Raw genomic sequence first — 57,671 nt, 5'->3', positions numbered from 1 at the left:
TCCTCGACCGGTGCGACGCCGTCGTGCTCGTGCTCGTGGGCGTGCGCCGCTGCTGCGGCGATCGTCGCGAGCGTGGCCTTGACGGCCTCGCGGGCCTCCGACGTGACCTCGGGCAGGACCGGCACCGCGGGAGCCGCGGCGACCGGGGCGCTCTCCTTGGTCACACGCTTGCGGCGCGAGCGCGACCGCGAGCCCTCCGCCTCGGCGGCGGGCTCCTCCGCTGCCGGAGCGGCAGGCGCCGGGGCGTGCTGGTGCTGCTGCCCGCCGCCGTTGTTCGAGCCGCCCGACTTCTCGATCGGATCGGTGTGCACGATGAAGCCGCGACCGTTGCAGTGGTCGCAGGTCTCGCTGAACGCCTCGACCAGGCCCTGCCCCACGCGCTTGCGGGTCATCTGGACCAGGCCGAGCGAGGTGACCTCGGCGACCTGGTGCTTGGTCCGGTCACGGCCCAGGCACTCGACCAGGCGACGGAGCACGAGGTCACGGTTGGACTCGAGCACCATGTCGATGAAGTCGATGACGATGATGCCGCCGATGTCGCGCAGACGGAGCTGGCGGACGATCTCCTCGGCGGCCTCGAGGTTGTTGCGCGTCACGGTCTCCTCGAGCGTGCCACCGGAACCGGTGAACTTGCCCGTGTTGACGTCGACGACCGTCATGGCCTCGGTGCGGTCGATCACGAGCGAACCGCCCGAGGGCAGCCAGACCTTGCGGTCCATGCCCTTGGCGAGCTGCTCGTCGACGCGGTGCGCCGAGAAGGCGTCCTTCTCCGACGTCCAGCGCGAGACGCGCTCCTTGAGGTCCGGCGCGAGCTCGGCGACGTAGCTCGAGATCTCGTTCCAGGCGTTGTCGCCCGAGACCACGAGCGAGCTGAAGTCGTCGTTGAAGATGTCGCGGACGACGCGGATCGCGAGGTCGGGCTCGCCCTGGAGCAGCGCCGGGGCAGAGGCCGACCTCGACTTCTTCTCGATCGCCTCCCACTGGCCCTGCAGGCGCTCGACGTCGGCGCGCAGCTCGTCCTCGCTCGCCCCCTCGGCGGCGGTGCGGACGATGACGCCCGAGCCCTCGGGGACGATCTCGCGGAGGATCTTCTTGAGGCGCGCGCGCTCGGTGTCCGGGAGCTTGCGCGAGATGCCCGTCATGCCGCCGCCGGGGACGAACACGAGGTAGCGGCCGGCGAGGGTGATCTGCGACGTGAGGCGCGCACCCTTGTGGCCGATCGGGTCCTTGGTGACCTGCACGAGCACCGAGTCGCCCGACTTGAGCGCCTGCTCGATGCGGCGCGGCTGGCCGTCCAGGCCGACCGCGTCCCAGTTGACCTCACCGGCGTACAGGACCGCGTTGCGGCCCTTGCCCACGTCGATGAACGCGGCCTCCATGGAGGGCAGCACGTTCTGGACACGGCCCAGGTAGACGTTGCCGGCCATCGAGACCTGCGACTGCTGGGAGACGTAGTGCTCGACGAGCACGCCGTCCTCGAGCACCGCGATCTGCGTGCGACCGTTCTTCTCGCGCACGACCATCGCCCGCTCGACCGACTCGCGGCGCGCGAGAAACTCGGCCTCGGTGATGATCTGGCGACGGCGGCCCGCGTCGCGGCCCTCGCGACGGCGCTGGCGCTTGGCCTCGAGGCGCGTCGAGCCCTTGAGCGCGGTCACCTCGTCCGACGCGCTGCTGCTGCGCTCGCGGGTCCGCGTGCGGGTCGACGACGAGGTCGTCACGGTGACGCCCGCGCTGTCGCCCGACTCGGGGCGACCGCCACGGCGGCGACGACGACGGCGACGGCTCGAACCGGCACCCTCCTCGCCGTCGTGCTCGTCGGTGTGCTCGTCGTGCTGGTCCTCGGCCTCGGCCGAGGGCTCGGCCGCGTCGGTCGCGTCGGTGGACGACGCCTGCTGCTCGTGCGCGGACTCGTCGTCCCCGTACTCGTCACCGTCAGAGCCTTCGGTGCCGTCGGCTCGCGACTCGCCGCCGCGCGAACGGCGACCGCGTCCACCGCGGCGACGACGGCGACGCGGCGCGTCGTCCTCCTCGACGTCGGAGGCGGGTGCGGGCTCGGCGACGTCGTCACCCTCGACCACGAGGTCGAGGTCGTCCAGCTCGAGCGCGTCGGCCGGGATCTCGACGCCCTCGGCGACGAGCTCTGCTTCGATCAGCTCGATCTCCTCGACAGCGGCGAGGTCCGCGCCCACGAGAACGATCTCCGCAGCGGCCGGGGCCACCTCGGGTGCGGCGACCGGGGCTGCCTCGGCTGCGGGCTGGGTGGTCGGAGCTGCGGTGCTGCCTGCCGACGCGGGAGCCCCCGCGCCACGACGGGCAGAACGTCCGCGTCCGCCGCGGGTGCGCGCCGGAGCCTCCGTCCGCTGCTCGACGGCGGGCTCAGGAGCCTGCTCGGCGACCGGGGCCCGGCGAGCCGGCTCGACGCGAGCCGCGGGGGCCTCGGCCGGGGCCGCGGGCTCCTCGGGGGTCCGGGCGGTCGGCGTCGCGAAGCTCGGCATGGCGTCCGCCGCGAACGGGGACGTCGTGGGGCGCACGACGCGGCGCGAGCGACGAGGCGCAGCGGCGGGGTCGGGAGCCTGGAAGAGCAGCGCGGTCGTGGCGAGGCGCGGCGTCGCGGAGCCGCCGCCGGTCGACGCGGTCGACGGCGCGGGAGCGGACTCCGTGGCGGGGACCTCGGGAGCGGCAGCGGCCTGAGCAGCCTGGGCCGCGGAGGCCTTGTTGACGCGGCGCGAGCGGACCTTGGGCGCAGCGGGCTCGGCCGGAGCCTCGGCAGCCGGGGCCTCGGAGACCGGGGCAACGGCCTCGGCCGGCGCGGCGGTCGTGGCCGTCTTCGAGGTCGCACGGCGACGCTTGGCCGGGGCCTTCTCGACCGGCGCGGCCTCGGCCGGCTCCTCGACGGAGGCGGGCGCCTCGACCGGGGCCGCCTCGACAGCGCTCGAACGCGTCGCCCGGCGACGCGTGGCGGCCCGCGGTGCGGCGGGCTCGGTGGGAGCGTCGGGCTCGGTGGGAGCAGTGACCTCGGTGGCCGGGGTCTCGACAGGGGCAACAGCCTCGGTCACGGCGGCCTCCGCGGCAGGCTTGCGGGTCCGACGGGCGCGGGCCGGCTTCTCGGCCGGGGCGTCCTGCTCGGCGGCGGGCGCCAGGCCCAGCTCGGACAGCACGTCCAGCACGGGCGCGTCGGCGGCGGCACGGGCTGCGGCGCCGCGCTTGCCGCCGCGACGCGGGGCTGCGGGCGGGGCGTCCTGCACGGCGGGGGCGGACACGGCCTTCTCGGCGGCAGGCTTCTCGACGACCGGCTCCTGCGCGGGAGCCTTCTCGACGACCGGCTCCGCGGTCGCCGGAGCGGCGGGCGCCTCGACCAGCGTGGTGGTCGGTCGTACGACACGGCGCGAGCGGCGCGGCGCGGCCTCGGCCGTGGGCAGCTCGATGCCGAGCGAGCCCGTGGGCGCAGAGGGGTTCGCCGCGGGCGGCTGAGCGGGCGACGTGACGGCAGGGAGGGTGATCTGGGCTGCGGACGGTGCGTCCGGGGTGCCGGGGGCCGCCGTGGTGCGAGTGACCCGTCGTCGGGCCGGCTTCTTGGCGGGTGCTGCGTCCTGACCGTTCGACGGGCTCGTCGTGTCAGGGGTGTTGTCGAGGGTCACGCGATGCGCTCCTGGTACCCCGAAGGATCGCCCCCACATCGTGCGGCCCCTCGGGCGGTAGTCGTCGGCCGGGGCGTGCGCATCACAGCGCTGTCGTCCCCGCGACGGAAGTCGGCGGTGGCGGCTCGAGCAAGGGCGAGCGGCGGGGGGCGCCTCGCCGTCCGGGCCATTCATCCCGGTCGGCGGCGCTCCGCGAGCCGCGGATCGCGGTTGCGACGAGCACGTACTGGGCCAGTGGGAGATGTGGTCCCCCCGGCTTGGTCAAGTATCGCACAGCCGAGGTCGATCAGATGGGCAGGTACAGGGTCGGGTGCCGTGTCGTCCAGAGGACCAAGGTCCCGATCCGGACCTTGTGAAGGTTCTCACAAACTGTCGTTTCCCGAGAGTTTTGGCGCTTCCCTGCCTCGCCGATGGTGCAGATTGGTCCTAGCGTCAGGAGTACGACTGCTGACCCTGCCCTGAGCTCACCCTCAGAATCCCCCGGTAGCCCCCAGGAAACCCCCCAGGAGCGTTTGTGGACGTCCTCGATCTCGCGAGGTGGCAGTTCGCCATCACGACCGTCTACCACTTCATCTTCGTGCCGCTGACGATCGGGCTCGCTCCCCTCGTCGCCATCATGCAGACCGCATGGGTCCGCACGGGGAACGAGCGGTGGCTCAAGCTCACCAAGTTCTTCGGCAAGCTGCTCCTCATCAACTTCGCGATCGGCGTCGTGACGGGGATCGTGCAGGAGTTCCAGTTCGGCATGAACTGGAGCGAGTACTCGCGCTTCGTCGGAGACGTCTTCGGTGCCCCGCTCGCCATGGAGGCGCTCGCCGCGTTCTTCATCGAGTCGACCTTCCTCGGCCTGTGGATCTTCGGCTGGGACCGCCTGTCCAAGCGCGTGCACCTCGCGTGCATCTGGGCCGTCGCGATCGCCGTGAACCTCTCCGCGTTCTTCATCCTCGCGGCCAACTCGTGGATGCAGCACCCGGTCGGGACCATCTACAACCCCGAGACCGGCCGTGCCGAGATGAACGACATCGGCGCGGTGCTCACGAACAACACGCTGTGGGCGGCGTTCCCGCACACCGTGGCCGCTGCGTTCCTCACCGCGGGCACGTTCGTGGCCGGCATCGCCGCGTGGTGGATGGTCCGTCTGGTGCGCACCAAGAAGGCCGAGAACATCGAGCTCGCCCGCAGCGTCTACCGTCCGGCGATCACGCTCGGCGTCATCACCATGATCATCGCGGGGCTCGGCGTCGCGGTCAGCGGTGACTTCCAGGCCAAGCTGATGTTCCAGCAGCAGCCCATGAAGATGGCAGCCGCCGAGGCCCTGTGCGAGAGCTCTCCCGACGGCGCGCCGTTCTCCATCCTCGCGATCGGCGACCTGTCCGACTCGTGCGAGGGCGTCAACCACATCCTCGAGATCCCCGGCATGACGTCGTTCCTCGCCAAGGGCAGCTTCACTGCCCCGCTGCCGGGCGTCGACGAGGTCCAGCAGTCCATGACCGAGCGCTACGGCGACGTCACCGCGGACGGCGAGCCGGTCAACTACTCCCCCAACCTCGGCCTGACCTACTGGAGCTTCCGCCTCATGATCGGGTTCGCGGTCGGCTCGATCGCGCTCTCGCTCATGGCGCTGTGGCTCACCCGCAAGGGCAAGGTCACCGACAACAAGTGGTTCGCACGCGTCGGGATCTGGGCCATCCCCATGCCGTTCATCGCGTCGTCGTTCGGCTGGATCTTCACCGAGACCGGACGTCAGCCGTGGGTCGTGGCCCCCAACCCGTCAGGCATCGACTCGATCCGCCTGCTCACCGAGCGCGGCGTGTCCACGGTCGTCGGCCCGGGCGTGGTGCTGACCTCCATGATCGTCTTCACGCTCGTGTACGGGGCCCTCGCGGTCGTCTGGTTCAAGCTCATCCACCGCTACACGGTCGAGGGCGTGCCGGAGACCGTGCACGACGACTCCCCCGAGGCGCGCGCCAAGGGCGACCCCGACGACCCGGACTCGACCGACGAGTCCGAACGCCCCCTGTCCTTCGCGTACTGACGCGCTCTGACGGCTCAAGGAGACCCAGTACTCATGGAACTCACCATTCTCTGGTTCGTGCTCATCGCGATCCTGTGGATCGGCTACCTGGTCCTCGAAGGATTCGACTTCGGTGTCGGCATGCTCATGCCGATCCTGTCCCGCAACAAGGACAAGGCGAAGCAGGACACCGAGCGCCGGCTCATCATCAACACGATCGGCCCGGTCTGGGACGGCAACGAGGTCTGGCTCATCACGGCGGGTGGCGCGACGTTCGCGGCGTTCCCCGAGTGGTACGCGACGCTGTTCTCGGGCTTCTACATCCCGCTGCTGCTGATCCTCCTCGCGCTGATCGTGCGCGGTGTCGCGTTCGAGTACCGCGGAAAGATCAACGACGACCGCTGGCGGGCGCGCTGCGACCAGGCGATCATCTTCGGTTCGTGGATCCCCGCGATCCTGTGGGGCGTCGCGTTCGCCAACCTCGTCCGCGGGGTCGAGCTCGACGCCGCGCACCAGTACGTCGGCGGATTCTGGGCCCTGCTCAGCCCCTTCGCGCTCCTCGGGGGCCTCACGACGCTCGTGCTGTTCCTCATGCACGGTGCGGTCTTCATCGCCCTCAAGACCGACGGCGAGGTGCGGGTCAAGGCGCGCCGCCTGGCCGGGTACTTCTCGGTCGCCGCGGTCGTCGTGGCCGGCGGCTGGGCCGTGTGGGCCCAGGTCGCCTACTCGGTGCCGTGGACGTGGGCAGCGGTCGTCGTCGCGGCTCTCGCCCTGGTCGGCGTCGTGATCGCCAACGCCAAGGCGCGTGAGGGCTGGGCGTTCCTGTTCTCCGCGCTCGCGATCCTCGCCGCGACGGTCCTGATCTTCGGGTCCATGTACCCCGACGTGATGCCGGCCCACGACCCCGCGAACTCGTTGAACATCGACAACGCGTCCTCGACGCAGTACACGCTGACCGTCATGACCTGGGTCGCCGTGATCCTCGTCCCGGTCGTGCTGCTCTACCAGTCGTGGACCTACTGGGTGTTCCGCCGCCGCCTCTCGACCAAGGACATCCCGCCGCCCATCGGCCTGTCGCTCACCAAGATCAAGGACGCCGCGTTCGGTGGCCCGTCGTCGGGCAGTGCCAGGTCGCTCGACCTGACCCCCGCCGAGGACGAGAAGGACGCCGGGACGGGCGCGACGTCGTCGGGCTCGCGCAAGCGCGGCACCGGGGACACCTCCGAGTGAAGCCCCTCGATCCACGGCTCCTGCGCCAGGCGCGGGCGGCCCGCGGGTACGTCGTGCTCACGGCGGTGCTCGGCCTCGTGACGGCCGGGCTCGTCGTGGCGCAGGCGCTGCTCATCGCGAGCGTCCTGGCCCCCGCGATCCAGGGCAGCCTCTCGCTGCCCGACGTCGGCACTCCCCTCGCGCTGCTCGCTGCGGTCGTGGCGGTGCGCGCCGGGGTCGCGTGGGCGCAGGAGCGGTTCGCGCTCAAGGCCGCGACGAAGACGGTCGCGGAGCTCCGCGAGCAGGTCGTCAGCAATGCGGTGGCCCTCGGGCCCCGCTGGCTGGCGACCGGCCGCGGTCCGGCGGTCGCGACGCTCGCGACGCGCGGGCTCGACGACCTCGAGCCGTACATGGTCAGGTACCTGCCGCAGCTCCTGCTCGCGGCGACCGTGACCCCCGCGACGCTCGCGGTGGTCCTGGGCCTCGACTGGATCTCCGCGATCATCATCGCGGTCACGATCCCCCTCATCCCGGTCTTCATGATCCTCGTCGGCCAGCTCACGGCGGGGACGTCCGAACGGCGGCTCAAGGTCATGCAGCGCCTGGGCTCCCAGGTGCTCGACCTCATGGCCGGGCTGCCGACGCTGCGCGCCTTCGGTCGCGAGCACGGGCCCGAGAAGCGGGTCAGGGCGCTCGGCGACGCCAACCGCCGGGCCACCATGGGGACGCTGCGTGTCGCGTTCCTGTCCGGCATGGTCCTCGAGCTGCTCACGACCCTGTCGGTCGCGCTCGTCGCGGTCGGGATCGGGCTGCGCCTCGTGTACGGCGAGGTCGGGCTCGAGCCCGCGCTGGCCGTGCTGGTGCTGGCCCCCGAGGTCTACCTGCCGCTGCGCCAGGTCGGGATGCACTTCCACGCCTCGACCGACGGGATCGCCGCGGCCAACCAGGCGTTCGAGGTGCTCGACGAACCGCTTCGTCCCGTCGGCACCACGCCCGCGCCCTCCCTGGCCGGTGCTCGGATCACGTTCGAGGGGGTGAGCGTGCGCGCGGGAGACCGCGACGTGCTCGCCCCCGCGGCGCTCACGACGACGTTCGGCTCCGCTGCCGGCGAGGCGGGCTCCGCGTCGGGCGCTCCGTCGTCGGGCACGGTGGTGGCCCTGACCGGGCCCAGCGGGTCCGGCAAGACGACCACGGCGCTGGTCCTGCTCGGCCTGCTCGCGCCCGACGCCGGGCGCGTCGTGGTGACCCCTCGCGTCGGCGAGCCCGTCGACCTCGCCGAGATCGACCCTGCCACGTGGTGGCCGCAGGTCGCGTGGGTACCCCAGCGCCCCACGCTCACGCCCGGCACCGTGCGCGAGGTCGTGCTCGACGGGCGCGAGGTCTCCGACGACGACCTCGCGGAGGCCGCGCGGCTCTCGGGGCTCGACGCCGTGCTGGACGTCCTGCCCGAGGGCTGGGCGACCCCGATCGGCCAGGGCGGCGTGGGGCTCAGCGTGGGCCAGCGTCAGCGCGTGGCCCTCACCGCGGCCCTGCTGGGCGACCCGTCGCGCGTGCCGCTCGTGGTGCTCGACGAGCCCACGGCGCACCTCGACGCGCGCGGCGAGCGCGCCGTGCTCGACGCCGTCCGGGCCTGGCGCGACCAGGGGCGCACGGTCGTCGTGGTCGCGCACCGCACGAGCCTCGTCGACCTCGCCGACCAGGTCGTGACGGTCTCCTCGGCCGCGCTGCCCCCGACCCCCGGCGATGCTGCCGACGCTCCCACCTCCTCACCCACCTCGTCTGGAGCCGTCGCATGAGCGCCCTCGACACGTCCCGCGACTCTCCCGTCCGCGGCGCCGGCACGGCCGACGGCGCGGGCGCTGATCCCCTGTGGCGCGCGGTGCGGCTCCTCGACGTGAGCTGGGGACGCGCCGCGCGCGCGATCGGGCTGGGCTCGCTCGCGCTGGCCAGCTCGGTCGGGCTCGCGGCCGTCGCGGCGTGGCTCATCGCGCGCGCCTCGCAGATGCCTCCCGTGCTCCAGCTCTCGGTCGCTACCGTGGCCGTGCGCGCGTTCGGTATCTCGCGCGGGGTGTTCCGTTACCTCGAGCGACTGGCCTCGCACGACGTCGCGCTGCGCGGCATGGCCTCGCTCCGCGCCAACGTCTACACCTCGCTGGCCTCCGGGCGGACAGCCGCGGTCGCGGGTGTCCGTCGCGGCGACCTGCTCGCGCGCGTGGGCGCCGACGTCGACTCGGTGGGCGACGTCGTCGTGCGCGCGATCATCCCCGCGGGCGTGGCCCTCGTGGTGTCCGCGGGCTCGGTGATCCTGGTCGGGGTGTTCCTGCCCTCGGCGGGCGTCGCCCTGTTCCTCTGCCTCCTGCTCGCAGGCGTCCTGGGCCCCTGGCTCTCCGCGCGGGCCGCGCGCCGCACCGAGGAACGCGGCGCGGCCGCCCGCGCCGAGATGACGTCCACGGTGCTCGAGACGCTCGAGGGCTCGGGACCGCTCACGGTCTCGGGTCGGCTCTCCCAGCGCATGGACGCGCTGCGGCGCACCGACCGTGAGCTCGCCGCGGTGACCGACTCCGGGGCACGGACCTCGGGCACGGCCGCCGCGATCAACAACGCCGCGATCGGGCTCGCCGTGCTCGCGTCGCTGCTGCTCGGCATCCCGGCGGTCGCGGCGGGGACCCTGGCGCCGGTCGAGCTCGCCGTGATCGTCCTGACCCCGCTCGCGGTGTTCGAGGCCGCGGGCGTGCTGCCCGCCGCAGCCGTGCAGATGCACCGGTCGCGCCAGGCCGCGCGGCGCATCATGGAGCTGCTCGACGCGGCGGCCGGGACCGAGGTGCTCGCGGGGAACGACGGGACCACCGGGTCCACCGCGGTCTCTGCCACGAACCCCGGCCCCGCTGACCTGTCAGAAGCGCACCGGGCCATGCCCCGGGCCACTTCTGACACGCACGCTGGCGACACCAGGTTGTCAGAAGCACACCGGGCCATCCCCCGGGCCACTTCTGACACCTCGGAAGCCGTGGCCCCCGTCCCCGAGATCACCGTGGCCGGCGCCTCGTGCGGCTGGAACGGTCGCGCAGCGGTGACCGGGATCGACCTCACGGTCAGCCCCGGGCGGGCGGTCGCGATCGTGGGCCCCTCGGGCGTCGGCAAGACGACCCTGCTCATGACGACCGCGGGTCTCATCCCGCAGGTCGCGGGACACGTGAGCCTCGACGGCTCCCCGATCTCGTCCCTGCCGCCCGACGACGTCGCGCACCAGGTCGTCTTCGTCGCCGAGGACGGGCACGTCTTCGACACCACGCTGCTCGAGAACCTGCGCGTCGCCCGCGGCGACGTCACCCCGGACGAGGCCGAGGCCGCGCTGGTCGAGGTCGGGCTCGGCGAGTGGCTCGCTGGACTGCCCGACGGCGTCGGCACGACCCTCGGACCGGACGCGACGACCATCTCGGGCGGGGAGCGCCGTCGGCTCCTCGTGGCACGCTCCCTGCTGGCCCCCGCTCCCCTGCTGCTCGTCGACGAGCCCGCCGAGCACCTCGACCCGGCGACCGCCGACGAGCTGCTCACCCACCTCGTGGAGACCACCCGGACGCGCGGGCGAGGCGTGGTCGTCGCGACCCACCGGCTCTCGGCGCTCGCCGCGGCCGACGAGGTGCTGCTCCTCGGCCGGACCGACGACGCCGACCCCGAGAGCCCCGCGACCGTGCTCGCACGCGGCACCCACGCCGAGCTGATCGCGCGCGACGAGGGCTACCGGTGGGCGCTCGCGCAGGAGGCGGCAGCCGGGCGGTAGCCCTCCGTCGCCGCCTCAGCCCTGGGACGCCCCTGCCCCCAGCCGGGACAGGAACAGCGCCTCGCCCACCGCGAGCTGCTCGATCTCGCTCGGCGCGACCGACTCGTTGGGCGCGTGGATGAGGCACGCGGGCTCCTCGACGCCGAGCAGCACGATCTGCGCGTCGGGGTACTCGGACGCGAGCACGTTGCACAGCGGGATCGACCCGCCCTGGCCCGCCGTGACGGTCTCCTTGCCGAACGCGTCGGCCAGCGCACGCGAGAGCGTGTCGAACACGTGCCCGTCGGTCCGGGCCTGGAACGGCTGCCCGACGGCGTCGCGCGTCGTCGTGACCTTGACACCCCAGGGCGCGTGGTTCTCCAGGTGGGCCACGAGCTTGTCCTGGAGGTCCTGCGCGTCCGCCCCCGGCGGGACCCGCAGGTTGAGCCGGGCCGCGGCCCGGGGCTGGATCGCTGCGGCCGAGCCCACCACGTTCGGGGCGTCGATCCCCAGGATCGTGACGGCCGGCCGGGCCCACAGCTGGTCGGAGACGCGCCCCGACCCCAGGAGCCGGGTGCCCTCGAGCATCCCGGCGTCGCTGCGGAACTGGTCCGGGTCGTAGTCGACGCCCGGCCAGGTGGCGTCGGCGATCTCCGGGGGGATGCCGTCGATCGTCGTGTTCCCCTCCTCGTCGCGCAACGAGGACAGGAGGTGGACGAGGGCCGCGAGCGCGTCGGGCGCCGCGCCGCCGAACATGCCCGAGTGGATCTCGCCCTTGAGCGCCTCGACCGTCACGACGACGTTGGTCGCACCGCGCAAGGACACTGTGAGCGTGGGGAGGCCCAGCGTCGCGTTGCCCGTGTCGGCGATGAGGATCGCGTCCGCGGTGAGCTCGCCCGGGTGGGCCTCGACGTACTGGTCCAGGCCGCCCGTACCCTGTTCCTCGGACCCCTCGATGACGATCCGGACACCCACCGGGAAGTCGTCGCCGCCGAGCGCCCGGAGGGCGCGCAGCGCCGTGAGGTGCGTGACGATGTTGCCCTTGCAGTCGGCCGACCCGCGACCGTACAGGCGTCCGTCGCGCTCGGTGAGCTCGAACGGTGGCGTGTGCCATGCGGCGTCGTCGAGCGGGGGCTGCACGTCGTAGTGCGAGTAGAGGAGCACCGTGGGGGCCCCGGGTGGGCCGGGGCGGTAGCCCAGCACCACGTTCGACCCGTCGGGGGTCTCGACCAGGCGGGCGTCGTCGATCCCCTCGGCGCGGAAGGCGTCGGCTACCCAGTGCGCGGCCCTCTCGCAGTCCTCGCGGGGGAAGAGCCGCTCGTCGGCGACCGACGGGATCGCGACCAGGGTCCGCAGGTCGTCGAGGGCTCGGGGCAGCAGTGACGCGACCTGCTCCTGCACGGGCGTGAGATCTTCCGGGGCGCTGCTCACGATTCCTCCTGGTTGGTCGTGTTCTCGTCGAGGTTGAGGGAGTCGACGTAGTCGTCGAACTCGTCGAGCTGCTCGGGGCAGTAGACCTCGATCACGAGGCGGTCCCCTGCGAGCCGTCGCTCGTCGACGAGCGACGGCCTGCTGCCGGGTCCCGTGGCCCCGTTCGTGGACCCGAGGTTCGCCGTCGCCTTCACCAGGGCGGCCGGGTCGCTGCAGAAGCCGCCGCCGTCGGCGCCCAGCACCGCGACGATCTGGTCCTCGTCGAACGCCGTGATCCCGATCTCCTCGAACTTGCCGTGCAGCTCGGCTGCCCGCTGCTCGGCGAGCTCGCGGTCCTGCGAGGCGTGGTAGCTGTTGTACAGCACGGCCATGAGGATCCCGACCCCGACGGCCAGGATCGCGGCCGCGGTGTAGACGATCCAGCGCCGGGTGCCGTCCGGCTCGTCCTCGTGCTGCGGCAGGCCGTCGGTTCCGCCAGGCCCCCCCGTCGTCGACGTCGTGGTCATGTCACGCCTCCTTCGGTCCGTCGGCGGGAGCGTCGACGAGCGGCTCCTCCGGGCCCCCGACGTTGTCGGGGTTCTTCCAGTGGGGCTTGCGCAGGAAGTAGAAGAGCGCGGGGACCAGGATGCCGACGACCCCGAGCCCGCCGCCGACGATCAGCAGGTAGACCCCGCTGCTGCCGCTCGAGAACTGGGCGGGGGGCACGAAGCCGATGATCATGGCCGCGACCGAGGCGAGGAAGCCGACGGTGCACAGCAGCGTGAGCGCCGGTGCGCGGTACCCGCGCGGGTGGTCGGGCTTGTTCCGCCGCAGCCGGACGGCCGCCACGAAGAGCAGGAGGTACATGATCAGGTACACCTGCGTCGTGATGACCGAGAGGATCCAGTAGGAGCTCGAGACGTCCGGGATGAACGCGTAGAGCAGCGCGATCACCGTGGTCACCAGGCCCTGCGAGACCAGGATGTTCTGCTGGACCCCGTGCTTGTTGAGCTTCTGCAGGAAGGGCGGAAGGTAGCCCTCCTCGCGCGCCACGGTCAGCAGGCCCTTGGACGGTCCGGCGAGCCAGGTGAGCATGCCACCGAGCGAGGCCGCGATGAGCATGAGGCCCAGGATCGGCGTCAGCCAGCTCACGCCGAAGTTCGCGAAGAACGCGTCGAACGCCTGCATGACCCCCGCCGTCAGGCTGAGCTGGTCGGCCGGGATGACCCAGCTGATCGCGAGCGCCGGGAGGATGAAGATCAGCAGCACCAGGCCGATCGCGAGGAACATCGAGCGCGGGAACTCCTTGGCCGGCTTGCGCAGGCTGGTCACGTGCACGGCGTTCATCTCCATGCCCGCGTAGGACAGGAAGTTGTTGACCACGAGCACGAGCGACGCGATCCCGGTCCACTGGGGCAGCAGGTGCGAGGCGTCCATCGGGGCCGCCGACGTGTTGCCCTGCCCGAGGAACACGAGCCCCAGGATCACGAGCAGCGCCCCGGGAACCAGGGTCCCGATGATGAGGCCGAAGCTCGAGAGGCCCGCCACGGTCTTGGTGCCCTGCGACGACACCCACACGCCCGTCCAGAACAGCACCACGATCACGATCGCGACGTACAGCCCGTTGCTCGCGAGCGAGGGGTTGATGACGTACGCGAACGTGCTCGCCACGTACCCGAGGAGGCTCGGGTAGTAGAAGATCGTCATGGCGAACTGGCACCAGATCGCCAGGAACCCCGCGGGCTTCGAGATGCCGTCCGCGACCCACCGGTACACGCCGCCGGACCACCCGGAGGCCAGCTCGGCCGAGACGAGCGACGTCGGCAGCAGGAACACGATCGCGGGCACGATGTAGAGGAACACCGCGGACAGCCCGTAGACCGCCATGGTCGGCGCAGCACGCAGGCTCGCGACCGACGACGTGATCATGAACGCGAGCATCAGCCACGTGATGTAGTTCTTGGGCGTCCGGGCCGTGATCGCCGCGCGCATCTCCTCGCGGGTGGGCGGTGCACCGCGGCCCTCCGACGTGACCGACGAGGGCGTCCCTGGACCGCCCGGCTCCGCTGTGGGTGAGGCCATCTTTCCTCCGTGCCGCCGAGACCCCCCTGGACGGACGGGTCGCCGAGAACCGCTCGAACGTGCCAGACGTTGCGAACATATCGCCCGGCCGGGGATTTCGCTCCCGGAACGGTCGGGGCACCAGGTCGACCCGCGACACGCCGGGACGGTCGAGCGTGTCGCGCTGATAGCGTCGTCGAGGCCGTCCCGCCGCTGCCCCGGCCGCCGGTCCCGTCCGCACCGCCCTCGCCCTCGTCTGGAGCCACGCGTGAAGATCCTCGTCCCCGACTCCCTCCCGCTCGACCTCACGCCCCAGGGGTCCGGCGACACCACGGCGAGCGCACGCGGTGCACGGGACGTGTTCGTCGAGTACGACGGCGGAGCGCCCCTCCCGGTCGAGCACCGCGACGCCGAGGTCCTGGTCGCCTGGGCCAACACCCCCGCGAACCTCGCGGACGCCGCCGCGCACCTGCCCCGGTTGCGCTGGGTCCAGACCCTCGCCGCAGGGCCTGACGCGATCCTCGCGGCGGGCTTCGCCCCGGATGTGGTCGTCACCAACGGTCGGTCGCTGCACGACGGCCCCGTGGCCGAGCACACCTTGGCCCTGACGCTCGCGGCGGTCCGGCGGCTCGACCGGTTGGGCACGGCGCAGCGCGAGCACCGGTGGGACTCGGCGCTGGGGGACGAGCAGGCCGACCCGGCGACCAGCCCGCGCTTCACGCTGCACGGTGCGCAGGTCACGATCTGGGGCTTCGGCTCGATCGCGGCCGCGCTCGCACCGCTGTACGCGGCGCTCGGGGCGCGCGTCACGGGGGTCGCGAGCACCGCGGGCGACCGGTTCGGCTTCCCCGTCGTGACCGACGCGGACCTGCCACGGGTCCTGGCGACGACGGACGTCCTGGTCTCTCTGCTGCCCGCGGTCCCGGCGACGCGCCACGCGTTCGACGCCGCCCGCATCGCCCAGCTCCCGGACCACGCGTGGTTCGTCAACGCGGGCCGCGGAGCGACGGTCGACGAGGTCGCCCTGGTCGCCGCGCTGCGCGAGGGCCGTCTGGGCGGCGCCGCGCTGGACGTGACGGAGACCGAGCCGCTCCCGGCGGGCTCACCGCTGTGGGACGCCCCGCGCACGATCCTGACCCCCCACGTCGCGGGAGGCCGACCGCAGGGCGCGTCGGCCCTGGTCCTGGAGAACCTGGAGAACCTGCGCGCGGGCCGCCCGCCGCGCAACGTGGTCCCGCGCTGAGTCCCGCGATCCCGCAGTGGACCAGTTGTCAGAACGTGGCCGGGCCATAGACCGGCCACGTTCTGACAACTCATCCGTCCGAGGGCCCCGTTGAGGGGCGATGCGAGAGGAACGTCGCGCACACGCCCGGCGCGACCACCGCCAGGTGCACCTACCAGCGCGCGTTCCGCGGCACCTTCTGGCAGACGGGGCACGTGTACGACGACCGGTTCATGAACTCGTCGCGCCGCACGAGCGCCCCGCAGCGCGTGCACTCCTCGCCCTCGCGCCCGTACACCGCGAGCGAGCGCGAGAAGTACCCGGACTGGCCGTTGACGTTGACGTAGAGCTCGTCGAAGCTGGTCCCGCCCTGGGCGAGGGCCTCTCGCATGACCTCCTCGGCGGCGTCGAGCACGCGGTGCGCCTCGGCCAGTCGCAGGGTGTCGGTGGGGCGCGCGTAGTGGAGCCCGGCGCGCCACAGGGCCTCGTCGGCGTAGATGTTGCCGACGCCGGACACGAGGCGCTGGTCGAGCAGCGCGCGCTTGATCCCGGTCCGACGACGGCGCACCGCCCGTGCGAGGTCGTCGCGCCGCAGCGCGGGGTCGAGCAGGTCGCGCGCGATGTGCGCGGCGGGCTCGGGGATCTCCGCGAGGGGCGACCCCCAGCCTCCGGGCGCACCGTCGGGGGTCGGTGCGAGGTCCGTCACGGACAGGTGCCCGAACGTGCGCTGGTCCACGAAGTCGAGGGTGCGCGGCGCGTCCGCCTCGTCCTCGCCGGCGAGCCCGGACAGCTCGAGCCGGACCCGCAGGTGTGGGACCTTCTCGACCGCGGCGCTCCCTGACCGGACCAGGAGCTGGCCGCTCATGCCCAGGTGCGCCATGAGCGCGGTGACGTGCCCGCCCGCGGGCGCGGCGCCGTCGGGCAGGTCGCCGGACTCGACGTCCACCGCGCCCGACGTCTCCTCCAGGAGGAGCCACAGGTACTTGCCGCGGCGGACCGCGGCGCCCACGCGCTGCCCCACGAGCTGGCCGCGGAAGCTCTCCGGGCCACCCTCGTGACGACGGACCGAGTAGTCGCGCAGGACCTCGACGCCCGTGACCGTGCGTCCGGTGACGTGGCGGGCGAGACCGTCACGGACGGTCTCGACCTCGGGGAGCTCAGGCAACGGTGCCCGGCTCGTCGAGGTGCTCGTCCTGGTCCGCCCGTGCGTCCGTGCCCGCGGCCGAGGCGGGCAGCGGCAGCTTCTGGATGGCGAGGTACGCCATCTCGGCGGCCTCCTGCTCGGCGTACTTCTTGGCCGAGCCGTGGCCGGTGCCGTAGACGACGCCGTCGAGCGAGACCTCGGACGTGAAGGTGCGGGCGTGGTCGGGGCCGTCGCCCGTGCTCGCGTAGGCCGGAGCACCCAGGTTGCGGGCCGCGGCGGACTCCTGGAGAGAGGTCTTCCAGTCGAGTCCTGCGCCCAGGTCAGCGGCGACGGCGAGCGTGGGGTCCACGAGCCGGTGCACCAGGTCGCGAGCGACCTCGAGGCCGTGGCTCAGGTAGGTCGCACCGATCAGCGCCTCGACGGTGTCCGACAGGATCGAGTCCTTGTCGTTGCCGCGGGTCCGGATCTCGCCCTTGCCGAGCAGGATGTACCCGCCGAGGCCCAGGTCGCGCGCGATCGCGGCGAGCGACTTCTGCGAGACCGTGGCGGCGCGCATCTTGGCGAGCTCGCCCTCCGGCAGGTCCGGGTGGCGGCGGTACAGCGCCTCGGTCACGACGAGCCCCAGCACGGTGTCCCCGAGGAACTCGAGGCGCTCGTTGGTGGGGATGCCGCCGTGCTCGTGGGCGAACGAACGGTGCGTCAGTGCAAGCACGAGAAGCTCGGGATCCAGGTGGATCCCGAGCCTCTCGAGAAGACCGGCGGCCGCAGGGGCTTCCGGCGTCACGCTATTCAGCCTGCGTGCTCGGTGCGCAGCGCCTCGACGTACTGACGGCCCTTGTAGGTGCCGCAGGTCGGGCACGCAGCGTGCGACAGCTTGTCGCCCTTGCACTGCGGGCAGGTCGTGAGGTTCGCGGCGGTGGTCTTCCACTGCGAACGACGCGCACGGGTGTTGCTGCGCGACATCTTGCGCTTCGGAACAGCCACGGCTAGCTCTCTTTCGTCTCGTCGGACACGCTCGGATCCTCGAGCATGCTCTGTAGTGCCGACCACCGGGGATCGACAATGTCGTGCGAGTGATCAGGATCCTCAGCCAGACGTGCTCCGCACTCGGAGCACAGGCCCTGGCAATCGGGCTGACACAACGGTCTGAATGGTAGTGCAGTGACGACGGAATCCCGAAGCGCGGGCTCGAGATCGATCAGGTCGCCCTCGAGCTCGTACACCTCGTCCTCGTCGTCACCGGACTCTGCCGCGGCCTTCGCACGCTCGGGATACACGAACAGCTCCTGGATGTCCGCGACGACGTCAGCCGTCACCGGTTCCAAGCACCGCACGCACTCCCCGACCGCCTGGGCCTGGGCAGTCCCTGTCACCAGGACCCCGTCCATCACCGACTCGAGCCGGACGTCCAGCTCGAGATCAGTGCCTTCAGGGATGCCGATCACGACGGTACCGAGGTCTGCCGGAGCCTTGACCGAGCGAGTCACTTCACGCATCGATCCGGGACGCCGACCGAGCTCGTAGGTGTCGAGCACAAGAGGCGAGCGCGAGTCGAGAGTGATGGGTTCCTCCACGGGTTGTCAGCGACCCGAGCGGGTCACCAGGTGTTCAAGGTCACAGCGCGCACGCCAGTCCCGCAAGAACCAGGGGGATCTCAGGAAGATGAACGTGCACCTCGGCCCCAACCGATGACAGGCAGGACCAACGGACCATCTTACGGCATGACCGAACCGCCGTCTAACCTCGCGAACTGACCCGGATCGGACAGGCTGTCCGCGGCCCCGCGACCTACTCCCCCGAGCCCTCGGCTCCTTGGAGCTCCCCCATGCGCTGGGCGAGCTTGGCCCGCCCGGCGTGCACCTGCGCCATGACCTTGCCCAGGTCCACCTCGAACTCGGCGAGGCGACGGTCGCAGTAGTCGTCGGCGTCGACCCGCAGCTCGGCGGCGGTCCGCTCGGCGTCCTCGACGATCGCGTGGGCCCGCGACTCGGCCTGCACCGCGACCTGCTCCTTCTGGACCAGCTCGATCGCGCGGGCGCGCGCCGTCGTGAGGATGTCCTCGGCCTGCCTGTTCGCCTCCGCAAGGACCGCGTCGGCCTCCGCGAGCACCTCGTCGGCGTGCGCGAGCTGCTCGGGCAGCGCGCGGCGCATCTCGTCGACGAGCGCCAGGGCGTCGGCCTTGTGGACCAGGACCGAGGACGACATGGGCATGGCCCGGGCGGTCTCGACGAGGTGGGCCAGGTCGTCGAGGATCACGTGGAGCCCGGCCTCGGTCTGGGCCTCGTCCTCGGTCTGCGCGAGCGGGTGGTCGTTCATCGGCCTGTTCCTTCCGTGGTGGGGGTCGCCTGCTGCGCCTGCCGCGTCTGCTCTGCCGCGGGCGTCGAGCCGGCCGCGCGGTCCGCGAGCGCCTGGCGCACGAGGTCGCCCACCCCCGCCGGGACCAGGTCGTCGACCGGCCCCCCGAAGCGGGCCACGTCCTTGACGAGCGAGGACGCGACGTGGGCGAGGGCGGGGTCGCCCGGGACGAACACGGTCTCGACGCCCACGAGGTGGCGGTTCATGAGGGCCATGGGCAGCTCGGCGTCGAAGTCCGCGCCTCCGCGCAGGCCCTTGACGACCGCCACGGCACCGACCTCGCGGCAGAAGTCCACGAGGAGGCCGGGGACGATCGCGACGCGCACGTCCTCGAGTCCCGGGCTCGCGTCGAGCGCGGCGCGGGCGATCTCGACGCGCTGCTCCGCACTCAGGAGCGCGGACTTGGACGAGTTGCGGGCGACCCCCAGGACGACCTCGTCGAACAGCGACCGCGCTCGGCGGACGATGTCGAGGTGGCCGAGGGTGAGGGGGTCGAACGACCCCGGGCAGACGGCGATGGTCACCTTGCCACGGTAGTACACGCCCCCCGGGAATCCGGGCAGGTCAGGGCCTGCCGCGGGCCGCGTCAGGCCGCGCGCAGGGCGCGGGCGCGGCAGGATGGGTGCCATGTCTCCCCAGTCCGGTCCCGTCGTCGTCCCCCTCCGCTCGGTCGAGCAGCTCACGCAGCTCTACCGGGACGTGCTGAGCCCGTCGTTCCCGCCTGCGGAGCTGGTCTCGCTCTCGTCGTTCCTCGCGGACCACGCGGCGGGGCACCTGGAGTCGTTGGGGGTCGTGGAGGTGCCCGACGGCGCCGCTCCCCCGAGCGGACAGGGTGCGGCTGGGCCCGGGTCGGGCGAGGCGGGCACGGCGGACGGCGAGCCGGGCGAGGCGCCTGCCGGGCGTGTGGTGGCCGGCGTCGTCGGCTCGTGGTCGGCCGAGGCGCGCGTCCTGCTCGTGCAGTACCTGGCGATCGCGCCGGGGCGGCGCGGGGGCGGGATCGGCGCGGCGCTCCTCGGGGCGGCCGTGGCCGCATGGCTGACGAACCTGCGCCCTGCCATGGTGCTGGGCGAGGTCGAGCACCCGGGCTTCCACTCGGCGAGCGAGGCGCACGGGGACCCCGAGGCGCGGCTACGGTTCTACGCGCGCCACGGCGGACGTGTCCTGGCGGTGCCGTACTTCCAGCCCGGCAACGCGCCGGGCGCCGAGCGTGTGCCCGCGCTGCTGCTCATGACGCTCGCGACCGAGGACCCCACGGCGACGAGCGTGCCGGCGGCCCCGCTGCGCACGTTCCTGCGCGAGTACTTCGTGGACAGCGAGGGGAGCCTCGCGGACGACGCGCCGACGCGCGCGCTGCTGGCCTCGGTCGCGGGAGAGCGCGTCGAGCTGGTCCCGGCCGACGAGCTGGACCGTGTTCCCGTGGGCCTGCTCGACGAGACGTCGCTGCGCGCGCCCGCCGCCCCTGCCGCGCTCTAGGTCGCTCAGGGCGCGTCGGCGGCCGCGGACTCCTCGGTCGCAGCCGGACCCGCGTAGTACACGGCCGTCTCGCCGTAGTCCTTGCGGGCGAGCAGCTCCCACCCCGCGGGCCACTGCGGCTCGGGGCTGCGCGTCGAGCGCTCGACGACCACGACCGCGTCCTCGACGAGCGCCGACGTCGCGGAGAGCTGCCGGAGGAGCTCGGCGACCACGGCCTCCGCGAGGTCGTAGGGAGGGTCGATGAAGACGACGTCCCACGTGGTCGTCGGCGGCGACAGGACGAACTTCTCGGCCTTGTCCTGGACGACCTGCACGTTCGTCAGACCGAGGGTCCTCACGTTGGTCCGGCAGACCTCCGCGGCGACGCGCGCGGCGTCGACCAGCACGACCTTCTGCGCGCCGCGCGAGGCCGCCTCCAGGCCCAGCGCGCCCGAGCCCGCGTACAGGTCCAGGACGTAGGCCCCCTCGAGGACCCCGTAGTGCTCGAGGCGCGAGAAGATCGCCTCGCGCACCCGGTCGCTCGTGGGCCGCGTGCCCTTGGGGGGCACCTGCAGGCTGCGTCCTCCGACCGTCCCGGCCACGATCCTCGTCATGCGGGACAGCCTAGACGGGGTGGGCCAAGGCCCCGGCTACGCCCGCTCGAGGAACTCCTCACGCTCGGGGTCGAGCTGGCTGGCGATCGCCGCCCGCAGCTCGGGGTGGTGCTCGAGGTCCGGGTCCGCGCTGATCACCTCGGCCGCGTCGGCCCGCGCCTGCTCGATCACCGCGACGTCCTTGACGACGCGCAGCAGCCGCAGCGAGCTCGCCTTGCCGGACTGGGCCGCACCCAGCACGTCGCCCTCGCTGCGCAGCTCGAGGTCGACGGTCGCGAGGCGGAAGCCGTCGGTGGTCTCGGCCATGGTCTCGACCCGGACGGCCGCGGGGGTGCCGGGCTCGACGGTCGAGACGAGCAGGCACAGCCCGGGCGCGGAGCCACGGCCCACGCGGCCGCGGAGCTGGTGGAGCTGCGAGAGGCCGAACCGGTCCGCGTCGAACACGACCATCACCGTGGCCTCGGGCACGTCCACGCCGACCTCGACCACTGTCGTGGAGACCAGGACCTGCACCGCGCCGGACGCGAAGTCGGCCATGGCCTTCTCCTTGTCCGCGGGGGGCATCTGCCCGTGCAGGACGCCGACTGAGAGCCCGCGCAGCGCGGGCACGCGCGCGAGCTCCTCGGCGACCTCGAGCACCGCGCGCAGGGGCGGCCGGTCCGACCCCGTGCCGGTCCCGTCGAGGTCGAGGAAGTCGGGCACCTCGTCGAAGTCGTCGGTCCGCGACCTCCTCCTCGCGGCCCCCTTGCCCTCGCCCGCGGCCGCTGCGGCGTCGGGACCGGCATCCGGGGCCGAGGCCTCGGCGTCGGGGTGGATCCGGGCGCACACCACGTACGCGCGGTTCCCGGCGTCGACCTCCTCGCGCACGCGCTGCCACGTCCGGTTCATCCACGCCTCGTTGTCCGCGGGGACCACGTGCGTCGTGATGCCCGCGCGCCCGGCCGGGATCTCGGTGAGCGAGGACGTCTCGAGGTCGCCGAAGACCGTCATGGCGACCGTGCGCGGGATGGGGGTCGCGGTCATGACGAGCAGGTGAGGGCTCGTCCTCGCCTTGGCCCGCAGCGCGTCGCGCTGCTCCACGCCGAACCGGTGCTGCTCGTCGACCACGACCAGCCCGAGGTCCGCGAACTGCACGTTCTCGCTCAGCAGCGCGTGCGTCCCGACGACGATCCCCGCGCGCCCGCTCGCGGCGTCGAGCAGCGCGGACTTCTTGGCGGCGGCCCCCATCGACCCCGTGAGGAGCGCGACGCGCGTGCCGTGGTCCGCCCCGCCCAGCATGCCCCCCTCGGCGAGCGGCCCCAGCAGGGTCGCGAGCGTGCGGGCGTGCTGCGAGGCGAGCACCTCGGTGGGTGCCAGGAGCGCGGCCTGCCCTCCGGCGTCGACCACCTGGAGCATCGCGCGCAGCGCGACGACCGTCTTGCCCGAGCCGACCTCTCCCTGGAGCAGGCGCTGCATGGGCCGCGAGCGCGCGAGCTCTCCGGAGATCTCCTCGCCGATCTCGCGCTGCCCGGCCGTGAGCGTGAACGGCAGCGACGCGTCGAAGTCCGCGAGGACGCTGGGCTCGCCCGGGGCGAGCAGCGGGCGGGCCGTCGCCTCCTCGGCCTCGGCCCGCGCGCGCCGCTGGGCGAGCGCGGCCTGGAGCACGAACGCCTCCTCGTAGCGCAGGCGGTCGCGCCCGTGCTGCCACTGACGCGTGTCGAACGGCTCGTGGACGTCCTTGAGTGCTGCGTGCCGCGACCCGAACCCGCGGGCCTCGCGGACGGCGGGCGGCAGCGGGTCCGGCACCTCGTCCTCGGTCAGCGGGTCCAGGACCTGGCGGACGGCCTTCTGGATCCGCCAGCTCGGGATCGCGGCACTCGCCGGGTAGAGCGGGATGGGGCGACGCGCCTCGATGAGGGCCGACTCCTCGTCGTCGGCGTCGACCCCGATGATCAGGTAGTCCGGGTGCGTGAGCTGGCGCGCCCCGCGGTAGGCGCTCACGACGCCCGTGAACAGGCCCGTGCGCCCAGGCTGGAGACGGCTCTCGTGCGTGCGGAGCGCCCCCGTGCCCTTGGCGAAGAACGTGAGCGAGAGGCGGTGGACGCCGTCGGTGACCTCGGCCTGCATCATGGCCCCGCCCCGCGAGCGCATGGCCCGCACGGTCGCCTGGACCACGCGCGCCATGATCGTCACGTGCTCGCCGAGCACGAGCCCGCCGAGGTCGGTGAGCCTGCCCGGGTCGCCGTAGCGGCGAGGGTAGTGGCCCAGCAGGTCGCCCGTGGTCTCGAGGCCCAGCTTCGCGAGCGCGCCGGCGGACCGCGGGCCGAGCACCTTGGCGAGCGGCTCGGCGAACCGGTCCACGGGCCCCGTGACCAGGTCTCCGGCCAGCACCCGGGAAGCGGTCACGTGGTCCGTGGCCTCGGGGGTCAGGTCCTTGCTCATTCCGCTCCCAGCTCGAGGTCTGCGTGGTCGCGCCCGGAGTCGAGGACGACGACCTCGATGCCCGGGACGCGCTGGCGTGCGATGCCGACGACGACGTCGATCACGAGCGGGTCCACCCGGCGGCCCGGCATGATCGTGAGGACCTCGTCGTCCGGGCGCAGGAGCTCCTCGAGCGCGGGTCGCACGAGCGAGCCGTCCGCTGCGACCTGGACCGCCCGGACCTCGGCGAGCGCGGCACGCATCGCCTCGGCCTGCCCCTCCTCGACGAGCTGCGCGGCGGCGAGCGCCGCGACGACGTGCAGGTCGGTCGGGGCGTCGAGGACCTCGACGGCCTGCAGGTCGCCCGCGCCCGGCTCGACCAGCAGTGCCGCTGCGCGGGCGGCGGCCGCGGCCGCGTCGCTGCCCGGCAGCACCGTGACGAGCCGGGCCGAGGTGTCCACCGCGACGCGCAGCACCTCCTCGGGCTCGGGTGCGCGGTCGGCCGCGAGCAGGACCACGGCCCCGCTGCGGGCGAGGTCCGGTACGAGCCCCGGCGCCGACGTGATGGTCACCACGCCGTGCGCGGGCACCTGCTGGTCGGTGTGAGGCGGGGCTTCTGGCAGGCCTGCGTGCACGCCGCGCGCCGCGACCTGGGTCGCGAGGTGGCGCACGCAGACCTGGCGCAGCCCGGCCCGGCCGGCGGCGACCTGACGGGCCGCGGCGACCGCGCGCCCCGGGTCGTCCGTGTGCACGTGGGCCTGCCACACGCCGTCGCCGACCACGACGACCGAGTCGCCGACCTCCTGCAGCGCGGAGCGGAGCGCGTCCGCGAGGTCAGGGCCGTCGGTCTCCAGGGACACGGTGCGGAGCGCGTCCCCCACGCCCGCCTCCACGACGAACATGACCTCGAACTCACCGTCCAGCCCCACGCTCGCGGTCCCCCCGTCGGCGGGCGCAGCGGCCTGCGCAGGGTCGCCGGGCCCGACCGCGGGGCTCGGCTCCGCCTCCCGGTCCACCGAGGCGTCGGTCGTCAGGGTCGCCATGGCGTCCATGGTGCCGCCGGCCACCGACATCACCGGGTCCGCCGGGTCCGCGGCGTGGCCCGCGGCGCCGGGCTGGGCTCCGGGCGACCCGCCGCGGGCGGCGGCCTCGGCCTCGAGCCCTGCCCCGTCGAGCCCGTCCGCGCCCAGGACGCGGCACAGCGCGTCGAGCACGAGCACGAGCCCGTAGGCCCCCGCGTCGAGCACGCCGGCGCGCGAGAGGACCTCGAGCTCGCTGGGGCTGCGGAGCATGGCGCGGTGAGATCCGTCACGCGCCGCGACCACGACTCCCGTCAGGTCGGCGCCCGCGTCGGCCGCGGCGCGCGCCGCCGACGCACCGCCGCTCGCGGCCGTGAGGATCGTCCCGGGCACGGGGGCGGCGACGGCCGCGTACGAGGCGCGCGCGGCGGCCTCGAACCGCGTCGCGACGCGCAGCGACCCCACGGGCTGGTCCGCGAACGTGACCGCGCCCGCGAAGCCGCGCAGGAACTCGCTGAGGATCACGCCCGAGTTCCCGCGCGCCCCGAGCAACGCACCCCGCGCGAAGGCGACCAGGACGGTGTCGGTGGGCTCGCCGTCGGGCAGGGCAGACACGGCCCGCGCTCCCTCGGTGACCGTCAGGAGCATGTTGGTGCCGGTGTCCGCGTCCGCGACGGGGAAGACGTTCGCGCTGTCGATGCGCGCCCTGGCCTCCCCGAGCGTCCGGACCGTCTCGGTCACCCACGCCCGCACCAGTGCGGGCTCGATGTGCTCCTTGCCGTCGGTCACGCTCGTGGGGCTCCTCGGTCCGGGGCGGCACGCGAGGGTGCCGAACCCCCGTCGAGCCTGCGATACTGTCCGGACCACCGTAGTCCGCCTCGTGCGCTGCCTCTTGCATGCGTTCGGGCCGGTTTGGGGTGGAGGGCGGCCATCGGCTACCCTATGGAGGTTGCCCGGACAGACCTGGGCGACCACGGACGCTCCCCGGCTTCTGCCGGTACGGAGCGTTCACCCCACAGACCATTCACTACGTCGCCGCTGTCCTTCGCGGAGGCGTGCACGACGATCAGGAGAAATCGTGGCTGCCAACTGCGAAGTCTGCGGCAAGGGCCCGAGCTTCGGGCACAGCATCTCGCACTCGCACGTCCGTACGAAGCGTCGCTGGAACCCGAACATCCAGCGCGTCCGTGCCATCGTTTCGGGCACCCCGAAGCGCCTCAACGTGTGCACCTCGTGCCTGAAGGCCGGCAAGGTCGTCCGTCACGTCTGAGCCTTTCAGCTCGTTCCACGAGAGCCCGCCAGGATCCGTCCTGGCGGGCTCTCGTGTGTCCGGGGGCAGGTGCCCGACGGCGGGGCTCCCCTCGGGCAAGCGGGTCGCCCGGGCGCCGGGCACGCTCGGGCGTGATCAGTCCGGCCGGTCGGCGGCACGCGAGACGGGCCGCGCCCGCACGTGCGCCCGCTCCCCCTGGGGGCCGTAGAGGACGAGCAGCTCGACCGGGTGCTCGTCGGCGCTGAGGATCGCGTGCGGGGTGCGGGTGTCGAACTCGGCGGCCTCGCCCTCGCCGAGGACCAGGTCGTGCTCGCCGAGCAGGAGGCGCAGCCGTCCGCCCAGGACGTACAGCCACTCGTAGCCCTCGTGCACCCTGGTATCGGGCAGGACGTCAGAGGTCCGGCCGTGCAGGAGCTGCTTGTAGGCCTGGACGCCGCCCGGCCTGCGTGAGAGCGGCAGGAACGTGGACCCGTGCCGCTTGACCGGGCGCGCGTGGATCCGCGGGTCTCCCGTCGGTGGAGCGCCGACGAGCTCGTCGAGCGGCACCTCGTGCTCGCGGGCCAGCGGCAGCAGGAGCTCGAGCGTGGGGCGCCGGCCCCCGGACTCGAGCCGGGACAGCGTGCTCACCGAGATGCCCGTGCGCTCGGAGAGCTCGGAGAGGGTCAGCTGACGCTGCTGGCGCAGCGCGCGCAGCCGTGGCCCGACGGCCTCGAGGGCTGCGGCGAAGGGATCGTCCATGCCGTCGAGTTTGCCACTCCGGCAAGAGGAATTGCCAACTCGCGACGCGAGTGCGGATGCTCGACGACGGAGGTGGTCACCGTGACCCGAGAGAACCCAGCGCCCGCCACGGGCAAGAGCACATCGAACGACGCAGCACCGGAGACCTACGACGTCGTGGTCGTCGGAGGCGGTGCGGCGGGCCTGAGCGGAGCGCTCACGCTCGCCCGGGCACGACGCAGCGTGCTCGTGATCGACGCGGGCCGTCCGCGCAACGCACCGGCCGCGCACATGCACGGCTACCTGTCCCGCGACGGCGAGGACCCCGCCGCGCTCCTGGCGACCGGACGGGCCGAGGTCGCGGCCTACGGGGGCCGGATCTCCCAGGGCACGGTCGAGTCCGCGACCGCCCTGCCCGACGGGGGCTTCGAGGTCCTCACGACCGACGGCCGGGCCGTCCGGGCTCGTCGTCTGCTCGTGACCACGGGCCTCGTCGACGAGCTGCCCGACGTCCCCGGGCTCGCCGAACGGTGGGGCAAGGACGTCCTGCACTGCCCGTACTGCCACGGCTGGGAGGTGCGCGACCAGGCGGTGGGCATCCTCGCCACGGGCCCGATGTCGATCCACCAGGCCCAGATGTGGCGCCAGTGGACCGACGACGTCACGCTCTTCCTCCACGGGTCACCGGCCCCGGACGCCGGGACCCGTGCCGCCCTCGACGCGCGCGGCATCCGGGTGGTCGAGGGCCGCGTCGCGGGGCTCGCGCTCGACGCGGACGCGCTGAGCGGCGCCCGGCTCGCGTCCGGGGAGGTCGTGGAGTGCACGGCGCTCGTGGTCGCGCCCCGCTTCACGGCCCGGTCCGCGGTCCTCACGTCGCTCGGGGTCGAGACCGAGGACCAGGTCGTCGACGGGGTGACGATCGGGACCTTCGCACCCTCCGACCCCCAGGGCGCGACCTCGGTGCCCGGCGTCAGGGTCGCGGGCAACGTCACGAACATCATGGCGCAGGTCGTCGCCGCGGCGGCCGCGGGCGTCCAGGCGGCCGCCGCGACCAACGGCGACCTGATCGCCGAGGAGGTTCAGCAGGCGCTCGCCGCTCGCGCCGCGCCCAGCGCGCACGCGGGGTGAAAGGCTGAGAGGATCGGCGGACGACGCACGGCACACGCGGGCCAGCACGCCCGCCGCTCCTCTCATCCCACCAGCACATCACCTTGGGGAGATTTGCTGAAGATCCGGACAAAGAGGTTTGGTGAAACTCCACGGAAGTGGCAGGATTTGGTCATGGTGACGGAACTCAACGAGGTAACGATCCGCACGGCAACTCCGCAGGACGCGGCGTCGATCGCCCAGGTGCACATCGCCTCGTGGCGTGGGGCGTATGCCGGGATCGTCCCGGACGACTACCTCGCATCGCTCGACCACGACCAGCGCGAGGCCGCCTGGACGCAGAACCTCGCGAGCTCGGGCGCCGACATCCTCCTGGCCGAGGCCGACGGTCGCGCGCTCGGTTTCGCGAGCCTCGGCCCCGCTCGCGACGAGGACGCCGAGTCCGGAGACCTTGAGGTCTACGCGATCTACCTCGACCCCGAGGCCTGGGGACGGGGCGTCGCCCGTGACCTCATGCGGACCATGCTCGGCAAGGTCCCGCCGCGCACGCCGGTCTCGCTGTGGGTCCTCAAGGACAACGAGCGCGCCCAGCACTTCTACCGTCGTCACGGGTTCGCCCCGGACGGGGTCGAGCGTCGCGACGACATCGGCGGCCGTGACCTGACGCAGGTCCGTTTCCGTCGCACGGTCTGACCGGCCCGCCGCACAACAGCTCCTCCCGTCGAGGGGGTCGCCCTCCCGGGGCGGCCCCCTCGACGCGTGCCGGGCCCTCCCGCCCGCGCGTCTGACGACCGGACAGCCTCGTCGGCGGCCCGACCCTCAGCCGCGGAAGTGGTCCCATCCGACGCCGTGCGCGCGCGGCGCGGCCCCGTCGACCGTGACCGACGGAGCCCGGCCCACGGCAGCCCCTGGCACGCCCGCCGGCGGCGCGGCGACGACCCGACCCACCGCACGGAACGGCTCGGGCAGCGCGGTCCCCGCGGGGAACGTCGCGAGCAGGCCGTGGTCCTCACCGCCCGTCAGGACCCAGTCGCGGGCGAGGGCCGTCTCCGCGGCGGCGCCCGCCGGGCCCGGCTCGGCCCCGGCAGGCGCGAGCGTCCCGCTCGCCGCCCTGACGGCGGACGCCGCGACGACCAGCCGGTCCAGGTCCCCGCGGAAGGCACCCAGGTCCAGGTCGATGCCCACGCCGCTCGCCCGGGCGAGGCGCCCGGCGTCACGCAGCAGGCCGTCGGACAGGTCGAGCATGGCCGTGGCCCCGGAGTCCGCGGCCGCCGGGCCCGCGTCGAGCGGCGGCTCGGGACGCAGGTACGCGTCGACCAGGCCCTGGTCCAGAGGTCCCAGGTCGTGGTCGAGCAGGGCGAGCCCGGCGGCGGACCAGCCTCGCCGCCCGGCGTGCGCGACGACGTCGGACACCTGGGCTCCCGAGCGCAGGACCGGCGCCCGCCCGCCCAGGTCCCCGTGCACCGTGACCGCGACGACCACGTCGTCCCCGCTCGACAGGTCTCCCCCGACCACGGCCGCACCGCTGGGCGCGCACGCCGCGGCGAGGCCGCGGGCCAGGCCCGTGACCCACTCGACCGGCAGGTGCCCCGGGATCACGAGCGAGACCACGAGCGAGGTGGGCCGCGCCCCCATGGCCGCGACGTCGGCGAGGTTCTGCATCGCGGCGCGCCACCCGACGTCGTACCCCGTGGACCACTCCGGGCGGAAGTGCCGACGCTCGACCAGCACGTCGGTCGAGACCACGAAGCGCCCGTCGGGGGCGCTCACGACGGCCGAGTCGTCGCCGGGCCCCACGAGGGTCGCCGCACCCGTCGGCAGGAGCGGGAAGATCGCCGCGAGCAGCTCCTCCTCGGACGTCTCGCGCACCAGCACCCGGCCCTCGTTCAGATCAGTCACGGCGCCACCTTACGCGGGACGGAGGCCCCCGCCGGAGCGGCTACCGTTGGAGGGTGCTGAACGCCCCTCGTACCCCTGCCCGACGTCGGACGCTCGCCGGGATCCTGCTGCTCGCCGTGGTCGCAGGCACCAGCGCCTGCGCCCCGACCATCGGCGTCCCGGTCGCCGACGACGCAGCCGACCCGAAGTGCGCCGAGGTCGTCCTCGCGGTCCCCGACATGCTGGGCGACCTGCCCAAGGTCAAGACCGACAGCCAGGCCACCGCGGCCTGGGGCGCGTCGGGCGCCGCCGTGACGCTGCGGTGCGGCGTCACGCCACCCGAGCCCACCACGACGGGCTGCCAGGGCGTGCCGAGCGCCGCGGGCAGCGTCGACTGGATCGTCGCCGACGACGGCAAGGGCACGTGGACCTTCGTCACGTACGGGCGCGACCCCGCGGTCGAGGTCCAGATCCCGCCGTCGGTCAGCTCGGACCACTCGTCGTCGTTCGTCTCCGACCTCAACCGCGCGGTGTCCAAGGTCGAGCAGACGCGCTACTGCATGTGATCTTCCCGACGGACAGACGCGAGGAGCGCGCCACCCCTGCGGGTGGCGCGCTCCTCGCGTCTGTCGGGCCGAGCCGCCGGAACGGTCAGCGCAGGCCCGTGGGGCGCTCGAGCGCGAGCTGGATCAGCTCGTCGATCAGCTCGGGGTAGGAGATGCCTGACTTCTCCCACATGCGGGGGTACATCGAGAACGGCGTGAAGCCCGGCATGGTGTTGATCTCGTTGACGACGACCTGGCCCTCGTCCGTGACGAACACGTCGACCCGGGACAGGCCCTCGGCACCGACCGCCTCGAACGTGCGGACGGCGACGTCGCGCACCTCGTCGACGAGGTGCTGGGGCAGGTCGGCCGGGCAGCTCAGCTCGACGCCGGCCTCGTCGAGGTACTTGGCCTCGAAGTCGTAGAAGTCGTGGTTCGTGTCCGTCACGACGATCTCACCGGGCAGCGACGCGCGCGGGCGGTCGCCCTGCCGCCCGCCGAGCACCGCGCACTCGATCTCGCGTCCGACGACCCCGGCCTCGATCACGACCTTGGGGTCGTGCTTGCGCGCCTCGTCGATCGCCGCGGGCAGGTCCGTGAGGTCGTCGACCTTGGTGATCCCCAGGCTCGACCCGGCGCGAGCGGGCTTGACGAAGACCGGCAGCCCCAGGCCCCCGACCGTCTCCGTCCAGGCGGCGGGGTTGCGGTCCCACTCCCCCGGGCGGATGACCGTGTACGGCGCGATGGGCAGCCCCTGGCCCGCGAGGACGAGCTTCATGAAGTGCTTGTCCATGCCCACGGCGGAGGCGAGCACGCCCGCACCCACGTAGGGCACGTCGGCCAGCTCGAGGAGGCCCTGGAGCGTGCCGTCCTCGCCGAACGGGCCGTGCAGCAGCGGGAAGACGACGTCGACCTCGCCCAGCTCGCGCGGGAACTCGCCCGGCTCCAGGACGCGCAACCCACGCTGGCCGACCGCGAGCGGCAGCAGGACCTCGCCACCCGTCGCGGTGACCTCGGGCAGGTTGCCCGCCGTGATCTCCCAGCGCGCGGGCTCGTCCGCGGCGAGGACCCACTGGCCCGCCTTGGTGATCCCGACGGGGACGATCTCGTAGCGGTCGCGGTCGATCGCACGCATGACGCCGCCCGCGGTGGCGCACGAGATGACGTGCTCGCCGGAGCGTCCGCCGAAGAGGATGAGGACGCGCGTCTTGCGCGCGGGAGCACTGGGTTCTGGCTGGCTGGACATCGCGGACGACCCTACCGGAACCATGCTTCCCCGAGAGAACAGGAGAGGTCCCCGCTCGTGAAGGAGCGGTGATAGAACGGGAGCATGAGCCTCCCCCTGCTGACCGACGACCTGCTCGACCGCATCCGCTCGCGTGCCGCGGGCTACGACCGCGAGAACGCCTTCTTCACCGAGGACCTCGAGGAGCTGACAGCAGCCGGCTACCTCCGGGCCTTCGTCCCGACTGCGATGGGCGGACCGGGCCTCGGCCTGCGCGACGTGGCGCACGAGCAGATCCGCCTCGCGGGTGCCGCTCCTGCGACCGCCCTGGCCGTCAACATGCACCACGTGTGGACCGGCGTCGCGCGCTACCTGTACGAGCGTGGGGACCACTCGCTCGACTTCGTGCTCGAGGAGGCCGCGCGCGGCGAGGTCTTCGCGTTCGGGTACTCGGAGCCGGGCAACGACCTGGTCCTGTTCGGGTCCCGGACCCAGGCGCGTCCCGACGGCGAGGGCGGCTACTCGTTCCACGGCCGCAAGATCTTCACCTCGCTCTCGCCCGCGTGGACGCGGCTGGGTGTGCTCGGGATCGAGACGGCGCCCGAGGACGGCCCGGGGCTCGACGGCGCCCCTCGCCTCGTGCACGCGTTCGTGACGCGCGAGGGCGGCGGCGTCGACGTCCTGGACGACTGGGACACGGTCGGCATGCGCGCGAGCCAGAGCCGCACCACGATGCTCGCGGGCGCGCACGCCCCAGCCGACCGGGTCGTCCGGCGCCTCGCGCCCGGCCCCTCCACGGACCCGCTCGTGCTCGCGATCTTCACGACGTTCGAGGTGCTGCTCGCGTCGGTCTACACGGGGATCGGCAAGCGTGCCCTCGAGCTCGCGGTCGAGAACGCGCACCGGCGCACCTCGATGAAGAACGGCGGCAGGCCGCTCTCCCAGGACCCGGACATCCGCTGGCGCGTCGCGGACGCGGGCATCGCGATGGACGGGATCTACCCGCAGATCGACCAGGTCGCGGGCGAGATCGACGCCCTCGTGGACCGGGGGGCCGGCTGGTTCACGGCGGTCGCAGGCCTCAAGGTCCGCGCGACCGAGACCGCGCGCGTCGTGGTCGACCAGGCGATCCGCGTGTCCGGCGGGTCCTCGTACTTCGCGTCCTCCGAGCTGGGGCGCCTCTACCGGGACGTGCTCGCGGGGATCTTCCACCCCTCGGACGACGAGTCCGCGCACTCGACGTTCGCGAGCGCGCTGCTCGGACCGGTCGAGGACTGAACCGGGGCGCCGCCGTTCCGTCCGTCGGTTGCTCGCGGCACCCACCCGCTGCCCAGGCGTAATCTCACCCCCATGACGACCGAGCCGACCGGGCCGACCGGGCCCACCGTCCACAGCTCCCCCCTGTCCCCCGCCACGATCGCGGTCGCGGCCGGACGCCCGCCCCGCGAGCAGGGCGGGCCCGTGAACCCGCCCGTCGTCCTGTCCTCGACGTACGTGTCGCGTGGCGTGCAGCAACCGGGCGAGCTCCTGTACACGCGCATTGACACCGAGACCTGGCACCCGTTCGAGGAGGCCCTGGCCACGCTCGAGGGCGCCTCGGAGCCGGGCATCGTCTTCAGCAGCGGGATGGCGGCGATCGCGGCGGTCTTCTCGTTCGTCCCGGCGGGCGGCAAGGTCGTCGTGCCCCGGCACGCCTACCAGGTGACGCTCGGCTTCGCCGACGACCTCGCGGCCCGTCACGGGGTCGAGGTCGTCCGCGTGGACGTCGCCGACACCGACCAGGTGCTCGCGGCGATCGGCGGGGCGGACCTGTTGCTGATCGAGTCGCCGACCAACCCCATGCTCGAGGTCGCGGACCTGCCCGTGCTCCTCGCCGCGGCGCGCGATCGAGGGGTCCTCACGGCGGTCGACAACACGTTCGCGACCCCGCTGGGCCAGCAGCCCCTCGCTCACGGCGCGGACGTCGTCGTGCACTCGGTCACGAAGTACCTCGCGGGGCACTCCGACGTCGTGCTCGGTGCCGTCGTGACGAGCGACCCGGACCTGGCCGCGAAGGTCCGCGCCTACCGGACCCTGCACGGCGCGATCGCCGGCCCGTGGGAGGTGTGGCTCGCACTGCGCGGGCTGCGCACGCTCGCGCTGCGCGTCGAGCGGTCCCAGGCCAACGCCGCGGAGATCGCCCGGCGTCTGGCCGAGCACCCGCTCGTCGAGGAGGTCCGGCACCCGAGCCTGCCGACCGACCCGGGCCACGAGCGCGCGGCCCGCACCATGACGGGCTTCGGGGCGATCATCGGGCTGCGGCCCCGGGGCGGTCGCGAGGCCGCGGACGCGGTCGTCGAGGCCGTCGAGCTGTGGGTTCCCGCCACGAGCCTGGGAGGGGTCGAGTCGAGCCTCGAGCGCCGGCGGCGGTTCTCGACCGAGTCGCTCACGGTCCCCGAGGACCTCTTGCGCATGAGCGTCGGCATCGAGGACGTCGAGGACCTGTGGGCGGACCTCGACCGCGCGCTGCGGCTCGCCGCGGGCAGCTAGCGCGCGGAGGCCGTCCCGTCGGCGGCCTGCGGCTCGTACGCGTCAGCACGGAAGACGACGACCCCGGACTCGAGGTCGACGTCGATCGGCGGGGCGGTGGACGGCGCCTGCGCGATGTCGAGCCGTTGCCGCTCCTTCTCCTCGGTGAGGTGGACCCTGCTCGGCTGGAAGACGTCGACGAGCTCGCCGAATGCGCCGGCCCCCGCGGTCTCGCCAGCCCCTCGTCCGTCCCCGAGCCGCCGCTCCCTGGAACGCCCGCTCACCATGCGCTCGATCGCGACCACCGCGACGACCACGAGCACGACGACGAGGAAGAGAGGCGCGCCCACGCTGCTGAACCACGGCATGGGGCCAGGCTAGGTCGTGGGACCGGTCCCTGTCATCGTTCGGGCGTGGACACCACGGAACCGCAGCGCCCGCCGTCGACGAGGCACCCGATCGAGACCCTCCCTCCATGCGTCCGTGTCCTGCCCGGCCTAGGCTCGAGACAGCCGGGAACCGCTCCCGGTCGCACGCTTCGAGCAGGAGGCAGTCATGGACCGCGCCACCCGAACGGCCACCCGGACGGTTCGCCGCGGGCAACGGCGACCAGCCCTCGCCGCCGTGAGCCTCGGGGCGTTCGTCGTACTGACCGCGTGCTCCGGCGGGGACGGCGGCTACGACGCGACGCCCGTCGAGTCCCCGTCACGCTCGGCGTCTCCGGACACCAGCCCGCTCCCCACCGACGGCGCCTCCGGCACCCCCACCGAAGCGCCCGGATCGACCGGCTCCACCGAGGGGGACGGCTCGACCACGGCTCCCGCGTTCCCCGCGAACACCGACCCGGACGTCTCCGAGCCCTCCGCCGGCGCGGCACTGACCGTGACCGACCTGCGGGTCGGACGCCACGACGGGTTCGACCGCGTCGTCTACGAGCTGGGCGGCACGGGCACGCCCGGGTGGCGCGTCGAGTACGTCCCGGAGGCGATCGACGACGGCAGCGGGAACGTCTTCCCGCTCGCCGGGGACGGCACGCTGCAGGTCATGATCTCGGGCTCGGGATACCCCACGGACACGGGCGTCGCCGAGTACTCGGGCCCCAACCCCCTGCGGGTCGCCGGGACCGACGAGGTCGAGGAGGTCGCGCTCCGCGGCGTGTTCGAGGGGTACACGCAGTCATTCATCGGGACGGACGACACCGACAACCCGTTCAGGGTCTACGCCCTCACGGACCCGACGCGGGTCGTCGTCGAGGTGCGTGACGACGACTGACCGAGGTCAGCGCCCCGAGGTCACGCCCTCGGACTTCTGCGGACGCGCGAGCAGCCCGCGGGCCATGTCGTCGACCGGCATGCCCTCGTGCAGGACGGCCACGACGCCGGCCGTGATGGGCATGTCGACGCCCACCTTCTGCGCGAGCTCGAGGACGGAGCGGCAGGACTTGACGCCCTCCGCGGTGCCGCCCGTCGCCGCGACGGCCTCCTCGAGGCTCATGCCCTGCCCGATGTGCTTGCCGAGCGTGTGGTTGCGCGACAGGGGCGACGTGCAGGTCGCGACCAGGTCCCCCATGCCCGCGAGGCCCGAGAAGGTCTCGGCGTCCGCACCCAGCGCGAGCCCGAGTCGCGTGATCTCGACGAGACCGCGCGTGATGACCGTCGCGGTCGTGTTGTACCCGAACCCGCGGCCCTGGGCGATGCCCACGGCGAGCGCGATGACGTTCTTCACCGCGCCGCACAGCTCGACGCCCACGACGTCCGAGTTGGTGTACGGCCGGAAGTAGGACGACGAGCAGGCCGCCGCGACGAAGCGGGCCGTCTCCGGGTCGGTCGCGGAGACCACGGTCGCGGTGGGCTGGTGCTCGGCGATCTCGCGGGCCAGGTTGGGGCCCGAGACCACGGCGACCTTGTCCAGCGGGAGCCCCCACACCTCGGCGACGACCTCGCTCATGCGACGGTCGGTGCTGAGCTCGACGCCCTTCATGAGCGAGACCGCGACCGCGCCCTCGGCGAGGTGCTCGCGCAAGGGGGCGAGCGTCGCGCGGGCGCTCTGCGAGGGGATCGCGACGACCACGAGCTGGGCGCCCGCGAGCGCCGCGGCCGCGTCGGTCGTCGCGGTGAGCCCCGCGGGCAGCTCGATGCCGGGCAGGTAGGCCGAGTTGTGTCGCGTGGCGTTGACGTCGGCGGCGACGTCGGCGTTGCGGCCCCACAGCCGGACCTCGCAGCCCGCGTCCGCGAGGACGGCCGCGAACGTGGTGCCCCAGGCGCCGGAGCCGAGCACGGCCGCCGTGACGGGCGACGAGTGGGTGGTGGTGCTCACTTGCGTTCCTCCGAGCCGGGGTTCTTGCGGACGTCGAACCGTTCGGCCGGGGCCTTCTCGCCGCGGATCTCCTCGAGCAGCCCGGTGATGGCGTCCATGATGCGGTTGGTGGCCTCGCGCAGGGTCGCGGTGTCGATGGGACGCTCGTAGAGGTCCGACAGGTCGACGGGCGGACCCGCGTGCACGGCCACGTCCTTGGGCGGGATCGGCCGGAACCGCTTGCTGTAGCGGGGCAGGATGTCCTGCATGCCCCACTGCGCGATGGGCACCACGGGCATGCGGCTCGCGAGGGCGAGGCGCGCCGCACCGGTCTTGCCGACCATGGGCCACAGGTCCGGGTCACGGGTCAGGGTGCCCTCGGGGAACACCGCGACGCACTCGCCCAGCGCGAGCTGGTCGACCGCCGCGCTCACCGAGGACGCAGCCCCCGCGGTGTTGCGCTGCACCGGGATCATCCCGGTCTGGTCCAGGAGCCAGCGCAGGCCGGGGATCTTCCAGAGCGACGCCTTGGCCAGGATCTTGGGCGCCCGGCCGTGGTCGTACAGGAAGTGGGCGAACGTCAGCGGGTCGATGTTCGACATGTGGTTGCCCGCGGCGATGAAGCCGCCGGTGGCGGGGATGTTCTCCGCACCCTGCCAGTCACGGCGGGTGATCGCGAACATCAGGGGTCGCACGACGATCGCGACGAGTCGGTACGCACGGCTGTCAGGATGAGCTTTCGGCACGGTCACCGAGCCTACCGGGCCGCGTGCCGTCGTCGGGCCCGACGGCGCCGCGCGCCCGGGGTGAGACCCTCACCCCGGCCGGGACGCACCGTCAGATCCACCCGTGCCGGCGGGCGAGGTGGACGGCCTCGTGGCGGTTCGTCGCGCCCAGCTTGGCCGCGGCCGACGAGAGGTAGTTGCGCACCGTGCCCGGTGCGAGCGAGGCGCGCGTCGCGATCTCCTCGACGGGCGCTCCCCCGGCGGCGAGCTCGAGCACGTCGGCCTCGCGGGGCGTCAGGGGGCTCGCGCCGGCCGCGATGGCCTCGGCGGCGAGCTCGGGGTCCACGTACCGTCCGCCCGCGTGGACCTGACGCACCACGTCCGCCAGGACGCGCGACGAGACGGTCTTGGGCAGGAACGCGCGCACCCCGGCCTCGAGCGCGCGCTTGAGGTACCCCGGTCGGCCGTGGCTCGTGACCATGACGACCCCGCACCCGGGCACCTCGGTGGCCAGGGCCTGGGCGCCCTCGATCCCGTCGAGGCCGGGCATCTGGAGGTCGAGCACCGCGACGTCCGGCGTGTGCTTGCGTGCGGCCGCGAGCGCCTCGGTCCCCGACGCGGCCTGGACGACGACCTCGAGGTCGTCCTCGAGCGAGAGCAGGGTGGCCAGGGCGTCGCGGATGAGGTTCTCGTCGTCGGCGAGCAGGATGCGGATCACGCGGTGGGGCCTTCCTGGGCGGGGCGAGAGGTGCCGGTGCCGCGGCCCCGAGGGACGAGCGGCATGCGCGACACGAGGCTACCGACCCCCGGGAGCGGGACGGTGGCCGTGAGACGGAACGTGGGGGGCTCGAGGTCGGTCTCGAGCCGACCACCGGCCCCGGCGAGCCGCTCGCCGAGCCCGATCAGCCCGGACCCGCTGGGGCTGCCCGGGCTGGTCGTGGTGCGGTCGAGGTCGGGGACGCCGTCGTTGGTCACGGTCAGGACCGCCTCGCCACGCTCGACGCGCAGGGTGATCTCGCAGCGCGTCGCGTGGGAGTGGCGGACCACGTTGGTCACGGCCTCGCGCACGACCCAGGCGAGCGCCTCCTGCGTGGCCTCGGGCAGCGACCCCTCCTCGCCGTCACCGTACGACCCGATCGTGGTCTCGATGTCGGCCGACCGCAGGACCGAGCGGGCGCCGCTGAGCTCCGCGGCCAGGTCCGCGGCACGGTAGCCCGCGACGACCGCCCGGACCTCGCGCAGCGAGTCCTGCGCGATCTGGCGCACCTCGAGCATCTGCTCGGCCGCTCCGGGGCGTCCGCGCGAGGCGAGCTCCGCGGCCAGCTCGCTCTTGACGGCCACGACCGAGAGCGTGCGACCGAACACGTCGTGCAGGTCGCGCGAGAAGCGCAGCCGCTCCTCGGCCACGGCAAGGCGCGCGTGCAGGACGCGGTTGCGCTCCTGCTCCCACACGATCCCGAGCATCCACACCGACACCCGGTAGGACGCGAAGATCCCGACGCACATGAGGACGACGCCGATCCCCTGGCCCACCGCGATGCCCGCCGCCGTCTCGTCGCGGACCGGGGCGACGAACCACGAGACGAGCCCCGAGACCGCCGCGACGCCGACCGCCCCGAGCGCCAACCACCGGAAGGTCAGGAGCGGCGCGCAGGCCGCGACCGAGAACGCGGTCGCCGCGGTCACGACCAGGACCGGGGTGTTGCCCTGGAACATGGATCCCTCACCCGTCGGGTACGCCGCGAGGCCGACCACGCAGGTCGCGAGCGCGAGCCCGCACATGGCGCCCAGGGCCCACCGGGGAGGCGGCGGACCGCCGAGGAACCGGGTGACCCCGTACCGGATCACGACGACGCACGAGGCGGTGTGCGCGAGGCACAGCCCGATGAGGGGGGCGAGCAGGGCCGGGTGCCCCGTGGGCACCTCGCCCACGACCCAGAGCACCACGAAGAGCTCGAACGTCGCGACGACGTACAGCGACCAGCGCGTGTAGGTGTCGAACCGTTCGGGGTTGCTGCGACGCGACCACGCGCCGACGAGGGGGTTCCAGCTCACGGGGTCAGCCTTTCACGTGGGCATCTTCGAGGGGTGCCGGGCTCCGGTCCTCCGGTGCTCCCGGTGCTCCGGTGCTCCGGTGCTCCCGGTGCCGAGCACGAGGTTGCGGTCGCTCTCAGCAGGAGAGCGACCGCAACCTCGTGCTCGACCGATCGCAACCTCGTGCTCGACGACGCCGCCCAGCCCGGGTCCACCACGAGCGACGTCGTCACCACCTCAGCGGCGCGGCTCCCACCGCATGTACCGGGCCGCGAGCCACGCGCCGACCACGCACCAGGCGAGCAGGATCGCGAGCGGCTGCGCGGCCAGGGCGAACGTCTCCCCGAAGCCGACCGCGTCGCCGTCGGGCCCCAGCCCGGTGAGGCCGATCGTCAGGAGCTCGCCGACGGGGTGCAGGGGCGTGAATGCGGCGAGCGTCTGGACGCTCTCCGGCAGGAGCGCGAGGGGCAGCGTGGTCCCCGAGAGCAGCAGCGCGAGGGCCATGATGGGCAGGGTCGAGAGCTGGACCGACTCGAGCGTGCGCGTGAACGCGGTGCTCGCGGCGGCGAGCGCCGCGAAGACGAACGTCCCGCCGAGCACCGCGACGAGCAGCAGCACCACGTTCGCGGGGGCGTCGAGGCCGATCCACAGCGCGATCGCGGCCCCGCCCAGCACGAGCTGTCCGAGCATCGTCACGACCGCGGGCGTCGCGGCGCCGATCAGGATCTCGGCGTCCGAGCACTGCCCGGTCCGCAGACGCTTGAGCACGAGCTCCTCGCGCCGCGCGACGTAGGCGCTCGCCAGGTTGTAGTAGACGACGAACATGAGCGCGAAGCAGATGAGGCTCGTGAGCGCGAAGGCCCCGACGACCGACGCCCCGGCCCCGTCGCCCACGACCGCCTCGAGCGCTCCGGAGAAGTGCAGGAACGCGACCATCGCGGGGGCCAGCGCGACCCCGTTGAACAGGGCCGTGCGGTTGCGCAGGAGCAGCGTGGTCTCGGCGCGGACGAGCGAGCCGACGCGGCGCAGCGAGCCCGCGAGGCCGGTCGTGCCGCGGGGGGCCGAGGGGGCACGGGTCGTGCGGCGGGGGGTCTGGGCGAGGGTGGTCATGCTGCACGCTCCGTCGGGTCGATGGTGGAGGAGGCAAGGCCGGGGCGCGAGGCGCCGGGCCCGTCGGCGATCGCGAGGAACGCCTGCTCGAGCGACGCGGGGCGCGCCTCGATGCGGCCGAACGTCACGTTGCGGTCGGCGGCCCAGGCGAGCAGCACCGCGAGGCTGCGCTGGAGGTCGCGCGTCGCGATCGAGAGCGTGCCGCCCTCGACGCGCTCGAGGCTCTCGCCCGGCAGGAGCGGGAGGTCCGCGAGGTGGGGGCGCACGCTCGCCTCGTCGACGTAGACGTGCGCGGGCTCGGCGTCGACGATCTCCGCGACCGTGCCCTCCTGGACGATCCTGCCGCCGTGCATGATCGCGAGACGGTCAGCGAGGCGCTCGGCCTCCTCGAGGTAGTGGGTCGTCAGGACGACGGTCGTGCCGTCGTCGAGCAGCGACTGGACCAGGTCCCAGGCCGAGCGGCGGCTCTCCGGGTCCAGGCCCGTGGTCGGCTCGTCGAGGAACAGCACCTCGGGGCGTCCGAGGAGCGCCAGGGCGAGGTCCAGACGGCGCCGCTCGCCTCCCGAGAGCGACGTCACCGTCACGTCGGCGCGGCCGCGGAGCGCGACCAGGTCGAGCGCCTCCTCGACCGGGCGCGGTGCCGCGAGCGTCCCGGCCCACATGCGCGCCGTCTCGATCGCGGTCAGGTCGGACGGGAAGCCGGCCTCCTGCAGCATGATCCCGATCCGCGGGCGGACCTGGGCGCGCTCGCGGTAGGGGTCCTTGCCGAAGACCTTGGCCGTGCCGGCCGTGGGGCGTGAGAGCCCCTCGACGACCTCGAGGAGCGAGGTCTTGCCCGCGCCGTTGGTCCCGAGGAGCGCGAAGAGCTCGCCGCGGCGCACCTGGAGGTCGACGCCCGCCACCGCCTCGAACCCCTTGGCGCCGCGGGTGCTGCTGGCGTACCTGCGGCGCAGGCCCTGCACGTCGATGACGAGGTCGTCCTGGCGGGCGTCGCGGCCCGAGGCGCCGTGGTCGAGGCTGTCGTTGTCCATGCCTCCAGCCTGGTGCCCGCCGGTGCGCTCAGGCAGTGCAGCCCTTCACCCGTTCTGTCGGTTTCCTCATGCTTCGTCGGTGAGGTTTGTCATGTCCGACGGGGCGTCCGACGTGGCACCCACGGCGGGTCCCGTGCCGTCGGTCGTGGTGCCCGTCCCGGGGGCCGCCGGGGCGCTCGTCAGCGCGAAGCCGCCCAGGGTGAGCACCGAGAAGGTGAGGGCTCCCGCGCCCCAGGTGAGTGCCCGACGTCGGGCACCGCGCGGCTCGGCCCGGTCCACGGGCCCGACGTGGTCCGTGGGCCCAGCAGGCTCGGCGGTCCCCGCGTGCGGCGCGGGGTCGTTCGCGGGGGACGTGTCGGACGGCATGGCTGCTCCTCCTGTCCGGGCGAGCCCTTCGCCCGTACGACCCACCCTGCCCGTGCGACCTGCGCGCCCGGTGGTACGGGACTGTGCGGCGCCTGTGAGCGGGCCGGCGGACGACGACGGGCGCGGCGCGTGCCTCAGCACGCCCCGCGCCCGTGGGTCGATCCCTGGTGACCGGCGCCCGTCAGCCGCGGCTGACGTCGGCTCCCAGCGCGTCGAGCTTGTCCTGGAAGTACTCGTACCCGCGGTCGATCAGGCCGATGCCGCGCACGGTCGACGTGCCCTTGGCCGCGAGCGCCGCGATGAGGTGGCTGAACCCGCCGCGCAGGTCGGGGACCTCGATGTCCGCCGCGGACAGCGGCGTGGGGCCCGAGATGACGGCCGAGTGGTGGAAGTTGCGCTGCCCGAACCGGCACGGCAGCCCGCCCAGGCACTCCTTGTAGACCTGGATCGTCGCGCCCATGCCCCGCAGCGCGTCGGTGAACCCGAAGCGGTTCTCGTAGACCGTCTCGTGCACGATCGACAGGCCCTTGGCCTGCGTGAGCGCCACGACGAGGGGCTGCTGCCAGTCCGTCATGAAGCCCGGGTGCACGGCCGTCTCGAGCACGATCGCGTTGAGGTCGCCGCCCGGGTGGTAGAACCGGATGCCGTCCTCCTGGACCTCGAACTCGCCGCCGACCTTGCGGAACGTGTTGAGGAAGGTCATCATCTCCGGCTGCGTCGCGCCCTTGACGGTGATGTCGCCGCCGGTCGCGAGGGCCGCCGAGCCCCAGGAGGCCGCCTCGATGCGGTCGCCCAGCGCGGTGTGCTGGTAGCCCATGAGCTTGTCGACGCCCTCGATGCGGATCACGCGGTCGGTGTCGACCGAGATGATCGCGCCCATCTTCTGCAGGACGGCGATGAGGTCCATGATCTCGGGCTCGATCGCGGCGCCCGAGAGCTCGGTGATGCCCTCGGCGCGGACCGCGGTGAGCAGGAGCTGCTCGGTGGCCCCGACGCTCGGGTACGGCAGGGCGATCTTGGTGCCCTGGAGGCGGCGCGGGGCGCGGATGTGGATGCCCTGCTCGCGCTTGTCCACCACGGCGCCGAACTGGCGCAGGATGTCCAGGTGGTAGTTGATGGGGCGGTCGCCGATCCGGCACCCGCCCAGGTCCGGGATGAACGCCTCGCCCAGGCGGTGCAGCAGCGGCCCGCAGAAGAGGATCGGGATGCGGCTCGACCCGGCGTGCGCGTCGATGTCCGCGACGTGCGCCGACTCGACGTCGGTCGGGTCGAGGTGCAGCGTGCCCGCGACCTCGTCCGCGACGACCTTGACGCCGTGCAGCTCGAGCAGCCCCGTCACGACGCCGACGTCGCGGATCTGCGGCACGTTGCGCAGCACGCTGGGCCCCTCGCCGAGCAGGGAGGCCACCATCGCCTTGGAGACGAAGTTCTTCGCCCCTCGCACGGTGATGGTCCCGTTGAGCGGTGTGCCACCGTTGACGTACAGCAGATCGTTCATGTGGTCGTCGTCGCCTAGCTCTCTCGATGGTCGTGCGGATGGGTCCTGCGTCCGACTCGGTCCGTGCGTCCCCTGCCGCCGGCGGCCTGGTGGGCCGCTCGGGCGTCGGTGCGCGGACGCCGCTCGCGGCGCCGTGCTCCCTGTCCCCCAACGCGGGGCATCCGAAGATTATTCACCCACCGGGGCCGATCCGACGACGGCGAGGCCCGCGAGAGCTCGCTGACCAGCAGGGACACCGGCCGGACCCGCTCGGTGGGCGCCAGGGGCGCCCGTCACCCAGGTGCTCGACGGCGCAGGCTCGCCTCACGCGCGAGGCGCGCTCCGCCGTCGGGCACCTGTGGCGTGCTACGGGCGGGTCGGCTCGTACTGCTCGACGTAGCGGTCGACCGCCGCGAGGTAGGCCGCCCGACGGTCCTCGTCGATCCAGGACGCCTCGAACGAGTTCTTCGCGAGCGTCACGACCTCCTCGGAGGTGAGGCCGGCCTTGGCGGCGACCGCCGCGTAGTTGTCGGCCACGTACCCGCCGAAGTACGCGGGGTCGTCGGAGTTGATCGTGATCTTCACGCCGTCGCGCAGGAGCTGGGCGACCTCGGCGGCCTTCATGTCGTCGGTCACGAAGCTGTTGGACACGGGGCAGCTCGTCAGGCCGATGCCGCGCGCCTTGACCTCGGCGACGAGCGCCGGGTCCTCGACGATGTTGGTGCCGTGGTCGATGCGGTCGACCTGGATGGTCTCGAGGACCGTGCGAATGTTGTCGATGCTGCCGACCTGGTCGATGTCGCAGTGCATCGTCAGGCGGTAGCCGAGCTCACGGGCGCGCGCGAACACCGCGGTGAACTTCTCGGGCGGGTTGCCCCGCTCGTCGGAGTCGAGGCCCACGCCCAGGATCAGGTCCTTGAACGGCACCGACGCCTCGAGGGTCTCGGCCGCGCTCTCGGCCGAGTGGTCGCGCAGGAAGCACAGGATGAGGTCGGCGTCGACGCCGAAGTCTGCTGCGGCGGCCGCGGCGCGGTGGTAGCCCTTGACGACGGCCTCGAACGGGACGCCGCGCGAGGTGTGGGCCTGGGGGTCGAAGAACATCTCGGCGTGCTGGACGCCGTTGGCCGCCGCGCGCAGGAGGTATGCGTGGGCGAGCTCGAAGAAGTCGTCCTCGGTCTGCAGCACGTCCATGGCCGGGTAGTAGACCGCGAGGAAGCTCGTGAGGTCGGTGAACCGGTAGGTCGCCTGGACCTCCTCGACCGTGCTCTGGCCGATGTCGATGCCGTTGCGCTCGGCGAGGCGGAGCTTGAGGTCCGGCTCGAGCGTGCCTTCGAGGTGCAGGTGGAGCTCGGCCTTGGGCAGCCCGGTGACGAAGTCCAGAGTCGGCTGGAGGGGCAGGGGCATGGTTCTCCTTCGTGAGGGGGTCGTCCTCCCATCATGCCCCTGGCCCTCGTGATGACCACATCGCGAGACGGCCACTTCGCCATGTGGTCACGGTCCTTACCGTGGGAGGGAAGTTACCGGGTAGTACGGTCCCCTCCGGCGCGCAGGGAGACCTCCCCGAACCCATCCTCTGCACCAGGAGCACACCCCCGTGACCACTACGGCCGTCCACCCGTCCGCCGAACCCGACGCCCCGGTCAACAGCAAGGGCCGCGTGATCTTCGCGAGCCTCATCGGCACGTCGATCGAGTTCTACGACTTCTACGCCTACGCGACCGCGGCCGTGCTCGTCTTCCCGACCGTCTTCTTCTCGGCGCTCGACGGCGGGACCTCCCAGCTGCTCGCGTCGTTCGCGGTGTTCGGGGTCGCGTTCGTGGCGCGTCCGCTCGGGTCGATCGTGTTCGGCCACTACGGCGACCGGATCGGACGCAAGGGCACGCTCGTCGCCTCGCTCCTGACCATGGGCGTCGCGACGTTCCTCATCGGCCTGCTGCCGCCGTCGACCACGCCCGGGTGGGCCGTGCTCGCGCCCGCGCTGCTCGTCCTCATGCGCTTCTGCCAGGGCCTGGGGCTCGGCGGCGAGTGGAGCGGCGCGGCCCTGCTCGCGACCGAGAACGCCCCCGCGGGCAAGCGCGCGATCTGGGGCACGTTCCCCCAGCTCGGGGCGCCCATCGGCTTCATCCTCGCGAACACCACGTTCCTGGTCCTCGCCGAGACGCTGACCGACGCGCAGTTCGCCGCGTGGGGCTGGCGCGTGCCCTTCCTGGCCAGCGCGCTCCTCGTGATCGTGGGCCTGTGGGTGCGCCTGCGGCTCGTCGAGACGCCCGCGTTCCAGAAGGTCGTGGAGACCGGCGCGGTCGCCAAGCTGCCCGTGGCGCAGGTGTTCCGCTCGTCGTGGCGCCAGATCGTGCTCGGCACGTTCATCATGCTCGCGACCTACGTGCTGTTCTACCTCATGACGACGTTCACGCTGACGTTCGGCACCGCGCCCGCCGAGGTCGCCGCGGGCAGCGGCGGCGCGCCGGGTCTCGGCTACGCACGCACCGACTTCCTCGTGATGCTCATCGTCGGCGTCGTGTTCTTCGGGATCTTCACACTCGTCTCGGGCCCGATGGCCGAGCGGTTCGGCCGCCGCAAGCACCTCATCTGGACGACCGTCGCGATCATCGTGTTCGGCGCACTGTTCGTGCCGCTGTTCACGGGCGGGACCGTGGGCGTCATGACGCTCCTGATCGTGGGCTTCACGCTCATGGGTCTGACGTTCGGCCCCATGGCCGCGATCCTGCCCGAGCTCTTCCCCGCCAACGTCCGGTACACGGGCTCCGCGATCGCCTACAACCTGTCGTCGATCCTCGGGGCGGCCGTCGCGCCGTTCATCGCGGTCGCGCTGTGGGAGCAGGCCGACGGCTCGCCCGTGCTCGTCGGGGTCTACCTGTCGGCCATGTCGGTCCTGACGCTCGTGGCGCTGCTCGTGAGCAAGGAGACCAAGGACGTCGACTACACGGACAACGTGAGCTGACGCTCCCCCAGCGGCCCGACGGCGGGGCGCACCTTCCCACGGACGGCGCGCCCCGCCGTCGGGCATCCGCTCCGCGAGACCCTTCCGGCCCCCTCCGCGCGCACTTCTGCGGACGCACGACTTGTCCGCCATGCTGAGGGAAGGACGCAGGGGAAGAGGCCGATCCGATGACGGACGACGCGCGAGACGTGACGAGCGGCCGCGCGAGGGCGGCACGGGGGTCCGCGCCGCGCACCGAGCGCCCGGCCGACGACGCGAGCCCCTCGCCCGCAGCCGACAGGCTCGACTACCGCGCGGTCTTCGCCGCCCTGTCCGCGCCCAAGGTCCTGCTGTCCCCCGACCTGACGGTCCTCGACGTCAACGACGCCTACCTCGACATGCTCGGGCTGCCCGCGACCGCGCTCGTCGGACGCCCGCTCAACGCAGGCTTCGCCTTCTCCCCCGCTGACGACGAGCGCGTCGCGCGGGTCGTCGACTCGTTGCAGCGCGTCCTGCAGACCGGGCGGATCGACCTGCTCGGGCCGCTGCGCATCGACGTGCCCGGCGACCGGCCGGACGAGTGGCTCGAACGCCACTGGCTCATGACCAACATCCCCGTCTTCGACGCCAGCGGCCGCGTGGCCGCGCTCGTGCACCGCGCGGAGGACGTGACCGACATCGTGCAGAGCTCGCAGCGGACCGCGGCGGGCCAGCAGATCGGGCTCGACGCCGCGGTGGTCGACCACGCCCTGCACCTGGGGTCCTCGCTCGGCAGGTTCCAGGAGAGCTTCGACCGCGAGCGGCGTGCCGCGCTCGCGCTCCAGGACTCGATCCTGACCCCGCCCGCCCAGCCCGAGGGGCTGCGCATCGACGTCCGCTACCGGCCCGCCTCGCGCGAGATGCACGTCGGCGGCGACTGGTACGACGCGTTCGAGCTCTCGTGCGGGTGCACGCTCGTGGTCGTCGGGGACGTCGTCGGCCACGACATCTCCGCGGCCGCGACCATGGGCCAGCTCCGGGGCGTGATGCGGGGCGTCGCGTACGAGTCGGGCGACTCGCCCGCGGGCATCCTCGAACGCACCGAGCGGGCGGCCGACGGGCTCGGCATCGACGCGGTCGCGACGGTGGCCGCGGCGCTCGTGGGGCTCCCCGGGCCGACCGGCGACCGGACGCTCACGTGGGTCTCGGCCGGGCACCCACCGCCCGTCATGGTGCGGGCCGACGGTTCGGCCGAGCTCCTCGCGCGGCACAACGACCGGTTGCTCGGCATCGGCTCGGACGCGTCCCGGACGGACCACACCACGCTCGTGCACCCCGGGGACGTGCTGCTCCTCTACACCGACGGCCTCGTCGAGCGGCGCGGCACGCGGCTGCGGGAGGCGCTCGACCGGCTGCCGGGCGTCGTCGAGGAGCTCGCCGGCCGCTCGCGGGAGGACCTCCTCGACGCGCTGCTCGCCCGGCTCGTGCCGCAGACCACCGAGGACGACATCGCGCTCGTGTCGGTCGAGGTGCTGGCGCCCGGGGGCGCGAGGTAGAGGGCTGGGGCCGAGACAGAGGCCTGAGGCCGAGGTAGAGGCCTCGGGCCCTCTACCTCGACGCGGACCCTCTACCTCGATGCTCCTCGGCTCGGGGCTACGCGTTGAGCGCCCGTGCGAGGTCCAGGCTCTCGCGCACCAGCCCCAGGACCACGGCCAGCTCGTCGACGTCCCGCGGCCCGTAGACCATGATCTCGGTCGAGTGGTCCGCGTACTGGTGCGCCTCGCCCCAGCCCGCGGCGCAGACCTCCTGGGCTCGCTCACGCGGCAGGCACAGGTGCAGGCTCGTGTCGGTCACGCCGTGCAGGTGGACCGGTTCGAGTCGCTGGTCGGGCGCCGCGAGAGACGTCGTGGGGTTCGTGGTGCGCTCGTGGCCGTCGAGGAACAGCGCCCGGGAGGACGCCGGGGAGACCGAGCTGTGCCCTTCGCGGACGCCCTCGATCGTGGTCGCTGCGAGCACGAGCTCGCCCCACAGCGGGGCGGGTGCCCGCTGGTCGACCTGCCGGTGCGGCCCCTCGTCGGACGTGGTGGGACGAGGGCCTCGGCGCGGGGTGAGAGTCATGGGCGGGACGCTAGCGGGACCGGCACGGCTGCGGCGAGGGAATTGCCCCGGCGCGGGCACGCTGAAGGCGCCCGACGCCGGAGCGCACCGTCGCGGGGAAGGTGCGCTCCGTCGTCGGGCGCCTGGGTGGTCCAAGCCCTGCCCGGCCCCGGCGGGAGGTGGAGCCTCCCACCGGGGCCCGGGGCGGCGCGCCCGGATCAGTCGAACAGGTTGGTCTGCAGGACCGTGTACAGGATGGTGTGGACGCGGTCGCGCAGACCGTTCCCAACCCCGACCGGGTCCTCCTCGACCGCGGCCCTGGTGGCCTTGTCGGACCCCGGGAGCATCGCGAGCATGAGGTCGTTGCCGTAGCGGGCCGCGAGGCCGGGGTCCATCCAGGAGCCGAGCACCGCGTCGGTCGAGACGACTCCCTGGAAGCCCCACTCGCCGCGGAGCACGTCCTGCAGGAGCTGCTCGTTGCCACCGGCCCACACGCCGCCGATGTTGATGAACGAGCTCATCGCGCCCGTCGGGCCGGCCTCCTTGACCGTGATCTCGAACGGCTCGAGGTACAGCTCGCGCAGGGCCTGCTCGTCGACGAACACGTTCACGCCCGACCGGGCGTTGACCTCCTGCTCGTTGAGCGCGAAGTGCTTCATGAACGTCAGGACGCCCTTGCTCTCGGCGCCCGAGACCATCGCGGCGGACAGCATGCCCGACAGGTGCGGGTCCTCCGAGAAGTACTCGAAGTCGCGCCCGCCCAGCGCGGAACGGTGCAGGTTCATGCCGGGGGCGTACCAGCCCTCGATCTCGTAGGCGTTGGCCTCGGTCCCCACGGACTCGCCGAGCGCGTACGCGAGCTCGTCGTTCCACGTCGCGCCCACGACGACCTGGGTCGGGTAGGCGGCCGCCTCGAGCGGGCTGAAGAGCGAGTTGAGTCCTGCCGGCCCGTCGAGCAGGTCCATCGCGGGGATGCCCAGCCGCTCGACCTCGTGCGTGCGGTAGGCGCCCTTGGCGAAGAGGTCGATCTGCTCGTCGAGCGTGAGCTGGTCGAGGAACTCCTCCCACTGCGGGTCGTCACGGTCGAGGCCGGCCAGGTCGGCCAGGACGAGGCCGTTGTCGGCGCCGTAGGTCGGGGTCTCGCCCTCGGCGGGCTCGATCTGCGGGTCCATGCGCGCGAGCAGCTCGTCGGAGGCCGTGGCCCCGGCCTCGGGAGCCTGCGGGAACGTGCCGTCCCAGTCGGCGCGCGAGAGGTAGGTCAGGTCGCCCTCGACGTAGTCGAAGCGGTTGGTCAGCTCGTGACCGGTGTCGGCGTCGGTGTCGTAGACGACGTCCTCGGCCACCACGTGCTCGAACTGCGCGACCGGCGTGTGCACGTCGGTGCGCACCGAGATCTGGTACGTCCCGGCCTCGAGCAGGTACGCGCCGTGGCCCTCGGTGTCCCACGAGGCCATGTCGCGCACGTCGAACGTGACGGTCAGAGTCTCGGACTCCCCCGGCTGGAGCATCCTGGTCTTGTCGTAGCCCGCGAGCTCGATCGCGGACTTCTCGATGCCGCCCGGCGTGTACGGAGCGGAGAAGTACGCCTGCACGACGTCCTTGCCCGCGACGTCGCCCGTGTTGGTCACCGTGACGTCGATGCTGACCGTCTCGCCGTCGACGCGCGGTGCCGTGGCCTCGTGCGCGAACGTGGTGTAGCTCAGGCCGTGGCCGAACGGGAACTGCACGGCCTCGGCGTAGCCCGCCTCGTCGCCCGCGTAGCGCGTCTCGTAGTAGCGGTAGCCGACGTAGATGCTCTCTTCGTAGTCCATGTAGGAGCGCTTGGTGTTCGCGTAGTCGAAGTCACCGACGTTGGCGACCGCCGGGGCGCTGGTCACGTCGTAGGCGTAGGTGTCGGTCAGGCGGCCCGACGGGTTCACGTCCCCCGTCAGCACCTTGGCGAGCGAGACGGCGCCGCGGGGACCGGGCGTGCCGATCCACACCGCGGACCTGATCTGCGGGTACGCGTCGAGGAACCCGAGCTCGAGCTGGTTGCCCGAGTTCACGACCACGACGACGTCGTCGAACGAGGCCGTCACGACGTCGAACAGCTCGCGCTGCTCGTCGGTCAGCCGCAGCTGCTCGGGGGTCATGTCCGACCCCTCGACGCCGTCGTTGCCGATGACCACGAGCGCGGTGCCGGAGAACTCGGCAGCCTGGGCCATGACGTCCTCGGTGAGGTAGTCGGGTGCAGGCTCGCCCTCGCCCGGGCTCAGCACCGAGCTCGCGATCTGCACGAGGCCGTTGCCGCCACCGGTCTCGGTCTTGGCGCCGGCCTCCTCCATGGTCGCCTTGAGCTCGGGGTTGACCGCGATCCCCTGCTCGGCGAGCGCGTCGTAGAAGGTCACGGCCTGCGACTGGTTGCTGCCGCCGGACCCGCCGCCGCCGAGGATGAGGTTGAAGGACGCGAAGCTGAACACGTTGAGGGCGTCGTCGGCAAGCGGCAGGAGGTCGTCCTCGTTCTTGAGCAGGACGATTCCCTCGTCGGAGATGTCCTCCGAGACCAGGGCGGCGTTCTCCCGGGCCGCCACGCCCGCGGCGGAGGACGAGTCGTACTCGATCGACAGGAGGCGGCCGAACGCGCTCGCGAACGGTGCGACCAGCCCTACGATCGCGATCACGGCCACGGCCGTGACTCCCCACCCGACGGCGCGGCGCGGACGGTGCTCGACCTTGCGGTTGATCCGTGCGCGTCGCCTGTCCTCCCGGCGCTCGGCCCGGGTCATCCCGGCGCGCGCGGCGGACCGTTCGGCCTTCGCGGCCTTCCGTGCCTCCCGGGCAGCGCGCTTGTCGGCCGCCTGGGCTTCCTTGCGGTCCTGCGGCGCCATCGCCTTCAGCTCGGCGCGCCGGGTTCGCCTGGCCGCGCGCAGCTCCTGTGCGCGCGCGACCGCGTCCCGCTTGATCTCTGTGCGTGTCGCCATCGTTCTCAGTCCTTCTTCGGAGCCCGCGCGGCCTTCGCGTGGGCACGCCATGCCGGGACCAGGCGGCGCATGCCGCGCCAGAACCGGCCGTTGACCATCACGAGCAGGGCGTCGAGCATCGCGTCGTCGACCTTGCCCGCGCTCATCCGCGACACCGACCGGAACGGCAGGTCGAGCGCGAAACGGGTGTTGTTCGCCGCCAGGGGGCGGCCCAGTGCCATGAGCAGTCGGCCGGCGGTGTCGATGAGCCCGACCAGCAGGCCCCCGAAGCCGCCGCGGCCTCGCGCCTGGGCGACGATGTCGTCGCGCGTGAGCGGCTGCCCGACGGGCCAGTCCGGGGACGGGGGCGTCCGCCCCAGGAGCGCAGCGAACTCGGCGGCCGGGACGCGGTCCACCTTGCCGCTGACGTAGTGCGGCAGATCCGTGGTGTCGGGCGTCCAGGGCTCGCCGTCGATCTCGACGCACGCCGTCAGGCGGAGGTCGCGCGACGACGCCCCGACCTGCACGGTGTAGGTGCCGGGCACGGTGCGCCACTCGTGGGCGCCCGTGTCGTAGGCGTCGAACGCGTGCTCGGCGAGCTCGACGCTCACGCTCGCTCTCTCGCCCGGTGCCAGGGCTACCTTCGCGAAGCCCGCGAGCTCGCGGGGTGCGCGGAACGCGCCCTCGGCCGCGCCCGGCGCCTCGACGTAGACCTGCACGGTCTCGGTCCCGGCGCGGTCCCCGGTGTTGGTGACCGTGACCTGCACGCCCTCGCGGTCCGCGGCGAGGTCGCTGTGCTCGAACGTCGTGTAGCTCAGGCCGTGGCCGAACGGGTAGCGGACCGGCAGGCCGACCTTGTCGGCGTGGCGGTACCCCACGTAGATGCTCTCGCGGTGCTCGGACGTCGCCTCGGTCCGCCCGAACGTCGCCGACGACGGCACGTCGGTGTAGCGCAGCGGGTACGTCTCGGCGAGGCGCCCGGCGGGGTCCGCCCGGCCGGTCAGCACGTCGGCGATCGCCTGCCCGCCGCCCTGGCCACCGAGGTAGCCGTGCACGATCGCGTCGACGTGCTCGGCGAACGGCAGTTCGACGGGCGCGCCACCGGCCAGCACGACCACGACCGGCACCCCGAGCGCCGTCAGCTCGCGCGTGAGAGCGAGCTGATTGCGCGCGAGGCGCATGTGCGTCCGGTCGACCCCCTCGGCCTCGGCGGACTCGTCCAGGCCGAGGAAGAGCAGCACGACGTCGGCGCGCTCGGCGAGGCGGACGGCCTTGCGCCGGCGTCGCACCGACGACGACGAGTCCCACGCGCCCCGGCCCGCGTCGCGGCGTGCGTAGCCGGGCTCGTAGCCGACGACGTCCAGCTCGCTCGCCCGCAGCGCGTCGAGCGCGACGTCCACCCGGGTCGGGTTCACGAGCGAGCTGCCCGCCCCCTGGTACCGGGGGCTCGCCGCGAAGTCGCCGATCACCGCGACGCGGCCCGAGTGCGACCCGAGCGGCAGGGTCCCGCGCGCGTTGCGCAGCAGGACGACCGAGCGTCGCGCCGCCTCGACCGCGAGCGCGTGGTGCGCGTCGTGGTCGACCGGTGCGGCGCCGTCGGGCGTGCGGGGTCCCTGCGCCCGGGCGCGCTCCGTGCGCGCGATGAGAGCCAGCAGCTCGTCGACACGGGCGTCGAGGACCGCCTCGTCGAGGCGCCCCTCCTGGACCGCGCGCACGACCTCGGCGTCGGTCACCCCGTCGGTCGACGGCATCTCGAGGGCGTTGCCCGCGACCAGGCCTGCGACGCGGTCGTTGTTGCCGCCCCAGTCGGTCACGACGAGGCCGTCGAAGCCCCACTGCTTGCGCAGGATCTCGTCGAGGAGCTCGCAGTGCTCGTTTGCGTAGGTCCCGTTGACCTTGTTGTACGAGCTCATGACGGTCCACGGCCGGCCCTCGGTGACCGCGATGCGGAAGGCCTCGAGGTAGGTCTCGTGGAGCGCGCGCTCGTCGACGACCTCGTCCATCGACATGCGGTGCGTCTCCTGGCTGTTCACCGCGAAGTGCTTGGCGCTTGCGGCGACGCCCTGGGACTGGATACCGCGGATCTGCGCGGCGGCGAGCCGGCCCGCGAGCAGCGGGTCCTCGGAGAAGTACTCGAAGTTGCGGCCCGCGAGCGGGTTGCGCTTGATGTTGAGGCCGGGGCCGAGCAGGACGCTGACGCCCTCGGCGGCGGCCTCGGTGCCGAGCGCCTCGCCCACGCGCTCCACGAGGCCGGGGTCCCAGCTGTTGGCGAGCGTGGCTGCGGTCGGGAAGCACGTCGCGGGCAGGCTGGCGTTGAGACCGAGGTGGTCCGCCGCCCCGCCCTGCTTGCGCAGACCGTGGGGGCCGTCGGTGAGCATGATCGAGGGAACGCCGAGCCGGTCGACCGGCTTGGTGTTCCAGAAGTTCGCGCCTGAGGTGAGCGAGGCCTTCTCGGTGAGGGTCATCTCGCTACGGGCACGTCGTCGGGCGTCAGGAGGAAGCACGGCGTCAGGATAGCCCAACCTCCACCACTTGGTGGAATTACGGGAGGGGGTAGCCTCTGACCTCGGAGAGGATCGTCGTGACCACACAGCAAGCAGCCACCACGGGGCGGCCCGAGGGGTACGCCACCGGGCGGGCGACCAAGCAGTCGATCGTCACCCGCGCCGCAGAAGCCTTCGCCCAGAAGGGGTTCTACGGAGCCTCCCTGCGAGGCATCGCCCGTGAGGCCGGGGTCGACCACTCGACCCTCCTGCACCACTTCGGCACCAAGACCGCGCTGCTCCTGGCCGTCATCGAGTGGCACGACGCGCAGCACGCGCCGCCCCAGATGCCCACGAACTTCGCCCCCGAGGACCTCGTCGACGGGTTCGTCCACGTCGCCGAGCGCAACCGGGAAGCGCCCGGGCTGGTCCAGCTCCTCTCGACCCTCTCGGCCGAGGCTGGCACCGATGGGCACCCCGCGCGGACGGTGCTGCAGCAGCGGCACCAGGTCCTCGTCGGGGTCATCGGCGGGATGATCCGGTCGCAGCGTTCGCGGGGGGTCCTCGCGGACACTGGGGCCTCACCCGAGGAGCGCGCGGCGCTCGTCATCTCGACCTGGGAAGGGCTCCAGGTCTACGACGCACTGCACCCCGGGACCGTCGACGTCCCCGGGATGGTCGGCGAGATGCTGCGGCGGGAGTTCGGTATCGGGTGATCGCCCCGGGAGCAGTCGACATCGGCCCGCCACTCGCCGCTGGCGAGGCACCTACCACCTAGGGCCTACTGGAGACACAATTCCAAACGTCTGCCACACATGAGGCGAATATCCACGCTCCACATGGCGAATAGCGATCATGTGACCGACCACCGCACCTCTAGTCACGGTCCACAATAGCCCGTAGATAAGTTGGCAATTCACTAAAGTCCGACGTTACGACATGCCCCCGGCCAAGGCTGCGATAAAGAAGACCATCTTCCGACCGTGAGTCTGGGTAAAAAAACTCATCGTTCCCACACTCTCGACACGGCGCGTAGCGGAGAACGCCGTCGAGCGACCACTCGCGACTGCCATCACTCACCATGACCTGCCCGCGCGCAACTGGGGAAGTCCGCGTAGTCTCGGCCACCGAAAAGTCCGGATGATCGCCGCGGAGGTCACGAATCCGGGTACGAAAGACCTGATCATTTGGATCCCAATCAAGATCATCCACCACCCGCCATTGAAGGCGAGTCATCGGCCTTAGACTTTTAATCAGATAGTCGATCTTTAGACGGCGTTCGCCGTTGTCAACAAGAAAGTCCGAGCGGGTACGTGGGCCACTTCCATGCGATCTATGATTTCGCCAGGAAATGAAGTCCTTGAGCAAGGAATCGAGCTCACTGCCTTGCTTTGCAGCATCGGCAAGGCCACTAAGAGAAACTCCTCTGGCAAGAAGATCGGATGCCGACGCACTGGCAAGGCGGTGCCAATCGCCGAACGACAGGGCGCGCTTCCGAAGATTATTACGCCAATTGCCATTTAAGGTGCCAGACAGACTTGCAAGGCAGCCACCGAGTGTTGCTCCAAGCGTAATTAGACACGCCTCAAACAAGTGGAGCACCGCCTCGCTTTCCGCTCGGGGATCTCCACTTGTCCGAGCAATGCTATACGCTCGAAGCTGCCTCGCGATTGGATGCGGAAATGTCAGTTGTGCAATTGAAAGCGCGGTGGATAGCTGGTCGATCGCTCGGCCAGCCGCCGAGGCATCCGTAACAGTGTCCATATACTCTAGCAGCGCAGCGTCTCCCTCCAATGCCGAAAACGCCTGGCCAGCCCGAGCCTCAAGCGTCGCAACAAGGCGCTCAGCCTTCCCTCTGAGCCGTTCTAGCGGCAGCCCGTCGAACCCCTCGAAGTTGGACGATGGCAACTGCGGGAGCTCGACCTGGAGAAGATTCTCGTAGGTGATCCTCGGCATTCCGGGGCCGGAGTATCGCCGCGCCTCGATCCTCTGAGAGACGTACTCGCTGCGCAAGATCGCCAAAAGTACATCGGGGGCGACTTTTTCTGGCCGAATTACATGTAGCGACTTATCGGCGGCGAGCGGTTGCGAATCGAGTATTGGCCCGATGGCCATGAAACGCGGCTCCCCAATCGTACGACAGATTATGTCACCTTCGCGGAGTGGCGTAACCCGCCCGACCGCCCTTTCTGCTGCTAAGGGATCGATTTCTAGCCCAGACAGTCTGATACTTCTATGATTGACAACCAGAAACCCATCAACCCCATTCTTCGGAAGGGGTGAGACGACATGATGGCCCAACTTAAGTCGACTGCTCGCTCCTTGGAAGCGATAGCGATTGAGCGAGAAGTCGTAGTCGTTGCCCACGATTTCGGCCTTGGGTACGCAGAACGACTGCGCAGTCCGCGGGCGGGACTTCTCGGAGGCGTCGCGCTGGTGCCAGCGGTCGAGCACGTCGGGCAGGTTGTTCTTCGCGTGGTTCGCGACGACGAACGCCTCGTCGGGAGCGGCACCGAGCTGTCCGGCGTCGAGCAGCGGCTGGCGCTTGTCGTCCAGGGACCAGCCGTCGGCCTGGATGTCGTAGAACCACACGTCGTCCGTGCCGCCGGAGTCGGTGCGGGTGAAGAACAGGATCGCGGTCGAGACCCCGGCGTACGGCTTGAACGCCCCGGCCGGCAGCTTCACCACGGCGTCGAGTTTGTGGTTCTCGACCAGTATTCGCCGCAGCGCGCGGTGCGCCGTGGAGGAGCCGAACAGGACGCCGTCGGGCACGACGACTGCGGCCCGGCCCCCCGGCTGGAGGAGCTTGAGGATGCGTGCGAGGAACAGCAGCTCGGTCTTCTTGGTTTTGACGACCTTGAGCAGGTCCCTGGACACGGCCTCGTAGTCGAGCGAGCCCGCGAAGGGCGGGTTGGCGAGGATCAACGAGTACTTGCCCTCGTCGCCGCCCGCTGCCTGCGACAGCGAGTCGCGGTAGCGGATGTCGGGCTTCTCGACACCGTGCATGAGCATGTTCATCGACCCAATACGCAGCATCGTCCGGTCGAAGTCGTACCCGTGGAACATCGACTCGTGGAAGTGGTCGCGCGTCGCGGGGTCGTGCAGGTCGTCCCCGAACTCGTCGCGGACGTACTCGCTCGCTGCCATGAGGAATCCTGCGGTGCCGCAGGCAGGGTCGCAGATCGAGTCCTTCGGTGTCGGCGCCGTCATGCGCACCATGAGGTCGATCAGGTGGCGCGGCGTGCGGAACTGACCGTTCTGCCCCGACGCGCTGAGCTTGCCGAGCATGTACTCGTACAGGTCACCGTTGGTGTCGCGACGGTTCATCGGCACGTCGTTCAGCATGTCGATGACCTTGGCGAGCAGGCCGGGCGTCGGGATCGTCAGACGCGCGCCTTCCATGTGGGAGGAGTACGTCGACCCGTCGCTGCCGAGAGTCCGCAGGAACGGGAAGACATGGTTGTCGACCACGGCGTACGCGTTCTCGGGAGACTCGTTCTTGAACGACTTCCACCGCAAGGCCTCGAACGGAACACCGGTCGGCGAGTTGCCAGCGGGGAAGATCGGGTCCTGGATCGGCTGACCGGTCCGGTTCGCCCGGTTCTCCTTCAGAGTCTGCAGCTCGTCCAACCGACGGACGAACAGCAGGTGCGTGATCTGTTCGATCACCTCGATCGGGTTCGAGATTCCAGCCAACCAGAAAGCGTCCCAGACGCGGTCGATCTTGCTCTTCAGCTCACCAGTGATCACCGAGAGAGTCTATTGGCGACGCGTCCGTCACATCTTCGCACAGCGTTGACCGGCCTGGCCGACGCTGCTCTCGCGGAGCCTACCGTCGGGCGGGCCCGAATCCGCGAAACTCGCGGATCCGGGTTCCCTCTCCTACCGACCAACCAACCAACCAGGTCAGAAGTTGATCATGTGCCCCGCGAGCCCGTGAATGGCCTCCTGCACGGCCTCCGAGAGCGTCGGGTGCGTGTGCACGTTGCGCCCCAGCTCGGACGCCGTGAGNGTCTTGGCGCCTTGATAGACGGGGATGACGATCCCTCTCCTACCGACCAACCAACCAACCAGGTCAGAAGTTGATCATGTGCCCCGCGAGCCCGTGAATGGCCTCCTGCACGGCCTCCGAGAGCGTCGGGTGCGTGTGCACGTTGCGCCCCAGCTCGGACGCCGTGAGGTCCCACTYCTGCGCGAGCGTGAGCTCGGGCAGSAGCTCGGACGCGTCCGGGCCGATCAGGTGGCCGCCGAGGAGCTCGCCGTAGCGGGCATCGGCGACGARCTTGACGAAGCCCGTGGGCTCGCCCAGGCCGTGTGCCTTGCCGTTGGCGGTGAAGGGGAACTTGGAGACCTTGACGTCGTAGCCCTCGTCGCGGGCCTGCTGCTCGGTGAGGCCGAAGCTGGCGATCTGCGGCTGGCAGAACGTCGCGCGCGGCATCATGCGGTAGTCGCCCAGCGTCATGGTCTCGGCACCGCCGATGGTCTCGGACGCGACGACTCCCTGCGCCTCGGCGACGTGCGCGAGCATGAGCTTCGCGGTGACGTCACCGATCGCGTAGATGTGGGGCACGTTGGTGCGCATGACGTCGTCGATCGCGATCGCRCCGCGRTCGGTCAACGCAACGTGACGACGAAGAAGTCGA

47 protein-coding genes (1 of these 47 running past the window's edge) are annotated in these 57,671 nt (G+C 72.3%); 16 read left to right on the top strand and 31 right to left on the bottom strand.

What is annotated here, in order from left to right; genetic code table 11:
* Nucleotides 1-3,641, bottom strand: the 5' portion of a protein-coding gene (locus tag ASE27_RS07860) for an Rne/Rng family ribonuclease (RefSeq protein ID WP_056648479.1). The gene continues 304 nt to the left of window position 1, outside the view; 3,641 of the gene's 3,945 nt are visible here — the first part of the coding sequence; its start codon is at nucleotides 3,639-3,641; the stop codon falls past the left edge of the window.
* A gap of 514 nt (nucleotides 3,642-4,155) precedes the next feature.
* Between ASE27_RS07860 and ASE27_RS07855 the strand changes: the two genes are divergently transcribed.
* The 4 genes from ASE27_RS07855 to ASE27_RS07840 are packed head-to-tail and all read left to right on the top strand — an operon-like array spanning nucleotide 4,156 to nucleotide 10,645.
* Nucleotides 4,156-5,676, top strand: coding sequence for a cytochrome ubiquinol oxidase subunit I (locus ASE27_RS07855; RefSeq protein WP_056648478.1), 1,521 nt, complete (start codon nucleotides 4,156-4,158; stop codon nucleotides 5,674-5,676).
* 33 nt (nucleotides 5,677-5,709) lie between these two features.
* Nucleotides 5,710-6,885, top strand: coding sequence for a cytochrome d ubiquinol oxidase subunit II (cydB, locus tag ASE27_RS07850; protein ID WP_082608683.1), 1,176 nt, complete (start codon nucleotides 5,710-5,712; stop codon nucleotides 6,883-6,885).
* The gene (gene cydD, locus ASE27_RS07845; protein ID WP_056648476.1) at nucleotides 6,882-8,660 is read left to right on the top strand and encodes a thiol reductant ABC exporter subunit CydD; all 1,779 of its coding nucleotides are present in this window, start codon (nucleotides 6,882-6,884) and stop codon (nucleotides 8,658-8,660) included. The genes cydB and cydD overlap by 4 nt, the downstream gene beginning before the upstream one ends.
* On the top strand, nucleotides 8,657-10,645 hold the full coding sequence (locus tag ASE27_RS07840) for an amino acid ABC transporter ATP-binding/permease protein (protein WP_056648475.1): 1,989 nt from the start codon (nucleotides 8,657-8,659) through the stop codon (nucleotides 10,643-10,645). The genes cydD and ASE27_RS07840 overlap by 4 nt, the downstream gene beginning before the upstream one ends.
* 15 nt (nucleotides 10,646-10,660) lie before the next feature.
* Here the strand turns inward: ASE27_RS07840 and ASE27_RS07835 are convergent, their stop codons facing one another.
* Genes ASE27_RS07835 through ASE27_RS07825 form a run of 3 tightly spaced genes read right to left on the bottom strand, consistent with a single transcriptional unit; the run spans nucleotide 10,661 to nucleotide 14,116 of the window.
* Nucleotides 10,661-12,055 (bottom strand): dipeptidase, encoded by a 1,395-nt coding sequence (locus ASE27_RS07835; protein ID WP_056648472.1) that lies wholly within the window; start codon nucleotides 12,053-12,055, stop codon nucleotides 10,661-10,663.
* Nucleotides 12,052-12,561, bottom strand: a complete 510-nt coding sequence (locus ASE27_RS07830; RefSeq protein WP_056648471.1) for a hypothetical protein — start codon at nucleotides 12,559-12,561, stop codon at nucleotides 12,052-12,054. Before ASE27_RS07830 ends, ASE27_RS07835 begins: the two co-directional genes overlap by 4 nt.
* Before the next feature lies 1 nt (nucleotide 12,562).
* On the bottom strand, nucleotides 12,563-14,116 hold the full coding sequence (locus ASE27_RS07825) for an APC family permease (protein ID WP_231907696.1): 1,554 nt from the start codon (nucleotides 14,114-14,116) through the stop codon (nucleotides 12,563-12,565).
* 247 nt (nucleotides 14,117-14,363) lie between these two features.
* Here ASE27_RS07825 and ASE27_RS07820 point away from each other — a divergent pair, with 247 nt between their 5' ends.
* Nucleotides 14,364-15,338: an NAD(P)-dependent oxidoreductase gene (locus ASE27_RS07820; RefSeq protein WP_056648469.1), complete on the top strand. Its 975-nt coding sequence runs from the start codon at nucleotides 14,364-14,366 to the stop codon at nucleotides 15,336-15,338.
* A gap of 151 nt (nucleotides 15,339-15,489) precedes the next feature.
* On the opposite strand, the gene mutM is transcribed toward ASE27_RS07820, so the two are convergent.
* The 6 genes from mutM to coaD all read right to left on the bottom strand — a co-directional run bounded on the left by mutM (nucleotide 15,490) and on the right by coaD (nucleotide 19,340).
* Entirely contained in the window at nucleotides 15,490-16,482 is a 993-nt protein-coding gene (mutM, locus tag ASE27_RS07815; RefSeq protein WP_056648467.1) for a bifunctional DNA-formamidopyrimidine glycosylase/DNA-(apurinic or apyrimidinic site) lyase, read from the bottom strand.
* A complete protein-coding gene (gene rnc, locus ASE27_RS07810; RefSeq protein WP_235535386.1) occupies nucleotides 16,475-17,245 on the bottom strand; it encodes a ribonuclease III in 771 nt (256 codons plus the stop codon). Before rnc ends, mutM begins: the two co-directional genes overlap by 8 nt.
* 5 nt (nucleotides 17,246-17,250) lie before the next feature.
* Nucleotides 17,251-17,445 carry a 50S ribosomal protein L32 gene (gene rpmF / locus ASE27_RS07805; RefSeq protein ID WP_056648464.1) on the bottom strand — a complete coding sequence of 65 codons (195 nt, stop codon included), beginning with the start codon at nucleotides 17,443-17,445 and terminating at the stop codon, nucleotides 17,251-17,253.
* A 2-nt stretch (nucleotides 17,446-17,447) separates the two neighbouring features.
* Nucleotides 17,448-18,035, bottom strand: a complete 588-nt coding sequence (locus ASE27_RS07800) for a DUF177 domain-containing protein (RefSeq protein ID WP_056648462.1) — start codon at nucleotides 18,033-18,035, stop codon at nucleotides 17,448-17,450.
* A gap of 214 nt (nucleotides 18,036-18,249) precedes the next feature.
* On the bottom strand, nucleotides 18,250-18,777 hold the full coding sequence (locus ASE27_RS07795) for a hypothetical protein (protein WP_056648460.1): 528 nt from the start codon (nucleotides 18,775-18,777) through the stop codon (nucleotides 18,250-18,252).
* Nucleotides 18,774-19,340 carry a pantetheine-phosphate adenylyltransferase gene (gene coaD, locus ASE27_RS07790; protein ID WP_082608740.1) on the bottom strand — a complete coding sequence of 189 codons (567 nt, stop codon included), beginning with the start codon at nucleotides 19,338-19,340 and terminating at the stop codon, nucleotides 18,774-18,776. Before coaD ends, ASE27_RS07795 begins: the two co-directional genes overlap by 4 nt.
* Before the next feature lie 103 nt (nucleotides 19,341-19,443).
* Between coaD and ASE27_RS07785 the strand changes: the two genes are divergently transcribed.
* Complete coding sequence (locus ASE27_RS07785) at nucleotides 19,444-20,289, top strand: hypothetical protein (RefSeq protein WP_056648458.1); 846 nt, start codon at nucleotides 19,444-19,446, stop codon at nucleotides 20,287-20,289.
* A gap of 5 nt (nucleotides 20,290-20,294) precedes the next feature.
* Here ASE27_RS07785 and rsmD read toward each other — a convergent pair whose 3' ends face one another.
* The 3 genes from rsmD to ASE27_RS07770 are packed head-to-tail and all read right to left on the bottom strand — an operon-like array spanning nucleotide 20,295 to nucleotide 25,090.
* Nucleotides 20,295-20,882: a 16S rRNA (guanine(966)-N(2))-methyltransferase RsmD gene (gene rsmD / locus ASE27_RS07780; protein WP_056648456.1), complete on the bottom strand. Its 588-nt coding sequence runs from the start codon at nucleotides 20,880-20,882 to the stop codon at nucleotides 20,295-20,297.
* 36 nt (nucleotides 20,883-20,918) lie between these two features.
* Complete coding sequence (locus ASE27_RS07775; RefSeq protein WP_082608681.1) at nucleotides 20,919-23,303, bottom strand: ATP-dependent DNA helicase RecG; 2,385 nt, start codon at nucleotides 23,301-23,303, stop codon at nucleotides 20,919-20,921.
* Nucleotides 23,300-25,090, bottom strand: a complete 1,791-nt coding sequence (locus ASE27_RS07770; RefSeq protein WP_056648454.1) for a DAK2 domain-containing protein — start codon at nucleotides 25,088-25,090, stop codon at nucleotides 23,300-23,302. The genes ASE27_RS07775 and ASE27_RS07770 overlap by 4 nt, the downstream gene beginning before the upstream one ends.
* A gap of 289 nt (nucleotides 25,091-25,379) precedes the next feature.
* Here ASE27_RS07770 and rpmB point away from each other — a divergent pair, with 289 nt between their 5' ends.
* Nucleotides 25,380-25,571 carry a 50S ribosomal protein L28 gene (gene rpmB / locus ASE27_RS07765; RefSeq protein WP_056648452.1) on the top strand — a complete coding sequence of 64 codons (192 nt, stop codon included), beginning with the start codon at nucleotides 25,380-25,382 and terminating at the stop codon, nucleotides 25,569-25,571.
* 135 nt (nucleotides 25,572-25,706) lie between these two features.
* Here the strand turns inward: rpmB and ASE27_RS07760 are convergent, their stop codons facing one another.
* Nucleotides 25,707-26,309: a helix-turn-helix domain-containing protein gene (locus ASE27_RS07760; RefSeq protein WP_056648450.1), complete on the bottom strand. Its 603-nt coding sequence runs from the start codon at nucleotides 26,307-26,309 to the stop codon at nucleotides 25,707-25,709.
* Between the two features lie 81 nt (nucleotides 26,310-26,390).
* Between ASE27_RS07760 and ASE27_RS07755 the strand changes: the two genes are divergently transcribed.
* Entirely contained in the window at nucleotides 26,391-27,416 is a 1,026-nt protein-coding gene (locus ASE27_RS07755; protein WP_200955919.1) for an NAD(P)/FAD-dependent oxidoreductase, read from the top strand.
* A gap of 153 nt (nucleotides 27,417-27,569) precedes the next feature.
* On the top strand, nucleotides 27,570-28,088 hold the full coding sequence (locus ASE27_RS07750; protein ID WP_056648448.1) for a GNAT family N-acetyltransferase: 519 nt from the start codon (nucleotides 27,570-27,572) through the stop codon (nucleotides 28,086-28,088).
* Between the two features lie 126 nt (nucleotides 28,089-28,214).
* Here ASE27_RS07750 and ASE27_RS07745 read toward each other — a convergent pair whose 3' ends face one another.
* A complete protein-coding gene (locus ASE27_RS07745) occupies nucleotides 28,215-29,285 on the bottom strand; it encodes a thiamine-phosphate kinase (RefSeq protein WP_082608739.1) in 1,071 nt (356 codons plus the stop codon).
* A gap of 62 nt (nucleotides 29,286-29,347) precedes the next feature.
* On the opposite strand from ASE27_RS07745, the gene ASE27_RS07740 reads away from it, so the two are divergent.
* Nucleotides 29,348-29,839 (top strand): DUF3515 family protein, encoded by a 492-nt coding sequence (locus tag ASE27_RS07740; RefSeq protein ID WP_231907695.1) that lies wholly within the window; start codon nucleotides 29,348-29,350, stop codon nucleotides 29,837-29,839.
* Between the two features lie 85 nt (nucleotides 29,840-29,924).
* Here ASE27_RS07740 and ASE27_RS07735 read toward each other — a convergent pair whose 3' ends face one another.
* Entirely contained in the window at nucleotides 29,925-31,064 is a 1,140-nt protein-coding gene (locus ASE27_RS07735) for a D-alanine--D-alanine ligase family protein (RefSeq protein ID WP_056648445.1), read from the bottom strand.
* Nucleotides 31,065-31,148: 84 nt separating this feature from the next.
* On the opposite strand from ASE27_RS07735, the gene ASE27_RS07730 reads away from it, so the two are divergent.
* Together ASE27_RS07730 and ASE27_RS07725 are read left to right on the top strand one after the other, a co-directional pair.
* Complete coding sequence (locus tag ASE27_RS07730; protein WP_056648443.1) at nucleotides 31,149-32,321, top strand: acyl-CoA dehydrogenase family protein; 1,173 nt, start codon at nucleotides 31,149-31,151, stop codon at nucleotides 32,319-32,321.
* Nucleotides 32,322-32,393: 72 nt separating this feature from the next.
* Nucleotides 32,394-33,572, top strand: a complete 1,179-nt coding sequence (locus ASE27_RS07725) for a PLP-dependent aspartate aminotransferase family protein (RefSeq protein ID WP_056648442.1) — start codon at nucleotides 32,394-32,396, stop codon at nucleotides 33,570-33,572.
* On the opposite strand, the gene ASE27_RS07720 is transcribed toward ASE27_RS07725, so the two are convergent.
* Complete coding sequence (locus ASE27_RS07720; RefSeq protein ID WP_056648439.1) at nucleotides 33,569-33,919, bottom strand: DUF6191 domain-containing protein; 351 nt, start codon at nucleotides 33,917-33,919, stop codon at nucleotides 33,569-33,571. The two genes, ASE27_RS07725 and ASE27_RS07720, sit on opposite strands and share 4 nt — an antisense overlap.
* 187 nt (nucleotides 33,920-34,106) lie before the next feature.
* On the opposite strand from ASE27_RS07720, the gene ASE27_RS07715 reads away from it, so the two are divergent.
* The gene (locus tag ASE27_RS07715) at nucleotides 34,107-34,823 is read left to right on the top strand and encodes a hypothetical protein (RefSeq protein WP_056648437.1); all 717 of its coding nucleotides are present in this window, start codon (nucleotides 34,107-34,109) and stop codon (nucleotides 34,821-34,823) included.
* Between the two features lie 6 nt (nucleotides 34,824-34,829).
* On the opposite strand, the gene ASE27_RS07710 is transcribed toward ASE27_RS07715, so the two are convergent.
* From ASE27_RS07710 to ASE27_RS07670, 9 genes are all read right to left on the bottom strand, one after another.
* Complete coding sequence (locus ASE27_RS07710) at nucleotides 34,830-35,867, bottom strand: NAD(P)H-dependent glycerol-3-phosphate dehydrogenase (protein WP_056648436.1); 1,038 nt, start codon at nucleotides 35,865-35,867, stop codon at nucleotides 34,830-34,832.
* A complete protein-coding gene (locus ASE27_RS07705) occupies nucleotides 35,864-36,529 on the bottom strand; it encodes a 1-acyl-sn-glycerol-3-phosphate acyltransferase (RefSeq protein WP_082608679.1) in 666 nt (221 codons plus the stop codon). The genes ASE27_RS07710 and ASE27_RS07705 overlap by 4 nt, the downstream gene beginning before the upstream one ends.
* 154 nt (nucleotides 36,530-36,683) lie before the next feature.
* Nucleotides 36,684-37,289: a response regulator transcription factor gene (locus tag ASE27_RS07700; RefSeq protein ID WP_056648433.1), complete on the bottom strand. Its 606-nt coding sequence runs from the start codon at nucleotides 37,287-37,289 to the stop codon at nucleotides 36,684-36,686.
* Nucleotides 37,286-38,626 carry a sensor histidine kinase gene (locus tag ASE27_RS07695; protein WP_056648431.1) on the bottom strand — a complete coding sequence of 447 codons (1,341 nt, stop codon included), beginning with the start codon at nucleotides 38,624-38,626 and terminating at the stop codon, nucleotides 37,286-37,288. Before ASE27_RS07695 ends, ASE27_RS07700 begins: the two co-directional genes overlap by 4 nt.
* Nucleotides 38,627-38,842: 216 nt before the next feature.
* Nucleotides 38,843-39,715, bottom strand: coding sequence for an ABC transporter permease (locus ASE27_RS07690; RefSeq protein ID WP_056648429.1), 873 nt, complete (start codon nucleotides 39,713-39,715; stop codon nucleotides 38,843-38,845).
* Nucleotides 39,712-40,746 (bottom strand): ABC transporter ATP-binding protein, encoded by a 1,035-nt coding sequence (locus ASE27_RS07685; protein WP_056648425.1) that lies wholly within the window; start codon nucleotides 40,744-40,746, stop codon nucleotides 39,712-39,714. The genes ASE27_RS07690 and ASE27_RS07685 overlap by 4 nt, the downstream gene beginning before the upstream one ends.
* A gap of 66 nt (nucleotides 40,747-40,812) precedes the next feature.
* Nucleotides 40,813-41,112: a hypothetical protein gene (locus tag ASE27_RS07680; RefSeq protein WP_056648424.1), complete on the bottom strand. Its 300-nt coding sequence runs from the start codon at nucleotides 41,110-41,112 to the stop codon at nucleotides 40,813-40,815.
* Nucleotides 41,113-41,293: 181 nt separating this feature from the next.
* A complete protein-coding gene (gene murA / locus ASE27_RS07675; protein WP_056648421.1) occupies nucleotides 41,294-42,610 on the bottom strand; it encodes a UDP-N-acetylglucosamine 1-carboxyvinyltransferase in 1,317 nt (438 codons plus the stop codon).
* Between the two features lie 345 nt (nucleotides 42,611-42,955).
* The gene (locus tag ASE27_RS07670; protein ID WP_056648419.1) at nucleotides 42,956-43,993 is read right to left on the bottom strand and encodes an adenosine deaminase; all 1,038 of its coding nucleotides are present in this window, start codon (nucleotides 43,991-43,993) and stop codon (nucleotides 42,956-42,958) included.
* A 190-nt stretch (nucleotides 43,994-44,183) separates the two neighbouring features.
* Between ASE27_RS07670 and ASE27_RS07665 the strand changes: the two genes are divergently transcribed.
* The gene (locus ASE27_RS07665; RefSeq protein ID WP_056648417.1) at nucleotides 44,184-45,551 is read left to right on the top strand and encodes an MFS transporter; all 1,368 of its coding nucleotides are present in this window, start codon (nucleotides 44,184-44,186) and stop codon (nucleotides 45,549-45,551) included.
* A 167-nt stretch (nucleotides 45,552-45,718) separates the two neighbouring features.
* Nucleotides 45,719-47,065, top strand: a complete 1,347-nt coding sequence (locus tag ASE27_RS07660; protein WP_056648415.1) for a PP2C family protein-serine/threonine phosphatase — start codon at nucleotides 45,719-45,721, stop codon at nucleotides 47,063-47,065.
* Between the two features lie 97 nt (nucleotides 47,066-47,162).
* On the opposite strand, the gene ASE27_RS07655 is transcribed toward ASE27_RS07660, so the two are convergent.
* From ASE27_RS07655 to ASE27_RS07645, 3 genes are all read right to left on the bottom strand, one after another.
* Nucleotides 47,163-47,627: a luciferase family protein gene (locus ASE27_RS07655; protein WP_235535385.1), complete on the bottom strand. Its 465-nt coding sequence runs from the start codon at nucleotides 47,625-47,627 to the stop codon at nucleotides 47,163-47,165.
* Nucleotides 47,628-47,824: 197 nt separating this feature from the next.
* Complete coding sequence (locus ASE27_RS07650; RefSeq protein ID WP_056648414.1) at nucleotides 47,825-50,566, bottom strand: glycoside hydrolase family 3 N-terminal domain-containing protein; 2,742 nt, start codon at nucleotides 50,564-50,566, stop codon at nucleotides 47,825-47,827.
* Between the two features lie 5 nt (nucleotides 50,567-50,571).
* A complete protein-coding gene (locus tag ASE27_RS07645; protein WP_235535384.1) occupies nucleotides 50,572-53,049 on the bottom strand; it encodes a glycoside hydrolase family 3 C-terminal domain-containing protein in 2,478 nt (825 codons plus the stop codon).
* A 77-nt stretch (nucleotides 53,050-53,126) separates the two neighbouring features.
* Between ASE27_RS07645 and ASE27_RS07640 the strand changes: the two genes are divergently transcribed.
* Entirely contained in the window at nucleotides 53,127-53,744 is a 618-nt protein-coding gene (locus tag ASE27_RS07640; protein ID WP_056648410.1) for a TetR/AcrR family transcriptional regulator, read from the top strand.
* A 160-nt stretch (nucleotides 53,745-53,904) separates the two neighbouring features.
* Here the strand turns inward: ASE27_RS07640 and ASE27_RS07635 are convergent, their stop codons facing one another.
* Nucleotides 53,905-56,778, bottom strand: coding sequence for a class I SAM-dependent DNA methyltransferase (locus ASE27_RS07635; protein ID WP_056648406.1), 2,874 nt, complete (start codon nucleotides 56,776-56,778; stop codon nucleotides 53,905-53,907).
* A gap of 325 nt (nucleotides 56,779-57,103) precedes the next feature.
* A partial coding sequence (locus ASE27_RS07630; RefSeq protein WP_162259223.1) for an FAD-dependent oxidoreductase occupies nucleotides 57,104-57,671 on the bottom strand: 568 nt, incomplete at its 5' end.

The organism is Oerskovia sp. Root918 (assembly GCF_001428945.1).
Taxonomy (GTDB): Bacteria; Actinomycetota; Actinomycetes; order Actinomycetales; family Cellulomonadaceae; genus Oerskovia; species Oerskovia enterophila.
This window is presented reverse-complemented; position numbering and strand designations above follow the sequence as displayed.

Bases quoted from the DNA above. Each gene is read 5' to 3' on its own strand.
- ASE27_RS07795 (WP_056648460.1), bottom strand. From the start codon at position 18,777: ATGAACGACCACCCGCTCGCGCAGACCGAGGACGAGGCCCAGACCGAG.
- ASE27_RS07725 (WP_056648442.1), top strand. From the start codon at position 32,394: ATGACGACCGAGCCGACCGGGCCGACCGGGCCCACCGTCCACAGCTCC.
- ASE27_RS07785 (WP_056648458.1), top strand. From the start codon at position 19,444: ATGTCTCCCCAGTCCGGTCCCGTCGTCGTCCCCCTCCGCTCGGTCGAG.
- murA (WP_056648421.1), bottom strand. From the start codon at position 42,610: ATGAACGATCTGCTGTACGTCAACGGTGGCACACCGCTCAACGGGACC.
- ASE27_RS07680 (WP_056648424.1), bottom strand. From the start codon at position 41,112: ATGCCGTCCGACACGTCCCCCGCGAACGACCCCGCGCCGCACGCGGGG.
- ASE27_RS07830 (WP_056648471.1), bottom strand. From the start codon at position 12,561: ATGACCACGACGTCGACGACGGGGGGGCCTGGCGGAACCGACGGCCTG.
- ASE27_RS07775 (WP_082608681.1), bottom strand. From the start codon at position 23,303: ATGAGCAAGGACCTGACCCCCGAGGCCACGGACCACGTGACCGCTTCC.
- ASE27_RS07750 (WP_056648448.1), top strand. From the start codon at position 27,570: ATGGTGACGGAACTCAACGAGGTAACGATCCGCACGGCAACTCCGCAG.
- ASE27_RS07685 (WP_056648425.1), bottom strand. From the start codon at position 40,746: ATGGACAACGACAGCCTCGACCACGGCGCCTCGGGCCGCGACGCCCGC.
- ASE27_RS07690 (WP_056648429.1), bottom strand. From the start codon at position 39,715: ATGACCACCCTCGCCCAGACCCCCCGCCGCACGACCCGTGCCCCCTCG.
- ASE27_RS07760 (WP_056648450.1), bottom strand. From the start codon at position 26,309: ATGGACGATCCCTTCGCCGCAGCCCTCGAGGCCGTCGGGCCACGGCTG.
- ASE27_RS07655 (WP_235535385.1), bottom strand. From the start codon at position 47,627: ATGACTCTCACCCCGCGCCGAGGCCCTCGTCCCACCACGTCCGACGAG.
- rsmD (WP_056648456.1), bottom strand. From the start codon at position 20,882: ATGACGAGGATCGTGGCCGGGACGGTCGGAGGACGCAGCCTGCAGGTG.
- ASE27_RS07735 (WP_056648445.1), bottom strand. From the start codon at position 31,064: ATGTCCAGCCAGCCAGAACCCAGTGCTCCCGCGCGCAAGACGCGCGTC.
- ASE27_RS07840 (WP_056648475.1), top strand. From the start codon at position 8,657: ATGAGCGCCCTCGACACGTCCCGCGACTCTCCCGTCCGCGGCGCCGGC.
- ASE27_RS07670 (WP_056648419.1), bottom strand. From the start codon at position 43,993: ATGCCCCTGCCCCTCCAGCCGACTCTGGACTTCGTCACCGGGCTGCCC.
- ASE27_RS07720 (WP_056648439.1), bottom strand. From the start codon at position 33,919: ATGCCGTGGTTCAGCAGCGTGGGCGCGCCTCTCTTCCTCGTCGTCGTG.
- ASE27_RS07705 (WP_082608679.1), bottom strand. From the start codon at position 36,529: ATGTTCGCGATCACCCGCCGTGACTGGCAGGGTGCGGAGAACATCCCC.
- ASE27_RS07660 (WP_056648415.1), top strand. From the start codon at position 45,719: ATGACGGACGACGCGCGAGACGTGACGAGCGGCCGCGCGAGGGCGGCA.
- cydB (WP_082608683.1), top strand. From the start codon at position 5,710: ATGGAACTCACCATTCTCTGGTTCGTGCTCATCGCGATCCTGTGGATC.
- ASE27_RS07825 (WP_231907696.1), bottom strand. From the start codon at position 14,116: ATGGCCTCACCCACAGCGGAGCCGGGCGGTCCAGGGACGCCCTCGTCG.
- ASE27_RS07650 (WP_056648414.1), bottom strand. From the start codon at position 50,566: ATGGCGACACGCACAGAGATCAAGCGGGACGCGGTCGCGCGCGCACAG.
- ASE27_RS07730 (WP_056648443.1), top strand. From the start codon at position 31,149: ATGAGCCTCCCCCTGCTGACCGACGACCTGCTCGACCGCATCCGCTCG.
- ASE27_RS07715 (WP_056648437.1), top strand. From the start codon at position 34,107: ATGGACCGCGCCACCCGAACGGCCACCCGGACGGTTCGCCGCGGGCAA.